Origin of the sequence: Haloarcula marismortui ATCC 43049 (assembly GCF_000011085.1) — an archaeon.
In the GTDB taxonomy this organism is placed as follows: Archaea; Halobacteriota; Halobacteria; order Halobacteriales; family Haloarculaceae; genus Haloarcula; species Haloarcula marismortui.
The window spans coordinates 114,503-172,173 of sequence record NC_006397.1 but is presented as its reverse complement, the minus strand read 5'-3'; the positions used below and the strand labels follow the sequence as shown (position 1 = coordinate 172,173).

Here is a 57,671-nt window from a genome sequence, read left to right as displayed (position 1 = left end):
ATTCCACGATCGAACTACGTAGGAGCGGTCGAAGTGGACGTCGCCGGCCCGCCGTTCTAATAATTCGAACTCTCGGACTGTACAACTGATTTATATATTAGCGGCATCTGAGTGGTCGCCTACATAGACGGGGGTGACAACGGGACTCCGGATCTGGGACTGTCTCCCGGTACGAGAATCATCCGCCTCACACTCGGTGTCGGCGGTCCAGCGCTGGCGATCGATGTGACACTCGAATCAGCATCTGCGTCTCCGATAACCGTGCCGATGAGGGGCAGGAGTACGCTGTAGGGACCAGCGGGTACGGACGACGCCCTGTCCCCGGCGCCGTTCGTATGGTTCGAACGGGAATCGGCACTGCCGCGGCACGGACGCAACTGTGGAGAAAATACAGGCAGTTCAGATGCGAGTGGTCTGAACATCAGTGTGGTCGGTGTCCAATAGGGCTCGCCCGCGGTCAGCGACAGTAAAGTGAGGTAAGCGCAGCAGCCGGAGTGTTTTCTGCATCCAACTCAGGCCCTCTCCGAGTTCGCTCCGTCGCTGCGTGGAACCGCTACGGTTCATAATAACGTTTATCACGAAAGATTGTGTCATGGGGAGTGTTGCGATGCACGATACAGTCAGCCGTCGAACTGTCATGAAGAGCATTGGTGCCGCAGGCGCTGTCGGACTTGCAGGCTGTTCGACAGACGGTGGTAGTAGTGGGAACACCATCAGCATGGGCATCCTAATGGGGGTAACGGGTGGGTTGTCCGAAGTGGGCCCCGCAATTCGGGATGCAGCAGAACTAGCTGTAAAACAGGTCCGAGACGCGGACAACGGGTTCTCAGTCGATACGCAGTTTGAGAATACGGAGACCAAACCGAGTCGGGGCGTGAGTGGTGCAGAAGCACTCGTGAATGGTGGCTATCCGATTATTTGCGGGGGACTAGCGTCATCAGTGACGCTGCAGGTCGCAGAGAACGTCGCAATTCCGAATCAGACGGTGATGTGCTCACCATCGGCGACGTCGCCGGATGTCTCCTCACTGGAGGATAACGACTTCGTGTACCGGACGCCGCCAACGGACAAGTTGCAGGGATCACTGCTGGCACAGATCGCGGCCGAACGGCTTGAGAAGGAGAGCGCAGCTATCCTCTTTCTCAACAACGCGTACGGGAACGGCCTATCAAACGGATTCACGAAGACATTTGAGGAGGAGTATGGCGGTGAGGTCCTGAATCAGGTCTCGTACTCGGCAGGTCGCTCTTCCTACACGTCACAGTTGCAGAACACGCTTGACGGTGACCCAGAGACGCTCGTGATCATCGGCTACCCCGAGAGCGGGAACAAAATCTTCCGGAACTTCTACGAGAACTTCGACAGAGCGGATATGGATATTCTGGTCCCGGACGGACTCAGGGCCGATGACTTGCCCGGGAACGTGGGCCACGACATGACAAACGTCCGCGGGACCAACCCATCCTCAGCCGGACCGGGAATTGAGTACTTCAAATCTGCGTATCAAGACGAGTATGACTCTGCACCGGGGCCGTTCAATCAGCAGTCGTTCGATGCTGCGGCAGTCCTCATGCTGGCACGCGCGGCGGCCGGTGAAGATGACGGGACTGCAATCCGCGATCAGATGCGGGCGGTTACAGACTCCGGTGGCGAAGCAGTCGGACCTGAAAATCTGGGCGAAGGCGTTTCGCTGGCGGCCGACGGGAACGAAATCAATTATCAGGGCGTCTCGGGCCCAGTTGAGTTTGACGACAATGGTGACCTGGCCAGCGCCGTGTACAATTACTTCAGGTATACAGAGAACGGCACGGAGAATATCGAGCAGGTGGAAGTGTAACGAGAACACTGCGGGCTTCCACACTCCGGATTACGATTACCCCGCATATACAGCAGACTGAATGGCTTTTGTGCCGTGGCCGTAACTCAGGGACCGTGCGCCATGTTGTCTGGCAGAGCTGGTGTTATACTCACTCACGCACAACCCAAAGACTATAATCAAATACTGTTATACTTATGAACTGATGTCTCAGTACGCAGCACGCGTCGAAGAGATGGATATCAGTGGCATCCGAGAAGTCTTCGAAGCGGCAGGCGAAGACGCAATAAATCTAGGTCTCGGTCAGCCTGATTTCCCAACTCCAGAACACGCTCGGGAGGCAGCGATGAGTGCGATTCAGGACGGGATGGGTGACTCATACACGTCCAACAAGGGGATTCCAGAACTCAGAGAGGCCATCAGTGACCGCTATGCTACCGACAATGGGCAGGACATACCAGCTGAAAATATCATTGCGACCGCCGGCGCAAGCGAGGCGATTCACGTCGCAATCGAAGCCCACGTCCAGCCAGGCGACGAAGTACTCTGCCCTGACCCCGGGTTTCTGGCCTATGAACAACTGGTGTTGCTCGCCGGCGGCGAACCAAAACGGGTCGAACTCAGGGACGACCTGACCCTTGACCCCGCTGCTGTCGAGAATGCTATCACAGATAACACGTCGCTGTTTATTGTTAACAGTCCTGCAAACCCCACCGGTGCAGTGCAATCGAAGCGAGATATGGCAGAGTTCGCGCGGATCGCGGATGAGCATGAAGTCATTTGTCTCTCCGATGAGGTCTACGAGAAGATCGTCTTCGATGGTGAACACCACTCACCGGCGGAATTCGCTAACTCTGATAGGGTCATTCAGGCCAGTGCGTGCTCGAAAACGTACTCGATGACAGGCTGGCGGCTCGGCTGGGTGGCGGCCAGTGCAGAGCGAATCGAACGGATGCTTCGGGTGCATCAGTACGTACAGGCGTGTGCCAGTGCCCCCTCACAGTACGCTGCTGAAGCGGCGCTCACCGGTCCACAGGAACCAGTGAGAGAGATGGTGTCAGCCTTCGAGGAGCGTCGGAACGTCCTTCTCGACGGGTTAGCGGATATCGGCCTTGACACGCCAGTGCCGAAGGGAGCGTTCTATGCGATGCCCCACGTCCCGGACGGATGGACCCAGAAGATGCTGGACAACGATGTTATCGTCGTCCCCGGCGAGGCGTTCGGGCCGAGTGGTAAAGGACAGGCGCGCATTTCGTATGCCACGAGTACGGCTGAGCTGAAAGAGGCGCTGGAAGTGATGCGAACGGTCACGAACTCTCTGTAGCGCACCAGCAGGGACTCGCGACTGACTGTTTCGTCCAGCGAGCGGTTTCATCTTCGTCATCCGATGAGCGGTGTCATATTTCTCGTCGCGGGCGCATGCGTACGGAACTATGCACCGAATCTTGCATTCGACACCGACAGTTGCAAAGCCAGTCTGATTTAGCCGTCACGTCTATCATTGTCAACAAATACCGTGTGTAAAACTAGCATGAAATAGGCACATATCTTCGGTTTCGCGGTATCTATGACTATTTTACATCAAGATTTTTAAGACTGGGTACAGAGCACCAAAGTATGGCGGCACGAGACTACTACAGCCGTGGACAGAATCTGGTATACAACCGCCCAGTACTCGTTATATTCGCAGTTATCGGCGTGTTTCTCGTATTCGATATTCTTCGACAGGTAGGCACTGGAACAGTTGCCATCACAGACCTCATGAGTTATCTCTGGAACGGACTGGTGCTGGGCATGTCGCTTGGACTGGCCGGTGTCGGCCTCTCGATGACATACAGTATCCTCAATTTCGCGAACTTTGCCCACGGTGACTTGATTACGAGCGGTGCGTTCGCCGGATGGGCGACGGCGTTTCTGATTGCCGGGCTGGGAGAGTTCTCTGTCGAATCGCTCATTCTTATCGGCGGCCCAATCGCAGTCGGTTCGAATGAGCTTGGCATCAATGTTGTCAATACCCCGCTGGCGCTTCTGGCTGGCTTACTCGTCGCTGCGGTTCTGACAGCCGCCCTTTCGCTCTTGCTGGATCGAATCGTGTTCAGACCGATGCGCAGCGCTGACGGTGTGACCTTGATGATTGCCAGCGTCGGCGTCGCGCTGTTCCTCCGGAATTTCCTCACCTATTCGTTTCTGACTGACAGCCGTGGGCTGACAGGCGGCAACGTCCCCCAGTTTACTGTTGCGGGCGTCACGTTCGGGGGACACCAGATTACGCTGGTCGTCGTCGCCGCGCTCCTGATGCTTGGGACTCACATTCTGCTCCAGTACACCAAAATCGGCACCGCGATGCGTGCAATGGCTGCGAACAAGGACCTCGCAAAAGTCACGGGCATCCCAACGGAGCGCGTTGTCAAACTCACGTGGATTATCGGCGGCGGGCTTACCGGGTGTGCAGGCTTTCTTATCGCACTACAGCAGGGGACGCTCACAGTGACAATGGGGTGGGACCTGCTGTTACTGGTGTTCGCAGCGGTCATCCTCGGCGGTGTCGGGTCGATCTACGGCGCAATGGTCGGCGGTGTCATTCTCGGTCTCGCGAGTCGACTCGCGCTCGTCTGGATTCCAGCCAGCTTCCTTCTGGTTGCGGCGTTCGTTATCATGATCGTCATGCTGCTCGTGCGTCCATCGGGGCTGTTCAGTGGGAGGACGACGGCATGAGTACAGGCTCTCTTCAGGCGCGGGCTGAGGGTTGGCTTGGCAACAATGACGTCCGCTTGCTCATCGCTCTGGCACTCGCGATCGGGGGATTGTACGCGCTTTTCAGCGTCGTGCTTGGATTCCAGCTGAATGGCACAGTCAACACGCTCCGTCGTGTCGCGTTCCTCTCCGCGATTTATGCCATGTTAGCGCTTGCACTGAACCTCCAGTGGGGATACGCGGGTCTGTTCAACCTCGGTGCGGCCGGGTTCATGGCCATCGGTGTATACACGATGGGGATACTGACCGCTCCAGTGACGGCCAGTCCGCCCGGCTTCGGGCTGCCACTTCCGGTCGCGATTGTGGGTGCTATCCTCGTGACTGGAATCATTGGCGGCCTTGCAGCGTTGCCTGCGATCCGACTTCGTGCCGATTATCTTGCAATCGTCACTGTCGCGTTCTCGGAAATCGTCCGCCTCACACTCCGTGCGCCGGAGTTCGCGAACACTCGCATTGCCGGCGTTGCATTCGGAACGGGCGGTGCGACGGGGCTGTCGTTGCCATCGAACCCGATCCGGATTCTATTTTACACAGACCCGGCCACAACAGCCCCAGCGCCAAATGCTCTAGGTGCGGCGATATTCAGCGCCGTGGAACCGCTGGGAATCGAGGAGACGCTGGTCATCGGCTGGGCGTACGTAATTGTGTTGTGTCTCTGTCTCGGCCTCCTGTACTGTTTGATGATCCGCATCGGGAAGTCACCCTTCGGACGGGTGCTCAAGAGTATTCGCGAGGACCAGCAAGTCACGCAGGCGCTGGGAAAAGATACGCGTCTGTTCAAGATCAAGACGTTCGCGCTTGGCTGTGCGCTCATGGGCCTGATTGCCATCTTCTGGCGTCTCTCCGGGGGCTATGCATCGCCACGGATGTTCAAGCCGATACAGACCTTCTACATCTTCATTGCGCTGTTTATCGGTGGAACTGGCTCGCCAACGGGGAGTATCGTTGGCGGTGCTCTGTTCGCGAGCCTGCTCTTCGAGGGCCCCTCGTTCATCCGCCGGGTGGTGGCGGAGTACCTCCAGCTCAGCAACGCTCCCGATACGCTTGTCAGTGCCCTCGCCGAGTTAGGAACTCTCGATGTCACGCCGCTGCTGGCGTACTCCGTGCAGGACGTGAGTATTTCGGCTCTCAGACTCATGCTGCTCGGTATCGTTCTGGTGTATCTCATGCAACGGCACCCGGATGGGCTGCTTGGCCATCGAAAAGCAATCGCATCGAGCGTTGCACTCTCACAGCAGGCGACTCGCGAGGACGATAATGAGTAAGAACGGACATTCAGCACGGAGCGATCAGACCCGGAACGGACAGCAAGAGCAGATACTCAAAGTGGAAAACCTGCGAAAGACATTTGGTGGTATTACCGCTGTCGCTGACGTCTCTTTCCACGTCGAAAAGGGGTCTATCACTGGTCTGATCGGTCCGAACGGTGCCGGCAAGTCGACGACATTCGACCTGATTACCGGTGTGCAACGCCCAGACGGGGGCGCAGTCGAGTTCAATGACACGGAGATAACGGGGTATCGGTCAGATCAGGTCGCAAATCAGGGCCTCGTCCGGACTTTCCAGATAGCACGAGAGTTATCAGAGATGACCGTGCTGGAAAACCTGATGCTGGCACCACAGAACCAGGCCGGCGAAACAGTCTGGCGAGCGGTCCTCCCGCGAGCCAGAGCACAGGTCGTCGAACAAGAAAAAGAACTTCGAGAACAGGCCTGGGAGATGCTCGAACTGTTTGAGATTGAGCACGTCGCGCACGAATCCGCCGGGAATCTCTCAGGTGGCCAGCGGAAGCTGCTGGAGATGGCGCGCGTGCTCATGACCGATCCCGAGATGGTGCTGCTGGATGAACCGCTTGCGGGAGTCAACCCAACACTTGAGGAGAAACTCATTGACCGGCTGCATACGCTCAAAGAGCAGGGGTACACCTTCCTCTTCGTCGAACACGACATGGACGTTATTATGAATAACTGCGACACGGTCATCGTGATGCACCAGGGGAGTGTTCTTACAGAGGGGCAACCAGACGCAGTGAAAAACAACGAAAAAGTGCTTGATGCATATCTCGGAGAAGAGGTGAAAATATGAGTCTGCTGTCAGTACAGCAACTGGACGCCGGGTACGGTGACCTGCAGATTCTCACAGATGTCGACATGGAAGTCGGACAGGGTGAGTACATCACCATCGTCGGCCCGAACGGTGCAGGCAAGTCCACGGTGATGAAATCAGTGTTTGGACTGACGACGTACATGGGGGGTGAAATCATATTCGACGACAGAGATATCGCCGGCGAACAACCGGAAGATATCATCTCATATGGGTTAAGCTTCGTTCCCCAGAGCAACAACGTGTTCGAGCCACTGACCGTCACAGAGAACCTCAAGATGGGCGCATACACGCTGGATCAGTTCCCTGAGGACCGGCTTCAGGCGGTTTATAACCGGTTCCCAATACTGGAAACGCGGTCGGAGCAGAAGGCTGGGACACTGTCTGGAGGGCAACAACAGATGCTGGCGATGGGCCGTGCGCTCATGCTCGATCCAGATCTGTTACTCCTTGACGAGCCCAGTGCTGGCCTTGCACCCGACCTCGTTGACGAGATGTTTGACCGCATTGACGAGATCAACGACGCCGGTACCGCCGTTCTCCTCGTCGAACAAAATGCAAAGGAGGCACTGCGGCGGTGTGACCGCGGTTATGTCCTTGTGCAGGGGCAGAACCGACACGAGGACAGCGGTGAGGCACTTCTCAACGACCAACAGGTGCGGGAGGACTTCCTCGGCGGGTAGCTCCTGTACCCCAGCACTGGCTTGGTGACTATGCTCTGCCACGGCCATAGGATCGACACAAGACACTGTACTGGTTGCTGAGTCCGTAGTTAATTTCATAACCGGCGAACAGATTTCCACACTACAGACTTGGCTCCAGTGACGTTACAGATAATTGAACACATACAGTTCTTAGCAGCGGTTCGTGAAAGCCATCTGTCAGTGAGAATGTCTGAGTGGCGTCTGTATCAACACTTTCCCAAGACGTAGTGCATAGATATTCTAGTCAATTGTGTGTTACTTCCTGTTGCATTTACGCTTCTTCGGGCCAGCAGCGGTCACCATTCGCACCGGACTAGCTACTGTGGCGTGTGAACGGGTGTCGCACAAACAATAAGTATCTACCATGTTAGACTTCATATATGCATCCGGGTTTGAACCCTATCGCCTGCCCTGCAGGTCAGCTGTCCCGGCAGTTAATGGATTGGGCACTGCCCTCTTCCACAGCTACATTTTTTACATTTTCGACATTTAAACTGGCGTAGACTGCCAGTGCACAGGTGGGCCCTGTGCTCCGGTGGAAAACGCCAGCCTTGAACGCGCTCGAAGAGCCGTAACCAGCGGCTGTTCGGGTTACCAGGGTCTGTTGAGGGAGCGTCTGTTGAATACAAAACATCATCGAAAACAATGAACATGAAAAACGAAGCAGGAAGCACGGACTTGCCAGCGCCCGTTAGAGAAGACTCGGATCTGGTCCAGGTACTGGATGCCGAGGGCAACGTACTGCCACAGGCGTCTGTCCCGGACATTTCAGACAGGCAGTTACTTGAGATGTATGAGACAATCAAGCTTGCTCGGCACTTCGACCAGCGGGCCATCAGCTTCCAACGACAGGGGCGGCTCGCGACGTATGCACCAATGACCGGGCAAGAAGGATCCCAGGTCGCCACGAGCCTGGCACTTGCCGAGCAGGACTGGTTGTTCCCGACCTACAGAGAGCACGCGGCGAAGTACGCCCATGGGATGGATCTGGTATCCCTGTTCGAGCCACTGAGAGGCTATCGAGACGGATACGCGATCCCGGACGATGTCAACGTGATGCCGGAGTATATTCCGATTGCAACGCAGGTTCCACAGGCCATGGGAATGGCGTGGGGACACAAGCTACAGGGAAAAACCGAGACGGCCGTCCTGTGTCATCTCGGAGATGGTGCGACCTCAGAGGGAGATTTCCACGAAGGACTGAACTTCGCCGGGGTGTTCGACGTCCCCGCTGTATTCGTCTGCAACAACAACCAATGGGCGATTTCGGTCCCCCGAGAGCGACAGACCGCGAGCGAAACCATCGCTGAAAAGGCACAGGCGTATGGTATCGACGGCGTTCGAGTCGATGGGCTGGACCCGCTGGCGGTCTACAAAGTCGCCAGTGAGGCACTGGCGAAAGCCCGGAATCCGGGTCCCGGAGAGCGCCGTCCAACGCTTATTGAGTCTGTCCAGTATCGCTTCGGCGCACACACGACCGCGGATGACCCGTCTGTTTACAGAGACGAATCAGAGGAGGAGGCCTGGCGGGACCGTGACCCTGTGGACCGCATTGAAAAGTATCTGTACAACGAGGGCATCCTCGATTCCGACCTCGAGAGTGAGATCCAGGACAGTATCGAACAGGAAGTCAGCGAGGCGATAGAGACGGCAGAGCAGACAGAAGCGAGTCCAGACAACATCGTCGAGCATGTGTACGAGGACGTTCCAGCGCGACTCGAAGAACAGCGGGACGAATTGAACCGACTGCGCGAGAAATATGACGACGGCGCGTTCTCGGAGGTGCTGGAATGAGTTCGACAGCCAGCGCGCAGACGGGCCAGAAAGCCCAGAGTCTCACCCTTGTGGAGGCGATACAGGACGGGCTGTACACAGAAATGTCACAGGACGACACCGTCGTCGTTCTGGGCGAAGACGTCGGGAAGAACGGCGGTGTCTTCAGAGCAACTGACCAGCTATACGAAGAGTTCGGTGAAGACCGCGTCATCGACACGCCACTGGCCGAAGCCGGAATCATCGGGGCTTCGATTGGACTCGCACAGACCGGCATGAAGCCTGTTCCTGAGATGCAGTTCATGGGCTTCATGTATCCTGCCTTCGACCAGATTGTCAGTCACGCTGCACGCCTCCGGAGCCGTAGTCAGGGGCAGTATTCAGTGCCGATGGTGATACGGGCTCCATACGGCGGTGGGATCCGGGCCCCGGAACACCACTCCGAGTCAAAGGAAGCGTTCTTCGTGCACGAACCCGGGCTCAAGGTCGTCTCACCGAGCACGCCCTACGATGCCAAGGGACTGCTAGCGGCGTCGATTCGTGACCCTGACCCAGTTATATTCCTTGAGCCGAAGTTGATCTACCGCGCCTTCCGTGAGGATGTCCCGACGAAACCATACCAAGTGTCGCTGAATGAGGCCGCTATCCGGCGTGAGGGGAGCGACATCTCAGTCTACACTTGGGGCGCAATGACTCGGCCGGCGCTGATCGCTGCGGAGAATCTTAGCCAGTCACACGGCATCGATGTCGAAGTCATCGACCTGCGAACCCTGTCTCCCCTCGACATAGAGACGATCACTGACTCGTTCAAAAAGACCGGGAGAGCTGCGATTGTCCACGAAGCACCGAAGACTGGCGGATTAGGGGCTGAAATCGCAACGACGATTCAGGAAGAAGCACTCGTGCATCAGGAAGCGCCAATTAAACGAATTGCTGGCTTCGATGCCCCCATGCCGCTCCATTCACTGGAGGATTACTACCTGCCACAGGCGGTCCGTATCCAAGACGGCATCCGCGAAACAGTCGATTTCTAACATGGTACGCGAATTCGAACTCCCCGATGTCGGAGAAGGCGTCGCCGAGGGCGAACTGCTTCGCTGGCGTGTTGAGCCGGGTGACGCAGTTTCCGAGGACCAGCCAGTCGCGGAAGTCGAGACCGACAAAGCCGTCGTTGACGTCCCATCCCCTGTTGACGGTGTTGTCGAAGAACTCCGTGCTGCAGAAGGTGAGATGGTCCCAGTCGGTGATGTGATTATCGTTTTCCGGGTCGACGGTGAAGACGGTCCGAAAGCAACTGAAACAGCGCCTGCAGACGACACCACTGCGGGCAGTGGCCAGCAAACCGAAGTTGGAGCCACAGCACAGCCAGCCGAAGAGACGCAGTCAGAACCAGCGATTACACAGCGCGTCCAGGTCCCCGCCCCGCCGTCTGTGCGGCGTCTCGCCCGCGAACTGGGCGTCGATATTTCCAGCGTTGCGGACTCGTCTTCGGGACGTATAACGGAGCCGGATGTCCGCGCGTACGCGAGTCCGGAATCCTCGACTCAGGAGCGTTCAAGCCAACAGACCACTGCTGCCGAGCAACGAACACAGCAGGCAGCCCCGGCGCAGTCTGTCAGTCCGGCACAGACGAGAGAAGTGGTAGACCGGGAGACGACGGTGGCCGTCCCGAAAACGAGACACATCGCAGCGGAGGAAGGAATTGATCTCGATACTGTCCCCACTGATGAACAAAAAGACGGAGAACCGTTTGTCACGCTCGAAGCGGTCCAAGAGTATGCCGAGGCACAGCAGCAGGCACAGCAGACGGATCGAGACGCGGTAGTTGAGAGGGCAGCGGCAGACGAGCCAGCGCGCCCCGAGTCTCGGAAGCCGTACAAGGGGATCAGGCAGACGATTGGAGCGGCGATGACATCGTCGAAATATACGGCCCCACACGTCACTCATCAGGATGAGGTTGATGTTACTGCGCTGGTCGATGCTCGTTCGACCCTCAGACGGGAGGCCGAGGCGCAAGATATCCGACTGACGTATATGCCGTTCGTAATGAAAGCGTGTGCCGCGGCTCTACAAGAGAATCCGCAGGTAAATGTCTCTCTCGACGAAGCAAACGAAGAGATAGTCGAAAAGCAGTATTACAACATCGGTGTCGCAACGGCAACTGATGACGGGCTGCTGGTTCCCGTTGTCGAGAATGTTGATGCGAAAGGCCTGCTGGAGGTCGCATCGGAAACCAACGAAAAAACCCAGAAAGCGAGAGAACGCAGTCTCTCGCCGGAGGAAATGCGCGGCGGGACATTTACTATCTCGAACATCGGCGGGATTGGCGGGGAGTATGGAACGCCAATCATCAACCAGCCGGAGAGCGCTATCCTGGCACTGGGTGAAATTAAAAAGAAGCCACGGGTCGTCGAAGCGGATGGTGAAGAGACGATAGAACCTCGTCACATCATGACACTCTCGCTGTCGTTCGATCATCGAGTGCTTGATGGCGCAGACGCCGCACAATTTACAAACTCCATACAGAAGTACCTGCAAAATCCAAACCTGCTACTACTAGAATAATGGTTGTCGGAGATGTAACTACGTCGACTGACGTACTGGTTATTGGCGCGGGCCCCGGCGGATACGTCGCCGCGATTCGCGCTGCACAGCTTGCCCTTGATGTCACGCTTGTTGAAAAAGGAGAGTATGGGGGCGCCTGTCTCAATCGTGGCTGTATCCCCTCTAAGGCCCTGATACACGGTTCAAAACTGGCATCAGAGGCGGGCCAGGCGGAGGAACTGGGGATTTACGCAGACCCAACAGTTGCGCTCGACGAGATGATTAACTGGAAAGACGGCGTTGTCGACCAGTTAACGAGCGGTATCGAGCAACTGTGTACGGCAGCTGGGGTGAACCTGCTGAAAGGGACTGCCGAATTTGCCGACGAAAACAAGGTCAGAATCATCCATCAGGGCGAGGGCCAGGGGTCTGAATCGCTGAAATTCGAAAACTGTATTATCGCGACGGGGTCCAGACCGATTGAAATTCCAGGGTTCGGTTTTGAGGATGAGCGTATTGTTTCGTCAGATGGCGCGCTGAACTTCGACACAGTGCCCGACGAGCTCGTAATCGTTGGAGCCGGATACATCGGCATGGAGCTAGCGACTGTCTATAGCCGACTTGGAAGCGATGTCTCGGTCATTGAGATGCTAGAGCAGGCGCTTCCCAGCTATGAGGAAGACATTGCCTCGATAGTCAGGAAGCGAGCAGAGCGTCTCGGTGTGGATTTCCATTTCGGGTACACCGCAGACAGCTGGGCAGCGTCGGATGGTAAGGCCGTCCTGACTGCTGTCCCTGCAGACGAGGCGGCGCATGATAGTGATATAGAACTCACCGCTGACAGAATACTCGTTGCTGTTGGCAGACGCCCGGTGACAGACACGCTCAGCATCGACGATGCCGGCGTCGAGACCAATGCTCAGGGATTCATTCCGACAGATAGCACATGCCGGACGAACAAGGAGCACATTTTCGCGGTCGGTGACGTTGCTGGTGAGCCGATGCTCGCACACAAAGGATCGAAAGAAGGGGAGGTTGCAGCGGAGGTCATTGCTGGTGAACCCGCTGCGGTCGATTATCAGGCACTCCCGGCCGCCGTGTTTACCGACCCGGAAATCGGAACTGTCGGGCTGACAGAGAACGAAGCAGCGAACAAGGGTATGACACCTGTCACAGGCGAGTTCCAGTTCCAGGCGTCTGGACGAGCACTAACAGCAAACCGGGCAGAAGGCTTTGTCCGAATTATCGCCACAAAAGAAACCGAACGTGTGATCGGTGCACAGATTGTCGGTCCAGAGGCATCCGAGTTGATTGCAGAAATAGCAGCCATGATAGAGATGGGTGCAAAGCTTGAGGACATCGGCTCAACTGTTCACACACATCCAACATTAAGTGAAGCGATAATGGAAGCTGCACAGAATGCGAGAGAGAAGGCGATACACAGACGAAACTGACCAGGCCATATTGACACCTCAGTCACGGGATACACAACCAAACCGAGCGGATATCTACCCAGTCATCGGCTATCCGATACTGTTTGCCGGTTTGAAGATGCAGCTCCAGAACAAGTCGTTCTCTGACCGGGCTCTCCGCCTTGTGTGGGTCAGACAGACCGTAGTTTGATTCCAGAGTCGGACGTCCGAGACGACCCAGAGTCAGTCGTTTGCGACCGTCTGGGTTGCGCCAGCGTCACTGGCGCTCAGTTTGTTTTCCTCTTCTTCGGGTCTCGGTGCGTCTGTTGGGAGGTTTTCGTACAGAATTCCCTTGCTTGCGTTGTAGCATGTCATACGATGGCATGGCTGACAGACGTATATAAATTCGTCCCTTATTCTGTACCACTGAATATTAACATTCCGGGAATGTTTATATATTGAACGATATCTCAGAACAGTATAATAGCGTATCTGTTTCGATTCGGCGAAGATATAGACACATTCGGACCATTTTCTGCGCTGAACACTTTGTCGTTGCATCGTGTGCCAGTCCTTCTCATCATTTGCAGTTCTACAATGCTGAGTGTAATCCGAATATTTTGGATTATATACACTCTCGCTGTAGATTCATGACCGGGTCTGCTCCTCGCCGAAACAGGTATGTTAGATATCGGGGTACTGCGATGTCATGCATTCCTCTTCACAGAAGAAATGCTCTGTTATCCCCCCGTCTGAGTTACGTATCGTAACCCCGCTATACCTCATCTGTTCGCTGATCACCTGTCCACAGTAATCACAGCGGTAGTCCGGTGACCCACCGACCAAGATTCGAGTTGACTTGTTCTGGATATTCAGTTCAGTAGCGACTGCGTTGCTGCTGGCTTCCATAGCGCAACGAGCAGTTGTTAGTGATTGCTCCGCCTCAGCTTGTCCATTCATTGTTTGCCTTGGTTGGTTGTTGACAGCGATTGCACTCGTTCCATCTACTGTTACCCACGACTCTGGAACCGCTACGGTCGTTTCACCGACGTTTTCCACCTGTGCCGGGTTACGCCCGGACTGTAGTGGTCTACGCAGGCTATCGGGTAGGCAGTGTAAAAAACGGATAACCGGTCGCTATAGCCACTGGTTCCATCGTTTTCCGGGGCGCTTTTGCCGTCTGGGTACCCGGCTTCATACCTTCGTATACTAAACTATCGTATTTAATCATTTGGTTGGTCTGGTCAGTGTTTTCACTGAGATGGGGCCGTTCACTAGCTCGATTGAGTGCTGGGTGTGAACACCACTCACAAAATGGTTAAGTGTACATCCGTTAAAGATAATCTCATGAACCCGGGCGTTGACTGTATGGCTTGGAACGCAAGCCCGCTGTCCCGGCAGTTGATCAGTGCAGACCCTTCCACATCCGGTTTTACGTTTTTTACATTTTTCAAATTTTAAACTGACGTAGACCACCACAGTGCGGGCAAACGCCGGCACACAGGTGGAAAACGTCAGTCCTGGCTGGTCCCCAAAGCGCCAGCCGACGGTTTTCGGGTCGCGACGACCCACCTCACGAAGCGCTGCGACACCAACGACGAAATCATAATCAGCGACATCATGAACGCACAAAACACGCAGAAGTACTGTAGCCAACAATCAGCAGACATCGCAAACGCAGACCAAGCGCGGAGGGCGGTCCCTGAAAGCGTTGAGAGCCAATCTATCCGGGTCGTAGTTAGCTCGATTGCAACGCGACACTGCGACCACTGCGGAACGCCGATCGATGAAAACGTCCGGTATCGAAATGTCACGACCAGAGATAGTGCCGGCAACGTCACGGAATACGCGTTCTGCGGTGTCGATTGTAAGACGGCTCGGTTCCCGCGGCTCGGCTGAGCGCTGGCTGTCGTGGGGGAATGTCCGCGTACCGGACCGCTAGCTGGGCTACTAGCTTCTTTTTGACAATACGGACAGATACCTCATTTGGATTGACAGTCACAGCCATCCTGTTCCAGAAACGCGACAATATCGTAGCTACGGCCACAGTCCTCACACAGCACCTGTACTTCGTTGATGATGTTGAAATCGCCGACCGAGATAGCATCGTTTTTGTCCAGACTCTCGATAGTTTGTCTCGTGACAGCGGTGGTTCGGCCCCGGAGGCGCTGTATTGAGTCGATGGCGCTCTCTTTTCGTTCTGCGGGCGTCTGCTCAGGTCGGGCCGCGCCACGGTCGTTCTTGAGATAGCGATACACCGTCTGGTGGGAGATAAAATCAGCCATCACGGATTCGACATCGATCCCGCTCTGTTCAAGCCGAGAGCGTATGAGCGGGGCGTCCGCATCATCTTCGTGCAGTGACTGATAGACCTGCTGGATGTCGCCACTCAATGTCGGAGCGTCACTCCCATCGATGGCGGACTCAAGCACCGACCGGTTGAAGTAGTCAGCAAGGTCGCGAGTACTTTCTTTCTCTCCGTCAGCACCAACCCACCGATTTTCGAGTTCTGCACCCATCCCGACAAGATCGTATTTTTGAATTACGGCATCGACCTTGCTCGTTCCCCCATCGGACTGTGAGTCGTCTGTGGTCATGATCCGATTTAAGAGCCCCATAGTTACTAAACACTCTCGCATATCGAGAGCCCTGCCGGGGCCTTCACACGCAGAGTTGTATCGGGCCTGTACGCTGGTATGCGTTGACCGATTCACAAACCGAACTACTCATCTGACGCAGATTCGGGCTCGCGAACCCACGTCACCGGGACCGGGGACTTTCGGACGAGTTTGGCGCTGACGCCTCCCATAACGTACCTGCTGAAATCAGTCTGCCCGTGTGTCCCCATAACCGCGAGATCGACTTCATTCTCGTCGATGTAGTCGCAAATCACCTTCGAGGGGTCACCGTGCTCAATGACACTGGTGACCGTGTCAAGCGAGGTGTCGTCGATCTTCTCGGTCGCCCCGGCCATAATTTCGTTCGCTCGCTCAGTCAGCTCCCCCTCTTTCAGAACGGAGCGTGCATCCGGCCCGAGGCCACCAGTCTCGACAACGTGAAGCAGATGGAGTGTTGCGTCCGTCGCCCTCGCGACAGCAATCCCCTCTGTCAGTGCGAGATCTGCGCCACGGCTCCCATCCGTCGGGACGAGGACGTGCTGTGGCGGATACACGAGTGGCCGATCTCTGTCAGGGTTGACCGCAATGACAGGAACTTCCGCTGTGTTGATGACGCGTTCAGTGACGCTCCCGAGCAGGATTCGCTGGATCCCACGCTGTCCGTGTGTCGGCATAACGATGCAATCACTGTCGGACTGTTGGCTGTAGTCGACGATCGTCTTGTGCGGGTCACCCTGAAGCACCGCAGAGACAACGGGAACGCCCTCATCTTTCGCATATTGTGTGGCTTCCGCCACGATGCGCTCTCCTTCTGTTTCGAGCACGTCGATGACCTCTCCACGAATCGTAGTGACGCTGTCTCGGCCAGTGTCGGCGACGTTGAGGATGTGTATCGTCGCCTCATGTTCGGATGCGATCTGTAGCGCGTATTCAAGGACCGATTCTGCGGCGTTGCTTCCGTCGGTCGGGAACAGGATGGTGTCGTACATACTGGTAGTCGCGTGTTTGCATGTCAGTCAGCTATCTGGGCAACGGCGGACGTAGCGCGGTACTCGAGGACGGGTCCCTGTTTGTTCCTCGTTGAGCGTGGCTTCTGTGTCGTTGCCTGCGTCTCAAACTGTTGGCCTCGGTGTCTTTTCAGATACATGGTACTTCAGAGACGCTGTTCGAAGAACTACACAGGGGTATCTAATAACATCTCGCCTGCTGCAGTCCTCTGTATCCGGATAGTGAACGGACAGCACCGCCGTTAGACGCCTCGATACGTTTAGCGCGGTAACAGTGTAGTGTTGGCACACATTTTTACCATAACCCCTCGCGTGTTGGGATATGGCAGCAGTCCGACGACTGGTCATCGATGTACTGAAACCACACGACCCGCCGCTACTGACGTTCACCAAGCAACTGGCCGAAATTGAAAGCGTCGAGGGCGTAACATCGTCTCTGATCGAACTAGATCAGGAAGTGCAAAACATCAAGCTCACCTTTGAAAGCGACGATCTGGACTTCGAGGCGATCGATGAAACGATCGAAAACCTCGGTGGGTCGGTACACTCTGTAGATCAGGTTGCCTGCGGTGACTCCGTTGTTACGGATCGACGGACGTTACAGGATGGCTGAGACGCCGTGGCGTCCATTCGACAACTCTTCAGGCGGCTTCTCGGGAAGGAAGATGTCCTTGCGATCTCTCGTCGGTACTTTATCTCGAACGGCTTCGACGGGACGCTCACGAGCATTGGTATCATCGTTGGTGCTGTCCTTTCCGGGGTCCCTGATGGGTACACTGTGATCAAAATCGGACTGGGCGCGGCAGTCGGTCTCGGGACCTCTGCGGTCTGGAGCGTCTGGGAAATCGAACGTGCCGAAACCCGGGCCGAAATCAGACGTATCGAACAAGCGATGCTCACGGACCTTGACGATACCCGCGTTCAGCGGAACCAGCGCGGTGTCCGCTTCGTCCACGCCACGATGAGCGGGCTGGGGCCACTTATCGGGGTTCTGATTCCGCTGACCCCGTTCCTCGTAGCGGGGACCGTCGTCACAATGGCAGAGGCGGCACTCATTGCGGTCGGCCTGGGTATCGGTGTGTTAGGTGTGTTCGGTGCCTACATGGGCTCTATTTCGGACCAGCGGTGGTACGTTGCTGCCGTTCGGATGGGACTTGCCGGATTGGTCGTTGCGATCCTCAACCTCTTTCTTCCAGGGTGAGTGGCCGCTCCTCTGTTTCCGGGCTGGAGCACAAATCCCAACTTGCTTTTCACTGGCCGCCATACCCGATAGTAGATGCGTGTTGGCTTGCGGCAGTTCAAACGGCCGTTGTGCTATGTGATGGCGCTCCTGTACGTCGTTGCTGGAATATTGCATTTCATCGTGCCGGAACTATACGTCCAGATCGTGCCACCGGTCTTGCCGGCGGCACTTGCGCTGGTGTATCTATCCGGCGTCGCCGAGGTCGCAGTCGGGCTCGGCCTGCTGGTACCGCGGACGCGATCGCACGCCGCCTGGGCGACGATCGCATTGCTCGTCGCGATCTTTCCCGCGAACGTCTACATGGCTGTCTCCATGGTCACCATTGAGGGGACGGGTGGCGGCGATCCATCTGCGCTGGTCCGCTGGGCACGGCTGCCAGTTCAGGGCGTGTTGATCCTCTGGGCGTACTGGTACACTGACTGAGTGGGGGAACTCCTCCGAGTGACCGGGCTCGGCCCCTCCTTCGACGGACCGGCCCTATTCCGCTTATCACAAGTCTCGAACGTCGAGCACATGGTATCGGGTTCGTTCAGGGACCGACGCCGGCGGCACGCATGTACTCGTCCAGTTTCTCCGCCAGTGCCCGTGCGAACGCTTCGTCGTTGATGGGGGCCTCCATTTCGAACAGTTCGACCGCCGGGTCGATGTGCTTGTGGATGGCGTCGAACAGCGCTGCATCCGCCTCGGGGTCGTAGAAGTCTTTACCCTCGACATCTAGCACCGAGACCCCGCCGAGCGGAAGTGCCACTGCCGCTGGGCCAGTCGCGGCATTCAGCTTTGTTGCGAGGATTTCGCCCAGCTCCGCACATTCCTCGGGCGTGGTTCGCATCAGCGTCACCTGCGGGTTGTGGACGTGGAACTGTCGCCCCTCGAACTCATCGGGGACCGAATCACGCGGGCCGAAGTTTACCATGTCGAGCGCCCCCGTCGAGACAACCTGCGGAACGCCCGTCTGGGCTGCGGCGTCCAGTCGCTCTGGCCCGGCGTTGAGCACACCGCCGACGAGTTCGTCCGCCCACTCCGTCGTCGTTATGTCGAGCACGCCGTCGATGATACCTTCCCGGATCAGCCGCTCCATCGCCTGCCCGCCAGTGCCGGTGGCGTGGAAGACGATGGTCTCGTATCCCCATCCTTCGAGGTGTTCTCTGGCAGCCTGGACGCAGGGCGTGGTGACACCGAACATCGTGATGCCGACGGTCGGACGGTCCTCGACCGTCACGTCTGACTCGGTAGTTCCCATCCCGACTATCGCCAGCGCGGCGTTCGAAATGACCTGCCGTGAGAGCTGATTGAGCCCCTCAATATCTGCGACGGAGTACATCATCGCGATGTCAGTCGAGCCGACGTACGGCTCGGTGTCGCCCGAAGCCATCGTCGAGACCATCAGCTTCGGCACGCCAACTGGGAGGGCCCGCATCGCTCTGGTCGCAATCGACGTATTCCCGGATCCGCCGAGTCCGAGGACGCCCGCCAGTTCCCCAGACTCGAAGAGGTCGGTGACGACGGCAGCAGCCCCCTCGCCCATCGCTGTCATCGCCTCACCTCGATCGCTTTCCTCACGTAATACGTCGAGGGTCGTCCCAGCAGCTTCGGCTACTTCGGTAGCGGTCGTGTCCGGCTCAAACTCGGCGTCGTCAAGCACGCCCACGTCGATGACGTGTACGTCGACGCCCTGAGCCTCAATGACATCGCGGGCGAAGGCGAACTCCTCGCCTTTTGTATCGAGCGTCCCCACGAGAACGATCGCCATCACTTCGCCTCCGAATCGACGTTTTCGGGCGTTGGAAGCTTGCCGGCTGGAACTATCTCACACTCAGGGAGGTTACGAAGCACGTCTTCCGGTCCCGGCGGCGCGTAGACCGCGAACAGGATGAGCGGCTCCCATCCAGTGTTGACCGTTCCGTGTTCGACGCCTTCGGGGATGAACACCATATCGCCGGTGGCGATATCACGAGTTTCGTCGTCGACCTCCTGTTCGCCCTCGCCGCGAACGACGTACAGGATCTCGTCGCTCTCGGGGTGGGTGTGTCGCTCGTGGCCCTTGCCGGGTTCGAGTTTCACGACGCCGGCGCTGAACCGCTCTCCACCAGTGACTTCAGGTGTGCTCAGCCACTTGAGAGCGCCCCAATCGAACAGTTGGCTCTCCACGTCGTCGGAGGCGACGAAGTAGTCACTCATTGGATGTCGATTTCTTTGAATTCGCGAGCCTGGTTCTCGATGGCTTCCTCCGTCGGCAGCCGTTCGATGCTGGAGGCTCCGAAGAAGCCGACGACGCCGTCAGTATGTTCAAGCACGTACGTGGCGTCATCGGGCCACGCGATCGGGCCGCCGTGACAGATGACGAGGACGTCTTCGTTCACGTCCTTCGCGGCATCGTGATGGGCCTGCACCCGCTCGGCCGCCGCTTCCAAATCAAGTGCCGTCTCCGCACCGATGTCGCCGGATGTCGTCAGCCCCATGTGTGAGACAATAACATCAGCGCCTGCCTCGGCCATCTCACGGGCCTGTGTCTCGTTGAACACGTACGGGCAAGTGAGCATATCCTGGCTGGCGGCCTCTCGGATCATATCGACTTCCTTGTCGTAGCCCATCCCGGTCTCTTCGAGATTTTGCCGAAACCCGCTGTCCTCGTCGATGAGGCCGACTGTCGGGAAGTTCTGCACCCCGGAGAACCCTCGCCGCTTTAGATCTGCGAGGAACACGTCCATTTGCCGAAACGGATCAGTGCCGTTGACGCCCGCAAGCACCGGCGTGTCTTCGACAACGGGAATGACCTCGTGGCCCATTTCACAGACGATCTCGTTTGCGTCACCGTATGGGAGTAGTCCAGCGAGTGACCCGCGCCCGCTCATTCGGTAGCGGCCGGAGTTGTAGATGATAAGCAAGTCGACGCCGCCGCGCTCGGCGAACTTCGCGGAGATTCCGGTCCCCGCACCGGCGCCAATTATCGGATTACCCTGCTCGACGGTCTCTCGAAGTCGCAAGAGCGACTCCTCACGTGTGTATTCCATGTGTGAGATTTTACAATAGTCCGGTAGTCTAATTAACATTTCTCCAGAGTATCGGGGCGTTTGATACTGTACAGCACCACATCCGCCTATAGTCAGGGCGGATACCGACTCAGAATAGTCTCACACATCTAATATGCCTGATTTGAAAGGTTACCCCACAGCAGTTCACCTCCCGATTCAGTCGAGAAGTATGACGGGAAGAATCACCACCAGTGCAAGCAACAGCCCAGCTCCGACGATAGCAAACAACATCTCTGAGAGCCCCACAGTCGCCACGTAACTGTACGACAAAACAACGGCAGTGATGGCTGAGAACCCTATAAAAACCAACTGGCGTACCTCAGAAGACCACTGTCTGGAGGGCAGATTCATATCAGTTGAGACAATGGCCACCGGTAAATATCTAATCGGGCTGAGGACCAGACACGTAAACTGACCAGGTCTTTTTTAGGTAGACGTGGCAGACGTAGCATAATGGTCCGCAAAATTCTCTTTGCCGGCCTGATCGGATTCGTGTTTGTCTGCAAGATCGACGTGCTCAAAGCCATCATTCTGGCCGCTAACGACGAATCCCAAACTGTTGTGGACAAGCGGCAGAAGATGAGAACCGGGATGAAATGACACTTCTGTTCAAACCCCGCCACATTGCGGCGATTCGAGACGGCACGAAGACGGCGACCCGCCGTGACTGGGCTGACAACTACCCGCGACCGTCCGAGGGCGACATCCGAATGGCTGTGACAGAGATGTTCACCAGCGACGAAGCGTGTGACTGCTATCTTCGTATCACTAACCTGTATCAAGAACCGCTCGGCGAGATGAGCCACGAGGACGCTCGAAAGGAAGGTGGCTATGACATGGCCGAGTTCCGCAAGGCATGGACGCAGATCAACGGCGACTGGGACCCGGAACTTGTCGTTGACGTCGTTGAGTTCGAATACGTCGGCAGAGAGCGGCCGAGCGAGTCCGCAGCAAGTGGTGCCTGAACCTTTCCGGCAGTAGCAAACCGCCTGCTTTTGGTTTCAGACACTCTCTGGGCCCATATTTGTTCGAGAGAAAGTACGGACAGATTTGAGACTGAGGAACGCAATGTATCAACGTCGACTGCCGGTTGGAGGTGTCGTGGTCTGGAGCGCATCCACACCAGTTCTCATATCTCCTCCTATGACCAATACTTTCGAGAAAAGTACGCTATAACGTTCACCAGAGACAAGGTGTGTGCTTGGTTTGACTCAGAAGCGGTTCACCAGCCAATTAACGGTGGAACGTATTTTTGAGAAGGTACTTATGAAAACAAACACACACATCATCTCAGTGCTCCGAAGGAACCTTCTCATACTATGCGCCGCCACCTGTGGTTGTCTGGCAGGCTGTGCTTCGTCGCCGGGCAGTACAAGCACCCCCTCTACGATGACTGGCGACCCTGAAGACTTTGACGAACAGTATCTTGAAATTCGTAATCGGGCCGAAAATAAAGAGAGTATCTCTCTCATCGTACAGGGGTCGGATTCAGTTATAACGCAGGGAGAATATGAGGTAGCGGCTGACCAAACAATATCTGTCCCACTCCAAATCACTGAGAAGGGCAATTACGAATTGACAGTTTCCCGTTCAAGGGGTATTGAGATTTCGGCACTGTCTAGTTCTGGATCTCCTCAGCTGGCGTTTTTCCGTCAAGAGCTTGGTTCGGCCGTTCGTGGTTGTAGTGGTGTCTGAATCGTCGTAACCACTGTTTCGCGCTTGATTGACTGCCCCTCCAGAAGGAGTGAAAGCGGTCGATGCGCATGGTCACAGTCTGGAACCACTTTTCAATGTGGTTCCGGATTCGGTAGTCGAGCCAACCGCTCAAATCGTGACGTGAGAGGGCAGTCAGATAGGCGCCAGCATCAACGAGAAACACTGAATCGGCGACATCGTGTTTCTGAGTGAGTCGATGCAGGAACGCCGCCGCGGGGTCAGTCCCGCGGCGGCTGAACACGTCAACTTCAAGCAGCAGTTTTGACTCGGTGTCCACAGCGGCGTACAACCACTTCTTTTCGCCGTCAACCTCGATTTGTTTCTCATCGACCGCGACCCGCGACGGCTCCGCCGTCGGCGGGTCGCTCTGGGCTTCAGACAGTGTATGCACCCAATTCCAGACCGCGCCGTGAGAACGATCGACACCCAGCAGGTCTAAGATAGCAACCGTCTCTCTGATCGACAGCCCCGCAGTATGGAGACGCACCCCAAATCGCCGGACGGGTGTTGGGGTGCGCTCATTCTCCCAAACGTCTTGGCTGTCCTCATCTAACGTCTTTCTGAGGAGGTCTGCGAGTTGCATGGACACTTCTCGCTATGGCCTCCTCGTTTCTCAAACTCGCTCAACTAGACAGTGCCGTCCGCAGGAACACCTACCTCTTCTTCCAGTTCCGTGACCATCTCCCGGGAAAGATCGTACTTCGTCTCGTCTGCGTCATCCTGATCCTCGTCGTCAGCTTTCTTGTACTGGCGAAACACGAGCGGATAGGACGTTTTGTCGTCGGTATAGAACGAGTAAACGAGATCCTGCCCCCAGACGGGTTCGCCTTCGGTGTGATCGTAGAACTTGCCAGCACCGGGAAGTTCCTTCCCGGTTCGCTGGAACACCGAATCGTCGATGACGATGTAGCCGTCCTGTGACCACCGCGTTTCACCGTGTTTTTGCAGCTCCTCTAACCGCTCATGGTTGAGCTGGTCTTCGTCCCAGTCATACTCGGTGGGGAACTTGTTGAGTGTTCGGTCACTCCCTGCCGGAAGGACCTCTCGTGCGATCCCAGTCACGGTCCTGCTGCGGGCTGCAGCAAGACCTGTCACGTACGTCTTGGCGTGACGTGTCTGGTGATACGACAACGAATCGAACTCGTCCAGTGGGTCAGTACACGAGAGGAAGTCCGTTATTGGCAGCATCGGCCGTTAGACGGCATACATCGTGCGCCGAATTAAACGTGCAGAGCCGAGCAGATAGTAGAACCAGTGGAATCACCGGGCAGCTCGAAGAGAGAATCTAGTCGTCAGGTACAACGGATATCGCGGCCGGTATCGTGTTGTGTCAAAAGCGACAATGGGGTGGACGAATCGCAAACTGCGGGCTGTCGGATGTGCACTTACCTGGAAGTGTGTTTCACCGCTACTGCGCGGTTAGGTAGAATATAAATAGCTATTACACTTACTTAATTGGTATGTTAGACGCGAGTTCGACTGATTCTGGGGTGGGCTGCTCGTATGAATGGTAGCGCACGCGGAGGCCTGTGCCCGGATCCTGACGACGACGAAGGGTTGATTGTGAGTGACTCTGATGGCATGATTGTCGACGTAACCGAACCCCTTCCCCGGGTGACCGGCTACTCGAAATCGGAGTTACTTGGGATGGAGACGGCTGCCCTGTTCTGGCTTCGAGACGGTGACAACCACAGCGGACATACCCGGGCTCCGGTATCTGAGACGGAGGGCCGCTCTCACGGACTTCTCGAGTGCGCAGATGGATCACGAATCACCGTCGAACAACGGAGCTACACGGTTCGCCCGGAGGCAGAAACACACGTCTGCACGACGGTGCTGTTTCCGGGTGACGGCGAGGCGGCGGCGTCAGCGACGAGCCGTGACGAGCCGCCGATGTCTACAGTGGACGCCCTCAGCCGACTACAACGAACGGCCATGGACGACGACAGCGTCGAAGACACTGTGGAGCGACTGCTCGCGCTGGGCTGTGAGTACCTCGGAGCGAGCGCCGGTGCGGTCGCACGTGTCGACGACGACACGTACGTTGTCGAGCACACCACCGGCGAGACTGACGTGTACGAGCAGGGACGGGCCGTGCCATTTGAAGAAACTATTATTGACGAGCACGTCACCGGGGGTGCATCTGAGCGGCGCGCGTTCACCGTCGCCAAGGGCCAGCGTGAGTCCCCCGATTCGGACGTGCGTGGAGCGACTATGTGTGTGCCCGTCATCGTCGGAGATGACAACTATGGCGTCGTCGAGTTCACCGGACCGGCCACACGCGAGCGGCCGTTCGGCCAGCGGGAACGGGAGTTCGTCGAACTCCTCGCGCAGTGGCTCGGAAACGAACTCGGGCGTCGTCGCCGAGTCGAGGACTTGGAGCGGTACGAAAGCATTGTCGAGGCTGTCGACGACCCCATGTACGCGCTCGACACCGACGGGTGCTTCACCTTCGTCAACGACGCCGCGAAACGCGAGTTCGGCTACGGCGAGGAGATCATCGGCGAACACGTTTCCATCGGGATGGAAGCAGCGGACATCGAACGGATTCAGGGACAGATCAAGAAACTGCTTGGCACGGATGAGCGGTCGGCCACTGCCGAGTTCGAACTGCAGGTAGAAGACGGAGAGCGTCGTATCGTGGAGAACCGCCTCGCCCTGATCGGGGACGACGAGTTCCGCGGGACTGCAGGGGTCCTCCGGGATGTCACTGCTCGACAGGAGCGCAAGCGCGAACTCGAACAGTACGAGACGGTCGCGCAAACTGCTTCGGATGTAATCATCACAATCGACACGGACAGCGTCGTCCAGAACGTGAACCCCGCCGTGTCGGCCGTCTTCGGGTACGAACCCGAAGAACTGATTGGTCAGCCGATGACAGCCCTGATTCCCGAGCGGTTACGGGCCGGCCACGCCGCCGGCATCAGTCGCTATCTCAGTACCGGCGAGCGGGCGCTGGACTGGGAGTACATCGAAATTCCTGGCTGCCGCGCCGACGGGACGGAAGTCCCCCTCGGTGTCTCCTTCAGCGAATACGAGTTCCAGGGCGAGCAGTACTTCACCGGTATCATCAGGGACATCAGCGAGCGAAAGGAGAGCGAGCGCGAACTCGAATCATTCCAGCGGGCGATCGAGGAGGCGGCCGACGGCGTGGCGATTCTGGCGGACGGCGAGTACGAGTACGTCGACCAGACCCACGTCGACATGTACGGCTTCGACGAAAAAGACCAGTTGCTCGGCGAGTCGTGGCGGAAACTGTACGACGACGAGGAGACGGCCCGCCTCGAAGCGGAGGCCTTCCCGGCGCTCGAAGCCGACGGCCACTGGCAGGGAATGGTAACTGGAACACGGCCGGACGAGTCGACGTTCCCGGCCGAACTATCTCTGACCATCATCGACGATGGCAGGCTCGTCTGTACGGTCCGTGACGAGACTGAGCGCAAGGCTCGGGAACGCGAACTCGCATTGAAAAACCGAGCGATGGACGAGGCTACCGTCGGCATCCAGATCACCGACCCGACACAGGCAGACAACCCGCTGGTCTACGTCAACGACGGCTTTGAGCGGATGACCGGCTACACTGCTGAGGACGCCCTCGGTCGGAATCCACGATTCCTCCAGGGTGCGGACACCGACCCCGAGCAGGTGGCACGACTCCGGGAGGCAATCGATGCAGACGAGCCGGTCTCGGTCGAACTGAAGAACTACCGCAAGGACGGGACGCCATACTGGGCACGGCTCTCTATTACGCCGGTGACTGGCGAGAACGGAACGGTGACGAACTACGTCGGCATTCAACAGGATGTCACCGAGCGGAGAGAGCGAAAACGGCAGGCAGATGCGCGGGTCGACTTCCTCGAACGCATGTACGAGGTGACGACTGATCCGGAGACAGGATTCGAAGAGAAGATTTCCGGTCTGTTGGAAGCAGGGTGTGAGCATCTGGACCTTTCGTACGGGTACTTGAGCCGCATCGACATGGACGACGACCCAACCCCCGGAATCCATGTTATCAGCACAGTCGGCTCTCACGAACGCATCCAGCCGGGCGAATCGGGGCTGCTCTCGGAGTCGTACTGTCATCGGACAATCGACCATGAGGGTGCGCTGGCACTCACAGACGCTGCCGAGAGCGAGTTGATAAGCGACGTAGCGTACGAGACCTTCGGACTCGATACGTATATCGGGGGGAACGTCGTTGCCGGCGACGAACTGTACGGGACATTGTGTTTCGCCTCGAACGAGTCACGAGACGCTTTGTTCGGGCAGTTCGAGCGCTCGCTCGTCAGTCTGCTCGGCCGATGGGTGGGCTACGAAATCGAGCAGCGTGACGCTCGCGAGAAACTGCGTCAACAGCAGGAGCGACTCGAACTGACGCTGTCGGGAACGAACACCGGAATCACGGAGTGGAACTTGGAGACGGACGCGTTGAACTCGGACGATACCTTCATCGACCTTGTCGGCCAAGACGTAGACACTGCCGAGGAGTATTTCGAGTGCGTCATCCACCCTGACGACAGAGAGCACGTCCGGGAGACGCTGGAAGCGAACCTTGCTGCGAGAGCGCCGACCAAAATCGAGTACCGCGTACAAACCGACGACGACGACACGCGATGGCTGCAGAGCCGGGCGGTCCCGACCTACGACGACGACGGGAGTCAGGAGAGCGTGCTCGCTATCGTAACGGACATTTCGACGCGAAAAGCCAAAGAATGCGAGCGGCAACGCAACGAGCGACGGTTCAAGTCGTTGTTCGCGGACCCGGGGATGCTCGTCGGGTTGCTCGACACCGACGGCACGCTCTTGGAGATAAACGAGACGGCACTGAAGTACGTCGAGCAGACGGCAGCGGAACTGGCGGGCCAACCGTTCCCGGAGACCCCGTGGTGGAGCCACTCCGAAGCGCTGCAGCAAGACCTCCGCGAGTGGATTCGGCGCGCCGCCGACGGGGAGTACGTCGAGTACAGTGCGATTCACCCCGGACCCGATGGGGACCGAAGCCACATCGAGGGAGTAATCCGTCCAGTGACCGATACCGACGGGACAGTCACGTCACTGCTCATCTCCGGACGGGACGTGACAGAGCGCGAGCGACAGCGGAGCGAACTCCGGGACCGACAGCGAAAGCTCGACCTCGTCTTATCGAACACCGACACGACGTTTGCCGAATTTGATTTCGCCGCCGGGTCAGTCCAGTGGGACGAGGCGATGGGCAGCAGCGAGTTCGGCTCGCCGGAGACGCTCGACGAGTTTTTCGAAACGATTCACCCTGATGACCGCGAGCGCATCCGTTCCGAAATCGAGACCGCAGGAGACAGCGGCGAACCGAACAGCGTCGAATTCCGCTTCGTCGAACCGGACGGCACGGTCGTATGGGTCGTTGGACAGGCTGTACCGGTCACGGACGACGAAGGTAACCTGACAGAGAGAGTCGTGGGAATCGCGACGGACATCACCGACCTCAAGCAGCGTGAGCAAGCACTCGAAGACAGCCGGCAACGGTACCAGACGCTCCTGCAGGCCGCCCCGGACCCGATATTCGTCGCGGACGCCGAGACCGGCGAGATAGTCGAAGCGAATGCGGCCGCCGAGGAGCTACGGGGACAGCCACGGGACGACATCATCGGACGACACCAGACCGAGCTCCATCCCGAAGAGGCCGGGGGCCTGTACGAGGACGTCTTCGAGCAAGCCTTCGACGATGCGTCGACAATCACGGAACTCCCAGACGGGACCCAACCGGAGTTAGCTACTCCCGACGGCGAGACCGTTCCCATCGAAATCAGCGCCGCCGCCGTCTCACTTCCCGACGGCCCCGTTCTGTTCGGTGTGTTCCGCGACGTGTCCGACCGGGAAGAGCGAAAACGCGAACTCGAACTGAAAGAGCGAGCGATGGACGAGGCGAACGTCGGAATCACCATCAGCGACCCCGACCGGGAGGGCAACCCGTTGGTGTATGTAAACGACGGGTTCGTCGACCAGACCGGCTACTCCCGCGAAGAAGCACTCGGACGGAACTGTCGGTTCCTGCAACGCGACGACAGGGATCAGTCGGCACTCGATGAGCTTCGGAAGGCGATTGCCAGCGAGGAGCCATCCATCGTCGAGCTACGGAACTATCGGAAGGACGGCGAGCAGTTCTGGAACCGCCTCTCTGTGACCCCCATCTACGACGATGTCGGCACGCTGGCGAACTACATCGGCATCCAGCAGGATGTGTCCGACGAGAAGACCAGAGAGCAACGGATACGAGCGCTCCACGGAACGACGAGGGAACTCCTCGAAGCCGACGACAAGGACGAGGCAGTGGCGAAGGCGCTCGACACTCTGTCGGAGGAGCTCGACTTCCAACTCGCTGGCGTCTACCTGCGCGAAGGGGACGAACTCGTCCACGCAGGGACAGTCGGTGCGACTCCGGACGCAACGCCTAATCGAATCGAACGCGGACGAACGCCTCTGTGGGACGCTATAGAGAGCGGCGAATCAATGATGATTGAGGACTACGGGTCACTTTGGGGCGATATCGAGCGCGGGGATGTGTCCAAGGGCCTGTACATCCCGGTCGGTGAGCAGGGTGTCTTCGTCGTTGGAGCCGCCGATAGTACCCGCCTCGACGAGAGCGAACAGCGACTCGTCGAGGTCTTGGCCGGGAACTTCGCGTCGGTACTCGACACGCTCGTCCGCCAGGACGAACTGTTCGAGGAACGTGAACGGTTCCAGTTGCTGACCGAGAGCATCGAGGAGTACGCGTTCCTCGTCGTCGACGACGACGGGACGATACAGACCTGGAACAGCGGCGCGGAGACGCTGTTCGGGTACGACGCCGACACTGCTGTCGGCATGTCGATGGGGCAGCTCCATCGCGAATCGGACCGCGAGTCGGGGGTTCCCGATCGTCTGCTCCAACAAGCCCGAATCGGCAGCGAGAGCAGCCACGAAGGCTGGCGGGTCCGCGCTGACGGGTCGGAGTTCTACGCCGATGTCCGGTACGCGAAACTCGAGACTGACGACGGCGAGTCCCGCGGCTACGCGAAAATCGTCCGCGATATGACCGACGAGCGGCGTCAGCGACGCCGGACCGAGCGGTTCGTCGAGGAGTCAGAGGACGTGGTGACAGTCGTCGACCCGGACGGCACCGTCACCTACGCCAGCGGGTCCGCAAAGGGGGTGTTCGGTTACGAGCCCGATTCGCTCGCCGGAGAGAATATCTTCGACTATCTCCACCCGGACGGGCGTGAGCACGCGACGGAGACGTTCTTTAGCTGTGTCGAAAATTCTGAGAGCACCACAGCGGAGTGTCGGCTCCGGGCACCAGATGGCGGCTGGTTCAATGTCGAAGGGCGATGCCGGAACATGCTCGACGACGACGCCATCGATGGCATTCTCGTCTATCTCCGCAACGTGACAGAACAGAGAGAACGCGCCCGGCGATTCGAGGGCATCTTCAATCAGACCTACCAGTTTACCGGACTGTTGAACCCGGACGGGACAGTCATCGAGGCCAACGACGCCGCACTGGACTTCGGCGGGCTGGACCGAGACGAGATAGTCGGGAAACACTTCGCCGACATTCCGTGGTGGAGTCACTCCGACACCGAACGAGACAATGTCCGAGACGCCCTAGAGCGGGCCGCAAGCGGTGAGTTCGTCCGGTACGAAACAGAGGTGCGCGGCGTCGACGGACTCGGGACAATCGATTTCTCGGTGAAACCCGTCACCGACCAGGATGAGAACGTCACGCTGCTGGTCGTCGAAGGACGCGATATCACGGCCCGCCAGCAGCGACGCCAGCACCTGCAGGTCATGCAGCGCGTGTTCCGGCACAACATCCGAAACGACCTGACGGTACTCCGTGGCCGGACAGAGGCACTCGCCGACGAGTCGGACCCAGACAAGCGCGCTCAGATGGTGGCGACAGTCGAGAAAACCCTCGACAAGTGGGAACGGATGACGACCCGGATGAAACAGGTCCGTGAGGTCCTCGACTCCCGGCAGCATCACGAAACTGCCACCGAGGTGCCGGTACTCGTCGAACGCGCAATCACCGAAACGACTGCCATGTACCCCGACGCGGCAATCGAGACGGCCCTCGACGGCGTCGACTCGGTCACTGCTCCAGCGGTTCTCAGCGAGGCCGTCACTGAACTTCTCAAAAACGCCGTCGAAGTGAGCGCTCCCGAAAGCGTGGAACTTGGCTGCACTCGACCGAACGAGGACTGGCTCGAGCTAACCATTACCGACTGCGGGCCGGGAATGCCGGAGACGGAAATCGACGTCATCGAGACCGGCGAAGAGACGCCGTTGACTCACGGCCAAGGGCTCGGTCTCTGGATGGTCAGAATGGTTATCAAACAGGTCGGTGGCGAGGTATCGGCCGACGTCACGGACAACGGGACGACCGTTCGGCTCCGGATTCCGCTCTGAGCGCACGCGAAGCGACAACCTTCGCTCGAAAGCCGACTCTCATACGGTCTATTGTAGATTACGTCGGACCCTGGGGTCGGCGGCTGCCACAATAATCCGTATCAGGCCCGCTGGAACGTCACGCTGAACACGCTGCCCTCGAGTTCCGGTTCGTCGAGCCACACCCCGCGGTCCTCGACGGTGACCTCGCCCTCGTATATGTTTACGAGCGTGTTCACGAGGTAGAGCCCGATACCGGACCCGTGGCTCTTTGCCCCCATCTCGCCGCGACCGAATATCTCCGCCTTCTGACTGTCGGGCACGCCCGGACCGTTGTCGGCGACGTGAACGGTGACAGTCTCGGTCGCTGCCTCAACGTCGACCGCATGGCGGCCTACCGTGACCAGACACTCGTCTTCCTGCTCGCCTACTCCGGTGCTCGCAGCGCGGAACTCGTCGCTGTTTCTGATGATGAGGAACGAAACGGCCTGCGGTGGCGACACGTCAACCTCGAAGCCGGTACAATGCAGGTGTTCGTCAAGAACCGTACCCGCGAGTCTGCGCCGATCCTCGACGATGCACTTCGCCCGCTTCGGCGCTGGAAGCAACTTCGAGAGCCTGACGAGAACGAGGCCGTCTTCCCCAGACTCGACAACGCGGCAAAGGCACTGGATCCGTCGCCGTCGATCACCACGCAGTCGGCCCGGAACATCTTGGCAGACCTGTGTGAGTGGTCTGAGTACGAGTTCGAAGACCCGCTGAAACCCCACGGTGCTCGCCGCGGCCTTGGCGAGAAATCTATCGCGAGAACCCGCAGCTGGCACAGGACGTGCTCCGGCACAAATCCATCGAGACAACCCACGAAGGCTACGCTCAGGAGGCTGCGAAACGGACTTGTGACGAGGCGAACGACATCATCTCTGGTAAGGAGACTAACTGACGCGGACTATGCTGGTATACATCAGTTCAAAAAGTAGTTTATTTCATGACTTTTGGAAGGAACCATCCACTCAGTAAGTGTGCAAATGTATCGAAGATATATTGTTCACTGGTATTACTACTCTCTACAACGGCTATGCAACGCCTCTATATCTATAACGCCGCACTCGCGATAGTCGGAGCCTCACTGGGAGGCCCAGCAGTGCGCTCAATTATTGCTGGAGACTGGGGTATCTCAATATTGCTTATGACTATTGGTGGGTGCGGACTGGTTCTTGGCGCTGTGTATCAGTCGCTTCAAACCGACCCTGATGATTTTAATCTTTCTACCAGTATGCTGGTTCTAAATATCGGTGCTGCCTGTCTGGCTCTTTTCGGAACGCTTCTCTTTGCAGCTTCCAGTTAGTAACCTCACTGGACACAGAAGCGCATGAAGTGGTGTTTGATGCCCGACACCGATCTGATGAAGCACACCACCGTCTCTTTCGGTTTCAACATAGAGGTCACCGACTCCTCCTGCAGGTACGTTCGTCTTCTCTATTTGGACACCACACTCCGGACAATGACGTCCAGTTATTGGTTCTCCGTTCGCTTGTGTTTCCGATGGCTAAAGAACTCAGATCACAGTTTTCTGCCAAAAATACCAATTCCAACACACGTATTTGCTGGCTACTCAATTGCATCTCGCTCGGCCATACCGACTCCGAACCCCGCTTTGGATTCCGCTCTGGGATCGGTAAATGGAAACATCGTTGATTCAGCGATACAGACACACACCTGAATGTCTCCAACGACCCTCCAACGCTCTATGGACCGAGAGTGGTCCACACTGATGTTTGTCATCGTGTCGAATACGCTCCCGGCCGCGGGGGTCGTCTTTTTTCGATGGCGTGCGTCTGAGATATTGGTTCTATACTGGATTGAGGTCGTCGTGATGGTCGCGGCTTACAGCGTGGCGGCACTATTCGCGAAACAACCAATCGTACTGGAGGACCGGGACTTCTACATTGTTGGATACGGGAAACGCGAAGAGCTTAACGAGGACCGTTGGAGTGGCGACCCCGAACCGGTTAACAGGATCAAGAGTTTCCTTCCGGACGTAGTCAGGTCACGCCTGCCACCGATATATCGACGGAATTTCCGCGTCGTCGGACGGTCGCTGACCATCATGCTGTTTCTCGCCGTGCTATGGGCGTATCTGGGCGACATTGTCTCGAACCCAGTGGCTGCCCTTGGTTCACCGGCAGTCATCCTCGGATCACTGGCAGTTTGTACGTCGCAATTGGTTGAGCTCCGACGGGAATACTTCGTCCCGAATACGTACGAAGACTGGTCAGCGTATATGACGGTAGAGGCCGCACAGCGAGTCGTTGCTTTTTATATTATGCTCGGCGTGGCTGTGGTTCCTATGACTATTATCAGCCTGCTGGTATTCGGACTGCTGCTGGATCTGGTTTCGGGTGGGTTTGTCACTTCTGCCTCAATCAGTGGATCGGCCGGAATCGATCTATCAGTCCTCGCTCCCGTCGTCATTTTTTCAACGGGGAAGGCCGTAGTTGACTGGTCACGCCGGACCGTCGGAATAAGAACGGATACAGACGGCCTTGTAGGCTGGTTTACCCCGGAGAACCTACACCTGCGTGAGTGGGAACAGGAACGTCGATGAACCCTTTGCTGGATTTCGACTTGTCGTGGGAAATATGAGGAGAGGGTATGGAGCGTGTGCTGAGCTTTTTCCATTATCCCACGCCCGACGGAAATGAAAAAGTGACCTGAAACGTTTGGTACTGGTATCCCGCCAGTATGAATCTCTCCGTTCAAGACGATACCCTCCGAATATTCGTCGGCGCAGCAGGCGTGTTTACAGCCCTCGTGGTATTCACCGAGAACACAATCAGATCGTTAGCACCTGTTTTGATCCTCTCAGCAGGAATGCTAGCGTACAGCGTTGTGGACGAGACGTACGGTCTCTCGAACGGGATGAACGGGCTGGTATACGGTATAGGGCTGGTTGCTGCAGGGGTGTTCTTGACCCTCAATTACACGACTTGGATTAGAGGTGTGGTGACACTCGTCGGTCTCTGGTTTGTGCTTGACGGCGCGACCACGATTCGATATGGCTCCGCCCGGACACCACACGAGTTCGTTTCGGGACCGGAATCCGAGGCGATGCTCCGGATGCAGATTCTGAACACAGTGCACCGGACCCTTCGTGAAAGCAACCAGCCGCACACCCCTGCGGAACTTGCCGAAGTTTGCGACCTGACTGAGTCACGGGTCAGATCAGCCCTCGAGTACTTAGAACAGCGAGATCAGGTTACCAAGACAGAGGAAGAATACCGAGCAGTACCGCAGAATTGGGGTCGGCTGACACCTGTTGTAAGGTTCGTCGCTTGGTTACCACGCCGAATACTTCGTCCGTTTTTTCAGGTCAGCAATAATCGATAGGTAAGATCCAACACGTAGGCTGCACTTGGCGGAACGATGTCGACTGCTCTCTGCGAGAAGGTCCCGTAGAATCCCCTCCCTCATCAGGCAGAATCGGTTTGTATAGCGACTGTACCGACCGGGCGGCGACTTGTGTAAGAAGGCATTACTGTTGGTGTCGGTTTATTTCAGAGTTGGATGGGTGACTATACTGTTCGGTAGATTCGCTTACTGATCTTGAACTGCGCACTATTTTCTGTCTGGTATTGGTACGGCGGGATGATGGAGCCGCTTGAGATCGGATTACGGATTCTCGGTGGTATTATTCTCATCGGGGTGAACGCGTATTTCGTCGCGATCGAGTTCGCGCTGACCCGTGTCAGACAGTATTCCAAATCGGAATTCGATACGCCTGGGCTTGAGCTCGCCTGGGAAATGACCACTGATCTGGAGTTTTACTTAACCACTTGCCAGGTCTGGATCTCCGCAACGAGTATCGCACTAGGGATTATCGCCGAACCTGGACTAGCGGCTCTGATTGAACCGGTGTTTGAGAACACCACGTTCGCATCGGTCGGGGCTGGCTCGTTACTCGGCTTTCTTATTATCAACTTAGTCCACCTGACACACGGAGAACAGACGCCTACCTACCTTGGTGTCGAACGCTCCAAACAGGTCGCCCGGTATGGATCACGGCCGCTGTACTGGTTTGCCAAGATACTCGCTCCAGCTATCTGGGTCGGTGATTCGGTTGCAAAGGGAACACTGGGCCTGTTCGGCATCGAGATGACTCAGGCATGGACAGAAACCGAGAAAGAAGTCATCGAAACTCGTGCCGACCTTCGGAACCGACTTGGATCGGTACTCGAAGAGGGTGAATTGCCTGCGGAGCGCCGTGAAGAGATCATGAACGCGTTGACGATTGGTGAACAGTCGGTGAGAGAGGTCATGGTCCCCACCGAAGAAATCATAGCTATCTCAACTGAGGATTCAGCTGAAGCGAACTTCGAAAAGCTTGAGCAGCACCCTCATACACGGTATCCACTAATTGGTGAGGATTTAACTGAATTCCATGGGATCGTCTACAGTCCAGTTCTGTTCAGTCATCGTGAGGAACTCGCCAGTGGCAACGGTGCGTTCACTGAACTGGCGGCACCGACGATGACGCTTTCGCCCGATACCGATGTGAGCGACGCGATCGATCAGTTCCAGACAGAGCGACAAGAGATGGCTCTCATCATCGAAGACGGCGAGGTTATTGGACTAGTGACCGTCACTGACCTGCTGGAAACGATTATCGGCGATATCGAAGATCCGCTCGACCAAGACAGCGCTGACGTACTCGAGTAAAAAATGCTTGACCGTTAAGACATACGTCAGTAGACTCGCCATCGCTAATTGTCGTCGGATCCACTCTTGTGAGACTTGCGTATCTCTCGCGGAGTCGACTATAGATTGAACAGATTGGACTAGTAGATATTCCGCCTGTACTGACCGTTTGTGGAGAGCCATAGGTAGTGTGAGGAGGGTTGTAGGCACCCTCTACACTGCTATTATGTGTCCAAACACAGCCCATCGGCCTAATTTAAGAGTGATCCTGTAATTGGTTACAAGCTTGGGGTCACCGCGTCCATATTATGCGAGCCCACCAGACTGACGATGCTGATAATCGCCAAAGCCCAGCAGTGGGAAGAAGAGGATACCAAGGAAGGTGAGCCCAAGTCCAAACCCGATACCTCTCCCAAACGCTCGAGCTACTCCAGCATGAATCTTATACAGCGCGTATAGATTTATGACCGGAATAAATACGAGGAGCAACCACCACCATGCATTCTCCCCGATCCGAAGCATGATATAGAGGTTGTATATCGGAATGATTGCCTTCCACCCTGCGTGACCAGCTTTCTTGAATACCATCCACATCCCGGCAATCTGGATTGCAGCGAGCAATAGCTGGAATAAGAGGAGCACGATACCACCGGCATCACTGCTCTGGAGAGGGGTAGCTAGCACCCCAATGGGGACCATATCCATAGTGGTTTACTGACCTAACAAAAAAGTGGTGAATTCCGTGACGGTACTGGTCAATTGTACGTCCGTCAGTCTACAGGCGGCGCAGGCTGGGTGTCCCGAGACTAACCCCCGAGGTAGTTCATCTAGCCGGTCTCGGGTCATGCCAACTCCGAAAATATCCGGTTCATGGCTATGAACCTCGGTCGGCTTATTTTTTCCAGGGCAGCATCCAAAACCGTCGACGTACGGTGGTTTCCCAGTTTTTGAAAAAAGACTAATCCGGTTTTACGGCCGTCAAATTGCAGTTCACGGGCACAAAATCCCCGTCCGATTTTAATTGCCCCCGTCAACTATCCAGCGATACCGTGTCCGCGATTCCAACCTGGATCGACGAACGGATTGATCGGAACCTCGACAACACGCTCACGCAGGAACACGTTGTCGAGACGATGCTTGAGTCCGATCGACCGTTCTTTTCGATCCGTCAACTGCATGCGCGCATCAAGCCTGACGTCAGTCGGGCCACGGTTCGAAACCGGCTTCAGGAGCTTCAGGAGATCGATGTCGTCGCAACCGAAACGTACCCTGACTCGATCAGCCTGTACTACATCAACCACCCAGAGTCGGACTGGCCAGTGTCGCCCGAGGGCAAAGATGCGCTGAATGCAAACACCCCGCTGGATCGGCTCTCCACTCGCGGATTCCTTACCCTCTCGGACACGGCTGGAATCCGCACACTCGTGCTCGCTGGGTTCCAGTTGAGCCTCGTCCTGCTCGCACTTGGTGGCGTCCTCACAGTCATTGGTGCTGATGTAAGCGGTACCCAAAGCGACATCCTACTCTGGGATACCGCATTCGACCTGGTAGTCGTGAGCATACTGTTACTCGTCACCGAGCGGACAGTCCGGTGGGTTCGTGACAGATATGGCCCACTGAACCTCCTGCCATCGACGTAAGCAAAACGAATCAGAGATCACTAATACGACTTCAAAGCCCTCTCAACCCATGACCTCCACACCACCTACGCCCGGACCCAAACTGCTCGAGGAACGCTCACTCGGTGGCATCCTCATCCACTTCCTTGCGATTCCAACTGGCGTCGTCGGAGCTGGACTCCTGTATCTCCTCGCCACTGACGAGTTCACAAAACGAAACGCCCGTAACGCGCTTGACTGGCACCTTACTGTGTTACTGATAACCGCCGTCACGTTCGGCTCTGTGTTCACCTATGCCGAACTGACTGGACAGGGTGTCACCGATGTCTCTATCTTTCCATCGTCTGTGTCGACGGTCGCTGGCATCGTTACTTCGGCACTTCTCATGCTTTGGTTTGCTGTCACGGCTTGGACATTCGCTGTCGGGCTCATCGCAATGGTGAAAGCCATATTTGGGACGGCATGGCGGTATCCATTCTCATTAGCTCTCGTCGAGCGGTTTGGATCCCATATTAATCTCTCGGATAGGTGGCCGCTTGTTATACTCGGATACATTGTCTTGTCACCATTGCTCATCTGGGCTGTTTTCTTTGTTCCAGCAAACGATGCTATAGTCATCCTTTCTGCCTTCGGGTTGCTCGGCCTAATACTGGGTTTGACCCCGTTGACAGGGATCGCGATGTATCGTCATGGCAAGGAACATTGGCTGCAAGATGCCGACCAGCAGTCACACGTTTTTGCACATGTTGGCCTCCCAATTCTCGTCGCTGCTATCGGCTATGTGGTTTCGTGGAGCTTCACTCAGTCGGTATCGCCTCAAGGCGATGCAATGTATGTCTTTCTTGCTGCATTCTGGATATCGTCGATCGTGTACTTGATTCGGTGGTGGACGACATCGTCGGAATGATTCACTATAGCAATACTGAAAATCTACTACCTTCTGCCGTCTAAGTAAGGTCCAGCCTGTCTCATTTCGAGTTGATAAATTTCCGCTTGAACTGCGTAGTAGTATTCAGATGTCGTGTTGAATACACAGCATAAGTTGTTCAGGTAACACTCTTGAGTTCAGCGGAGCATCGAGTAATTGAGAACCATCAATTTCGCCGGGAGTAGCCGTACAGGAAGCGCGGATTGTCTTCTGCCGAGTACGTTGAGTCTGCTGTCTATGACTACTCAGGCGCAACGACGTCTTCACACATTGGACACTCGGCCCAGATGCCCTCCGTACCGTCGTCTTTCTCGTATTCAACCAGCAGCCACGGAGTTGTGATACGCTCGTCGCAGTTTGGACAGCGACCGAGACTTTGCGTGTCATCAGGCATGGAAAGGGGATGGAAGGAGCGTGTGACAGTGTTCCTTCCACGCAAAAATTGCCTGTCTTCGGAAATAAGTGTTAGCTAGGGTCTCGACCTCCCGACACAACGCTGGGGCACGGGCTCGCCGTACTGTCCCGGTTGCGAACAGCGCTGGCACTGTATCGGCGATTGGTCCGAGGCAACCGAGGACGGGGAGCTGTCAGAACCGACGACCTGCCCCGAGCGCTCTGAAGTAGCTGAGTAGCTCGTGAAAGTCGTCTTCGCCCATCGGCGGGTATGTGGTCGACATCGAGACGAACACTGACACACCGGCCTGCTGGAGTTCGTCTACCGCCTGCCAGCGAGTCATCGGTGGCGGGGCGTTCAGTTCCACGGCTCTGACGAGCGTCGCATCGAAAGACGGAATCGACGATCCGATGGTAACCGAACGAGATCATCGACGGTGGGGAAGTTGCCAGTACCTCTTCACATGGAGGCTATAGACGCCATCCAATTGAGCCGGTCAGCGAGGTGAGAATGTCTCGTGTGTCTTGGAATCGCTTCTACAACCGGCGGTAGATGATGATCCCACCGAGAACAGCGACGATCATGCTCCCGCCGATAAGCAGATTCGTGGGTGAGCCGCCAGACGGCTCGACAGTGTCTGTGGCCGCGGTCTGAGACGGTGTGATTGCTGGCCCACCACTGCTGGTCTGGGTCGAGGTTGATTCCTCGGTGTCCGTTTTGGTCGAGCGTTCAGTCACTTCGGTCGTCGTTGTTGTTGGGGTGTCGCTGGGCGTCGGTTCCGTTACTGTCGGTGTGTCCGTCGCTGTTACTGTGTCACCAGAGTCACTGCCGCTGGAGTCGCTACCGTCATCGTCATCACCATCATCACTGTTACTACCGCCGGAACTCGACGAGTCTTCCTCGGTAGGAGTTTCTGTTGGTGTTTCTGTTGCAGTCGGTGTCGGTGTTGGCGTCTCCGTTGCGTTTTCTCCGGACTTGACTGTCAGTGTTCCATCGCGGACGCTGGTGACATTGTATGCGGTCCCGGATTCGTCACCGACGGCTGCAACGGTCAGATCCACATCGCTTGTCCCGGCAGCCTTGCCGGTGAGCGTGACTGAGACAACAGATGTCGAGCCACTGTCGGCGGTATCCATTCCAGTCGCCGCAATGCGGACGCCGTTCGCCTCCTCAGAGGACTGGACTGTTTCTGGATTTCCAGCAACAGACGTGTTCGAGACTGTTGCAACCGAATCGTTGGTGCTTGCGATATCGAGATCCAGTGAGCCGACCCCGCCTGTGGTCGACGTGACTACGATATCAACAGTGGTTGTGTTTCCAACCGTAACAGTGTCAGTCGAAGGCTGGACTACGACACTGGTCGTTCCCGCCCCCATCGCGATCCCCGCCCAGAGGGATACTGCTATACAAAGGCCGAATACTGTCGCAAGCTTCCTCATTAAATATACTGTCTCAATAAGTAGGATTAAGTATTCTAGTTACTGATTCAAACTCACAATACTACCTCTGGTGGGAGTTTATATGGCAAGTTCAACGACAAAATTACAAGCGTTATTTGGAGTATTACTATTAGTGGCTGTCGGTCCGGTCTCAGGGGTGATGACCGGTACCGGGACTGGCCCGTTGCAGACGGCCGGCAATGACATCTCTGGTACAAGTACCGGAAACCAGGCCGTCACCACGGCCGGAAACGAGCCGACACAGACACAACCGACACAAACACCCGCCGCAACGGCTGGGAACCAAGCGACCGGACCACTTTCGACCAGCTGGAATGGCTCAACCGAGCCGAATGCGAGTGCCATCGCGGAGTTAGCACCCCGAGAAAACGACTCGCACCCGTACCCGCTCGTTGGCGATAACCAGCCTACTGATCCAGATGGCGACGGACTCTACGAAGACGTCAACGGCGATGGCGCTGTCAACATCGTCGACGTCGACGCACTGTCTCGTCATTTGGAATCGACAGCAGCCGGTGCCAACTGGAGCGCGTATGATTACACGGGTGACAACCGAACCGATGTCGGGGATATCCAGTGGCTCTTCGTCGCCACGCGCTCGACGCCCTCCAATGACACTGATGGCGATGGACTTCCGGATGCCTACGAGCGAAACGTTACGAAGACCGACCCCAGGGTAGCAGACTCTGACGGGGATGCTGTGATTGACGGCGCAGAAGACTGGGACAATGATACGTTACCGGCATATCGCGAATACCGACTCGGTACTGACCCTCAAAGCAACGATACAGACGGTGACGGACTCACTGATGACGTCGAATCACGGCTCCAGAGCGTTGATCCGACCGACCCCGATACGGATGACGACGGCGTGCAGGATAGCGCTGCCGATCCAGATAACGACTCACTGAGCATCTACAACGAGACCGTCGCAGGTACTCTCAGCAACGATCCAGATACGGACGGTGATGGCCTGCTGGACGGGACAGAGGTACACCAGCTTGGAACTGACCCGCTCAAAGCGGATACAGATAATGATGGCCTTCCAGACGGCGAGGAAGTTCGCCTCGGAACAGATCCACTCGTCGCCGATAGCAACGACAACGGTGTCAGTGATGGTGAAGAGAGCTATACCACGACGGCGACCAACGAGACGCTCGGAGTCACACTGAGCCTGACTGGCAACGGTGATATCGGCAATGGGACGACCATCGCCCCACAAGACGACCCACGGTTCAACACGTCCCGTGTGGGGAATATGAGTGCCTCGCCAGTTGTTGAACTCAACTCCGAGCAAGAATTCTCCTCGGCTAACGTTACTCTGGGGTACAACGAGACTGGGGTGGAAAATGAGAGCCAGGACCTCGCCGTGTTCACATACGATCCCGAGGCGGGGATCTTCGTGCCGTTGAACTCCACTGTTGACGCCACTAACAACACGGCCACTGCAGAAACGACTCACTTCTCCACGTTTGCGGTCTTTGATATCAGCAACTGGGCGACGACGTACAACGCAACTGAGCCAGTGCGACAGACCGACGACGATGGGCTACGCCCAGTCGACGTGACGCTGGTCATGGACACGTCAGGATCGATGAGCAGCAGCGTTAAGCTTCGGAATACAGCTGGACAGCGGTTCGTTGCGGGACTGCTTGACGTGGATCGTGCGGCAGTGGTCGACTTCGACTCATCCGCATACGTGGCACAGGACCTGACATCGGATTTCGGTGCTGCCAATTCGACATTAGATAATCTCGGCAGCGGCGGTGGGACTGACATTGGTTCGGGACTCAGTACCGCAAACAGCCAGTTCGCATCTAACAGCAACGACTCCCGTGCACAAGTGATGATACTGCTGACTGATGGGCGAGGCAACGGCGGGATTTCGGAGGCCCAGACGGCCGCTAATCAAAACACCACTGTCTACACCGTCGGCTTCGACAACGCGAATCGTGACAAACTCCGGGATATCGCCAACATCACCGACGGAGAATTCAATTATGTCACGGACCGCTCGGAACTGCCCAACGTGTTCTCACGGATCGCCGAGAACACCACCGAGATCAACGATACGGACGGTGACGGCCTGAGTGACGAGATGGAACGCGAGGGGGTCATACTAGGTGGACCCAATGGGGATCGCGTCACGACAGATCCGAAGAGCGCTGACACCGACGGTGACGGCCTCTCCGACAGCAGAGAAATCGGCCAGTACACGGAAGTCAGTTATAGTGGCAGGACCGCCTCCTATTACAACCATCTCGCCAATCCAAGGCAGGTCGACACTGACGGCGACAACCTGACCGACGCGGAGGAAGTCGCAGGCTGGGAAGTTCAGCGGACGACCAGTGCTGACCAATCGACCGAGTTCACGAACACATTGTACAGTTCTGCTGGGGATGGGATGGGGCATCTTGAGACGATCTCAGTCCAATCTGATCCGACACTTTCGGACTCGGATTCCGATGGGGTAACTGACGCACAGGAACGACGGTACCGTCTAGACCCCCATAGTCACGATACAGATAACGATTCGATTTCCGACCACAGAGAGATCGTTAAGGGCCTTGATCCGACGATCCATGATTTCCAGCCACCGGAGGTCACTGTCTTTACCGCTCAGTTCAGTAAGCCAAATTCGTGGGCCGACAACCGGGCGACGTACTCACTCACGTTTCAGGTTGACGACCCATCTGCGGTTCAAACGATAGTAGTCAGTCATGACGGTGAAACGAAGGCAACGCCCCGAGTTAGAGAGAACCAGTATACTCACCTCATCGAATATCGGACCGGATACGTCCAGTCCCTTGAGGATGATCTCTCAGCGGCAACAACAAAAATCAGAGTTACAGATACGCATGGGAATGCACGCTCGTCCCCTGCATTCACTCGAAGCACGATCTTTGTTGAGGGAGCACAGCATTCTGAGGCGGTAGATACCAATTCCAGAGTAGCTGCACAGGGACTGGGGTTCTCTTCGGGACTAGCAACAACGTTTGGCAGTAGCATTGAGTCACTCCAGTCCTTCGCTAAAGACCCACTGAGGGCCATCGAGGCGATCAGTACCCTTCTGGACTCTATTCCTGGTCTGGACTCACTGAGCAACCTCCTCTCGCAAGCGCCGGCAGTGTTTGACGCGATGGTACAGAGCTATGAGGATCGTCAAGACAGGGCGAATCCCTACGATCAAGACGCAAAGCCGGAGTTGCACAAAGACTTCCGGGCTAACTACTTCGCCGGGATGCTCTGGGGCGAGGTTGCCCGGTCCGTCACCGGCAGCCAAGCAGCCAGCGCGGCCAAGCGAACCCAGACGGCGAACACTGTAGCTGACCGGTTAGGCGGGACTCGCGTAATGCGGGCGGCCCGGACGTACAGTCGGGCACAGGACCGAGCTGGGGAGTGGCGCGCCCGGCAACAGATGCGAGCGATATCACAACTATCGAAGGCAACGACGGTCCCACGGAGCGGCGCTCGGCGTGTCCTCAAACCCGCCAGAACAGCAACTGATACAGTCCGCATCCGGCACACGATCCGTCGGACAGACGTCGACATGGCGGAGCTGGACCCAGCCCAACAGCGACGCCTCGGCACACTGCTTGCAGAAAACGATCCAGCCGTTGCCCGTGCCGTCCGGCAAATGGACCAAGACGAAATTGATGCCCTGACCCGGGTCGAGATGGATACCCGTACCCGGAGCGATTTCGCCCGCGCATACGAGAGTGGCGAGGTCGACAGCGATGAACTCACGACGGCACTCACCCGCTACGACAGTTTAGATGCGGATGGAAAGGCGGAGTTCGACGACCTACTGGCGCGCAACGGTGACGACGCGGTCGACTTCGCCGGGCGCACGGACTCGGACACGTTCGATTCGACGTTTAGATGTGACATCAGTAGTGCACCGTCGCTCGGTGCTGCGGGCTCATTGCGGTCCGGCAGGTATCACTCAGTCACGGCACCGTCGTCGCCGTCCCTCCAGAGCGGCGGTGACTGTCTCCCCGACAAACTGGGGCTTTCGGCCAGTGAGAAAAGCAAATATCTCTCTGCGTTGAATGCGGGATCGGACGTTGATAGCGGGCCGATCACTACCGCCGACGAACTGGAAGGCCTGTTGGACGACCTGCAAGGCCGAGAAGGCTTCGACGACATCGGCAAGATTGCAGGGGATATCCAGGGCAATAAGAAGGGGTTCAAAGGTCTTGCCGGTGAAGGACACGTCGGACGTGCACTCGATGACCGGTCTAATATCGATGCCGGCGATGGCGATATCGAACTCGAAAAAGACCTCTCTTCGGATGATATCGCGGATGAGTACAGTCAGGACATTGCCGACGGTGTCGAGAACAGTGATGCGTTCAAGAACGTCAACAGTGAGAGAGGTGGCTCTAGTAGCGACATCGATGCGAAAGCGAACACTGAGGTAGAAATCAACGGACGGACGCTCAAGGACCCAGCAATCGAATCTAAAAACCTCGATCCGGACAGCGCTGAATTCTTCCGAAGAGACAACTGGAACGGGTTAAAAGAGAAGCTACGGACGCACGCAGTAGCAGGAGAAGATGAAATCGTGGTGGCCATGGATCAAGACTATATCGACGTGGAGGCTAATCGCCTTGGCGGGAGCAGTAGTTCGTCGTCCCGAGAGGTCCTGAGCAACAGACTAGAAAATGACATCGAAACAACCCTGGCAGATGAGTTCGGGATATCCAAAGACGTAACCGTTGAAGTGACTAGCTATAGTGACCTATAATAATGTCACCACGCCATCTCACGGTCCACGTTCCCGAATTTACGGATGACATCGTTTCGACCGGCTTCGACGCGGCTGAAGAGGTTGGATTCGATATAGACAGAGATCAGGAATCGGACGATGGCGAGTGGCCGTACTATAACGGTAATTACAACAAAACGACCGTTTCGTTCATGTTCGACATCTCTTCGGATAGAGAGACGTATGAACGGGTTCTATCTGTGGGACTTTCGGACATCCTCATCCCGTCGAATTGGTCAGACGAGCAGAACTACGCCGAATTCGTGACTGCTGTTGTCAACCTTGCTTGTGAGCTAGCCGTTGCGTATGACGCGGAATACGTCCCGCTGTTCCAAACCACTAAGCATAATACAATCGCGCCGACGGGTATGCCCTTCGCTGAGCACATCGATCAGGTCCCACAACTGGCCGTCTACTCCGAGACACTGTTCGAGGAGTTGGGCGGTTTCGACGCGCTGTACGGCGGGACTCCGTGGCGGTACGCAGAACTCGATAGCGGACACGTTTTCGCCATGACTTCCGACGGCCCCTGGGAGAACTCCGAGTTCACCAACTTGAAGCGGCGGGACCTGCAGCGTGGGGAAACCGTGACTGACCTCGATCTTTCGGACCCGTTCATGACACTCGATCCGGGTGAGTACGGGACGGACGCCGTCATTACGAAAGACGATATCGCTCCCGAGTTCACCAACGAAGCACTGACACTGGAGCGGGTGTACCGGGCCGAGTCAGACACCCTCCGCCGTGTCGAGGACGATTCGTTCGTCCGGCGGCTCATCGATGATGGAAACGTGTTAGGCGAGCTCCCCGACGGTGTGGACACGGACGACGAGCGACTCTCAGCGCTCATCGAGGGGTCGATTCCGCCAGCGTTCGTCCGGCTCAACGCTCCCAACGACGAATCGATCGTCTCGAAGACGCTGGCGCTCGACATCGAGACTAGCAAGTTTGAACTGTTGGTGAATCTGGCACAGACTGCGCGTTCTGCGGATGTCTCTGACGATGTAATGGCGACTATCGAGGGGGTACTGGACCAGCTGAGTGAGATGGACGATCAAGACGGTATCGACCAGTACATCGAACAGAAGCTTCTGTGACTGCGGTAGCTTTTCACATAGCTTGAACACGCACTGAGTAGCCGGCACGGTCGCGCCTGTGACGGCCTTGGGCGGCGGAAGCGTCCTCCAGAAGGGACTGAGTAGTTCATCGAAGCTCAGACGGCTGGTCGACGCCGCCGACTCGGCGGTACCCGACAGAGTGCCAAACGGCGTCAAGCCGACGGCACTACGGCGGGCTGGGAAACTCGACGACTCGGTCCCCGACGCGGACGTGCCGACCGGGCGCATGAGCGCGAAGCTCAACGACATCCCGGGCCGCGCCGCCAGCAGACCACCGAGCAGTTCGACCAACTCGACAGCGATGGCAAGGACTACCTCGGCGACACTGACATCGACGACCCGACGCTGAAGGCTACCGACCTCTTCGAGAACACCGGACCCAGTGGGCGTCGCGCGCTCAACGATCTGGCGGAAAGCGATCAGGACGCCGCCGACGCGCTCCTGCAGATGGACGACGCTGCGACCCAACGCCGGTTCGTTCGAGCTTACGAGAGCGGCGAGGTCGACAGCGATGAACTCACGACGGCACTCACCCGCTACGACAGTTTAGATGCGGATGGAAAGGCGGAGTTCGACGAGATGTTGGCGCGCAACGGCGACGACGCGGCCGACTTCGCCGGGCGCACGGACTCGGATACGTTCGATGCTGTGGTCTCACCCTGTGGGGCCAGAAGTGCGCCGTCGCTCGGTCGTGCGGGGTCGCTTCGCACTGACCGGTATCACTCGGTCGCAACGCCGCCGTCGACCCTCGCACAGAGCGGTGGAAGCTGTCCCGATCTTCCGGATGACGTAGAGGATGACCTGCAGGATGCCCTTGTGAATGTCGACGGAGACCTTGATGCCGACAGCGTCGACGATGTCCGCCGATCTATCAACGAGCTAGACGGGGACGCACAGGATTCAGCCACCAATCTCATCGAGAGCGAGGGCACTGACGGTGTCTCGGTCACCAACGACGCAACTGATCTCAGTGACGGCAGCGATAGTGTTCTGACTGACGGGGAGGTTGATGACCTGGTAAGGGCCTACGATACCTACAGCGACAAAAGTTATGGCCGCGATGTCAGGGACATACAGGACGACATCGATGACCTCGACCAGAACGATGTCGACGGTCTCGACGACGCTATCAACAGAGGTACAAGCAGCTCTGGCGACGATATAAGCTCGAACATGAAAGGGCTCGACGGTGAAGTAGAGGTAAACTCAGACCTCTTGGACAGAGACGATATCGACGCCAACGACCTCGAGATGGACAAGCAGATTAGAGAGGATAGCAGTTGGGAAACCGATTCCCTGCAGTCGAGTGATTACAACAGTAACACTGACATCGATAGCGATATCGATGGCGGTCCGGCCTACGAGGTGAAGAACTTGGATTACGAACCCTTTGCAGAGTTCCCGAGAGCGTACGAGGAAACTGCTGACTCACTTGATGACCTCAGAACAAAGCTCAACACGTTCGGTGCCAGCGGTCAAGACGAAATTGTCGTTGTGGTTCGGCAAGATGCCGATACGGCATTCGCCCCAGAAGTCCAGCGTAGTCTTTCCGGGCAGCTGAGCGGTGCGGAGTCACTCCGTGATCTCGGCGACCAGGTTGAATCCAACTTCGACGGTGTCGAAGTAACGTTCAAACGTTTCAACGAGGTAGAGACCTCATGATGGAAGGTGTTGCACAGGCGGGCTTCTACACCTGGGACCCGAACGGGGTAGAACACGTCCTCAACGAGGTACTGAGCGTCGCCGACCACGCAGAGCTGCCTTACAGTTGGGATGGCGACGAACCTGCTACAGCAACTGATATCGGTCTCGGCGATGTGCTCCTTCTGCACGCCGATGAGACGGAATTTCGGATACGATTTGAACCGGATGACAAGATTGAACGTCGGTTAAAGCGTTTTCTGGGCTTGAGTACTAGCGCACGCTACCTGGTGGGAACCGACGAACACGGCGATCAGTACGAGGGATACACAGCAACGTTCGTTGATCTAATACGCCGGCTCTCAATTGCACTCGAACCCGACTACGTATCGGTTGGACATCCAGTGAAGGATGTTCGCCCATCACCACTCGAAATAATGCCAACTGAGGGGGTATTCGAGATAGAACGTCTTCCCTGGCTAAGCGTCTATTCCCCCTCACTCATAGACCAGTTTGGGTGGACAGATCGAATTTCGGCTTCACCAGCCTGGAAAGTTGACCAGCTCGACACTGGTGCTGTGCTCCTGATCAAGACACAGGAGCCGTGGGCCGATGTAAGTCGGGACCATCCACTCGATAAACATCTTCTGGACGGTGATGACGCGTGACTGATGCTAGTGGACCGAATTCAGTTACCCTCGGCGACCCCTTCGCCGCTCTCGACATCGGTGAGTACGGTGCAGACGTGTGTGTCCACCGCGACGACATTAGCACAGAGTTCCCGAACGAGATTCTAGAACTGATTCGTGTCCAAGTCAATGAGGACCGAGACCTGCGCCGCGTCGACTCGGGACAATTCGTCCGTAACGTCGTTTACGCTGACTCCGACGACCGCCACTCAGTAATCAAGCAGATGCTCGCTGACGTTCCCAGCGACGCTACCGACGACAACCTCTACGTCTCGGCGTTGCTTCGGGACGTAATCCCGCCGGCGTTCGTCCGACTGGACGACCCCGACAACGAGAGCGTCGTGACGAAAGTGATGCGTCTTGAGACGGACGTGAACAAAATCAAGCTCCTCGTGAGTCTGGGGCGGGTAGCCCGGCAGGACGACTTCACGGCAGACGACCTCGGCTCGATGGAAGGAGCGCTGGACACGCTGAACGAACTCGACGACAATGAGAATATCGACCAGTACATCGAAGCGAAGCTGCTGTAAGCAGTGACGAAGGCCGCGAGTGACAGTGTCCTTAGCGAGGGTTCGACGTGGTGTAATCCTGCAGACTTAGAATACGATATGGACTCTCCAGCGATGATGCCTGTCCTGAGTTAGTGACAGCCGGGGTTATCGCTTTGATACACACGCTGTGGCTGCTTTACCTATCCTCTTACCTCGCGATTTTGAGACGTCCGCGTGAACCACGTTCTCGATCTCGACTGCGGCGTGGCCATTCAGAGTCGGATCAAAATCAGGCGCGTTGACAGTTATCCAGAAAGCTCACTCGTTCCGTACTGTTGTTCCCACTCGTTTCGAGCAGCTATCTCTCGTTCGCCACGTCGCGCGACTGAGTAGATGTTGGTTCGTCTGTCTTTTTGTGCCTTCTCAATGAGCCCTTTGTCGGCAAGTGTGTCAAGGCTCGGGTACAGCCTCCCATGATGGATTTCTCCCTCATAGTATTCCTCCATCTCCTCTTTGATTGCGAGGCCATGTGGGCCGTCTAGACCGTACACCACATACAGCAGGTCACGTTGAAAACTGGTGAGGTCAAACATTTCAGGATATCTAACAACTTTGCGCCGTTAAGTCTAATGAAATTGACTAAAATCCAGACGCATTGATGGCTAGAACCGGTTTCGAAAACGGCTGAAATCTGATTGTAAACTAGTGTTAATCCTCGCCTGCCTCGTCCTCCTCGGGCTGAACATCCCGAAGCCGACCACTGATCTCCTGGTCGTACTCTTCTAGGAGCTTGTAAAACTCCGCAATCGTCTCCTCGGCAGTCTCACCCTTCGACTTGATCGTCATACTGTCTTCGTCTCGCGTCCCGGTTCCTCGTTTCATCCGGGCCTCCATACTGCACCCAAAGTCCGTTCGTTCGACCTTTTCAACTGAGTCTGGAGCCGCATCCGGCTCTGTGTCTGATTCTTCTGACATGGTTTTCCTCGGGACGCTCTCACTGGACCGCCCCGCACCCGACTGGGGCACACAAAACAGCCCTCAATCGCTGCTCTCGAACGCACCCAGACTAGCCTGCTCACTCGGAACGGACGACGTGACCGGAGGTGTTCGACCTTCCGAGTCCGTATCTGCCCCCTGCGCTGGACTGGACCGGTTCTCCGCCTCAACCGTATTCTCGAAGGCGTCGGTCACCCACTCGTGAAGCTCTTCGACCTTCTCGTCGTCTAGCTCGCGAACGTTCCCACCCAGCGAAGAGTACGACGTCTGCCACGCTCGCTGGAACTCGACAGTCAGTGAGTCGCCCTGAATAACGTAGGCATCCAGATTCAGGAAACAGCAGTTCAGTGCCGTCATTCGGGCACAGAGTGGGTCCTTATCTTGCCCGACAAACAGGGCGTCTGGCTGCTTTCGACCGGCGACCAGCAGTGTTCGACCGCTCCCACAGGCTGGGTCACAAACTGTCTGTCGGTCCTCAGTATCATTCTCGTCTCCGACGCCGGCGATTTCGGCCATCGTCTGCAAACAGAGTGCGGTGTGAAGTGCTGACCGAAAGCGTCGCTGGACATTCCATACTCCTCGTACACAGCACCCAGAACGTCAGCATCGGTGGCCGCCATCCGTTCTTGGAGCTGACCGAACGCCTTGGCGAAGAGGTCGACCGAGCGCTGTTCGTCTGGATAGTCCATGTCGCCGCGCTCGCGATAGTCATCGACGATCTCCAGATACGGGTCGTCTCGGTCCTGCAGTGCGAACATCATAAGGTTGACCCAGTCTCGGAAGACTGTGTGGGCGCTGTGCCCGCGCTGGCGAATTTGCTCAAGCGTTGCAACAATCTCGTCGACGTCGATCTGTGGCGAAGCCATACTCTCTCAGCCACCAGAGAGTCACAAAATCTGGCCTGCCGACAGTCGTGAATCTGGTCAGTTGTAGTACTTATTCTCCCAGTCGCACCGGGCTTGAAGCTCTCGACGCCCACGATTGGTGATTATGTAGCCATTCGTCCGTCCGTCTTTCTTCTCTTTCTCGACGAGACCTTTGTCGATGAGCGTATCCAGATTTGGATAAAGTCGGCCGTAATGAATCTTCTTCTCGTAATATTCTTCAATTTCGTCTTTGATTGCGACACCAGCGGGTTTGGATTTTCCAGCGACTACGAACAATAAGTCTCGTTGAAATGCTGTCAGGCCGTGCATATTCGCGGTTACAATATTACATATATGAGCAGATTGGTATGAAATCGCTGTTTTCACTCCACGTCATACAGGTCCTCAACCTCCCGCCGGTAGTAATGTCTGCTGCTAGCTATCCTTTACCAGTTCAATCACAAAGACTGCTCCTCTAGGATTGTTGTCTTCAACCCATACATCTCCGCCATAGCTCTCAATCAGTGTGCTCACGAGATACAGTCCAATGCCAGTCCCGCTGCTTTCTAATTCTTTTTCACCTTTCCCAAATATCGACTCTTTCTGTGCATCTCGGACGCCCGGACCGTTGTCTGCGATACGTAGTTGTACGTATTCTTTCTGATCTATCGCCGAAATTGTTATTTCAGGGTCCTGTTTGTCATTATGTTGGATCGCGTTTTTGAGAAGATTGCGAATGACTGAATCAAACATTTCGTTGGCTCTAATCATAACGTCCGGAATCGACCCATTAATCGTAATTTCCGCATCTGTATTTGCTGAGCGTATTTCTTCAATCTGCTGTCGAACGACACGATTAAGTGAAATCGGTTTGCTATCAGTCCCATTCTGAAGCAGTACCTCGGACAGTTCCCGTGCCGACTGGGTCAATTCAACTGCGTTTTCCGCACATCTCAACGCAGCGTTGACGTGTTCCGACTGAGCGTCGTTAGCCCGCTCTGCGAGTAAATCAAGCCGGCCGAGCAGTATCTGTAGATCGTTCCTGATGTCATGCCGAACAATCTGATTGAGGAGGTCCAAATTATCTCGCTGTGATTCGATCTGTTGCTTCTGATTGATACGGTCAAGTGTCGTGGCTAGAATTGCCCCAAGCAGTTCAACGAGATATTGATCGAATTCATCGAATCTATTAGGTGAGTCACCAAGTGTAACCAATACGCCGTGATTCGTCATTGGTTGAATAATCCCACCACTAGAGGGCATACCACTGATTGTCTCTGGTATCTCTGCCCCAGTATCAGTAAGAACCCGCGTTTCTCCTGAAGTATACACATCCCAAACCAGTTTGTCTATCGAACTGTTATCTGCGGTCCGCTGGTATACCGGTGTGTCTCCTACACCCTCCTCGAATGCATCGGTTATGGCTGCAGGTTCAAGTTCACCGTCCTTTCGTTCAAGATGGACACTGCTAAGGGGAAACGACAGTGTCTGATTAGCAATCTCGACCGCAATTGTGGCAGCTTCATCGATGCTTTCGGCCTGAATGAGTTTCTGCGTCTTTTCCAGCGTTTCACGTAATTTGCGCTCACGCTGCCGATTTTTTGTGATGTCCCGATACAGCCAAATGTTTCCCGTTCCATCTGGCAGCGAGTACGACACGTAGCTCCGAGCTAAAATGCGGCCATCTGCCATCAGCAGTTCTTCATCGAAAACAGCATCTCGCGTAGAATGTATTTTATTGACCGTTTCATTGAATTGATCTGGATCAGCGAACTGTGTCTTCAGAGTCTCCGCTATTTCAGCGTACTCGCAGCCGATGAGTCCACTGGGGGTCAGAGACACATCTAAAATATCAAGTAACTTTTTGTTCGCTGTCGTGATTGTTCGATCAGCATCTTCAATCAGAATCCCGACTGGCATATTGTCAAGAACCGAAGACAAGACGCTGTTAGTCTCGGTGAGTTCCCGTTCCTGCTGCTTGCGGTCCGTAATATCGATATACACGCCGAAATACACCTCGTCTTCGCCGTCTACAGCCGGTGTAGACCGTAACAAAAAGTCACGCTTTCCATCAGCCGCCTCTCGACGGACTTCGTGGGTAACCTGTTTGCCAGAGGATGATAGTTGGTCAATACTTTCCGCTTCTTCAAGGCTTCCGTCAGGAACAATGAAGTCATTGATGTCTCCACCAACTGCATTGGATGCCTCATATCCAAACGTCTCCTCAAACGCCTCGTTTACATTATGTATGAGTGTTTTGTTGCCAGTATACTCAACTACAACGGCTGGTTCCGGGATGCTCTGAAATAGCCTTCGGAACCGATCTCGTTCCTGTTGGAGCTCATTTCTGTGCTTGACACGCTCTTCCTCATACTCCGCAAGTGTTTGACTCAACTCATTAAATGCAGTGAATATCTGTCCCCAGTCACCAGTTGCCTCTTCAGCTACTTGCTGCCCGTATTCTTGCCGTTGCAGTGCTTCAAATCCGCGAACCAGTTGTCTGTGGTACCTCAGTATCTGTGTATACAAAATAGATCCGAACCCACTGATGAGAGCCAGAACTAGCCCAATCCCACCAAGCTGATAAATAGTAACCGTCCGGAGGTCTCCGGCGAGAACGTTTCGGCTTGTTTGTACCTGAACAATCCAACCAGTCTCGTTGACAGTAGCATTCGCTGTGACCGGATCTGAGCTAAGATGGGCTGACCGGTTATAGATCTGATTTCCTGACTGTGTTCGAATGAAAACACTGCTATCGCGGTTAGCGGTTTTTGAAGCCATTCTAAAAATCGAACTATCCTGGAGGTGAAGTGCAGCATTGAGTGTCCCAACAACGGCCCCATCTCGATAGATCGGTGTACTTATCGTAACAATATAATTACCAGAATCGGCGACTACAGGTGCACTAATATAGGTTTCGCCATTACGAGCTCGCTGAAAGTAGTGCCGGTCACTAAAATCGGAGCCGATTAGCTCAGACCGTGTCTCCGGATCAAGCCCCGCTGCTATCCCGGTCATTGTTCCGTTTCGATGGATAACTGAAACCCCATTGAACATAGTCTCGTTCACCATCGTTTTCAGCGCATAGTGCTGTTGTGGGGTACCGTGTGCAGCGATAGCTGGATTTGTCGCCTGGAGACGAACAGTTCGCTTTAGTCCCTTCAACCTGGTATCAAGTCCTGCTGCAATCCTCTCGCTATGCTGGGTTGTCTCATCCAGTTGTCGACCAGTAACTGACTCTTTGTTCAACTGAAACCCTGCAAAGACGATCCCAGACAGGAGGACAGCAAAAACTATTAAGAGAATACTAATTTGGGTACGAAGTTTCATATCAGTCGTTGGCTTTTTATTAGTATTATTACTCTCACTACCCTACGATAATAATATCATCGCATCTATCCATCCGATAGAAAATACCATTTAGGTGTCTTGTTCTCTATTGAGTACCGGCAGTCTTAGATTCTCCTGCAGAAATTTTCGCTAAGCTAAGCTGGAAACAGACCTTGTTCAGAAGCTTAACACCTTCCTTACATTTTCTAGAGGTATTAGGGTATTACCAAATAATACGTTGAAGTCTGCAGAATGGCTTTTCATTCAAGTAGTCACAGTAATTAATCAAAGACAATATATCATATATTAAATATACTTACTAAGCGGTCATTTCAATCGCTGCCATGAGCAACGAACCGTTATAACGGCTATGACGGGTCGTACAGGTCTTCGACCGAGCGCCGGTAGTAATCCTGACTGGAGTCTGGAACAGGATCAGCCCCCTCTATGTCCTTCGCGATGATACTGACGAACTGCTTGGGTGGCTTCCAACTATCGTCAATTTCGCGGGCTTCGGACTCTTTCAGGACTGCATACTCACCGTCGGCGGTAACGTACAGAACACGAATTCCCGGCTTCTCGCTCAGCGGGCCCTTGAGCAGTTTCCCTGTTCGTGTATTCACTAGCCACTCAAGTAAGAGCCCAGCTCGGCACTGTATTGCATACAGTTGCACTTCGTTCTCCTTGGGAGATTCTGTGCGCCCGTTGTCGGCCCACGATTGGGGCAACGACCGATTCTCAGTCTCATCTTTCCATCGCCACTTCAACTTTTTCGGACCCGTATTCCCACGTTGGTATTTACTACTCATTGTTTGATTCTCTCAGCCACTAGAGAAACACAAAATCCACTCTCTACCGCCTCTATAGCAACTTTTTTGCTGTTTGAGAATATATGTATTAGTACGAGGACTCATCATGAAAACAGCCGAGTCCCCAACTACGACTAGCGAGTGTTCGCCACCAAACCAGTGGATATCCCGCCAGCCCAGCGGCACCCGCGAACTTGATTTCAAGGAGGTTCGACAGCGTCGGTCAGCAACGTGGAACGCCGCCCTCGATGCCAGTGTCGACGTAACGAAGGGTGGCCGTCCGGACCTGTTCCTCGTCTCCGTCGACGACGACTGTCCCGTTAATTGCTCGCTGGCCGAGCATCCAAACGGGACCCACACCGGCTGGTGCAGCTGCGAAGTCTTCCAGGCGACGACCGTCTGCCCACATCTCTGTGTACTCCGCCAGCACACTGCCTTCGGTGATCTCGACCTGCCAGAACGAACAAGCGACAGTCAGTCGTCGTCAGCCGTGTAAGCACCGCTCCGGTGTTCGATTCTGTGGATTTCAAGCACTGAGGCATCATGTGCAAGCACACATGCAAGGCGGTACGTTCCAACTCGGAGTTTCCAGAACGGCCCGCCAGTCAGTGGTTCTAGGAAGTCCTTGGGCTCGTGCCATGTTGAGTCGACAACCTCGTCTAGTTTCGAAACGACTCGATCCTGAACGTGCGTATCGAGATCACCAAACTGCTCAGTCGCACGCTCAGTGAACTTCCACGTCCACTCAGCGTCACTCGTCATTACTGTCTTGGTCCATCATCGCACGGACTTCTTCACGCGAAACCAGTTCAGCATTACCCGCCCGAAGATCGTGCTCGCTCGCGGCAATCTGTTTCCACCCACTCCGACTAAATGCGGGGTGCTTCACTGCATCCCGAGCGACATGGCGAAGGAACTCACTCCGCGAATTGAATCCCTCCTCCTGCCACGTTGCATCGATGTCTTCGAGAAACGATTTGCTCAATCGGAGGTTTATCTGTACCATCTCTGGACCACCGTTTCCAGTATCGCTGTCTGCATCAGACATATACAAATGCTATACGTTCGTGTAGTATAATTCTTCACCTATTCTGAGACCTACGGCTGCTCTGTCGAGTAGTGGTATCGTCTCATCAGCCGTCGCACATCGAGACATCAGCCAGCGGCCGAACGTCGACGCGCCCAGTCCGATCGTGGTCAAGACACTGGCACAGTCGTTCTCGAACCGTCGCCTGCGAACACGGCTCGACGTCAACCCCTAGCCGGGGGTCGTCTCGAATCTGGACGTACTCTGCGTCGATGTCCAACGGCGTGTGCTCGACTCGACACCAGATCGTCTTCGCTCCGGCTTGGTCTAGATCAGTCACGTACCGAGCAGCCACCGCTTCGTGGCGAAGTTCGACAAGGACTCGTTCGACAAACGATGCGACTTTCGTTGGCGACCGTGGCGCTGGGACCGACGCAAAAACACTCGAAGAGTCGTGCTGTGCCGCCGATTCTGAAGTATCAGTAACTGACATGTGTCCTTCTCAGGACGTGCTTGCTGGCTCGCCCTGCACCTTCGCCGGGGCACGCAAAACAACGGTCGCGAGCGGTCACGCAACGATATGCTCCTCGATTTCTTGGAACCACTGGCGGGCCGTCGTAATATGCACATCCAGTGGCTCGCAGATCGTCGCTTGTGTGAGCCGGATATCTGATTCTTTCCCGGCGAGGTACAGAGCGCCGGCTGCGACACCGTCTGGTCGCCCGTTGACCGCTGTTGACTCAGTTGCCTGCTCTGCAAGTTCGAGTGCCCGCTGGCGAATCTCCGGGGCAACGTCGAATGGAAGGTCCGAACAAATCCGCGCCACCCAGTCCACCGGGAGCGATACTGGGATCGGAAGGTCAAGTTCCACCAAGAACGTCCGGTAGCAGTTCCATATATGGGAGTCTGAACACCGGGCAACGTCGGCTACCGTCTCCATCGTCACGAGGCCATTGCACCGGCAGGCAGCGTACACAGCGGCCGCTGCACCGTCTTCAATCGACCGTCCGATTAGGAGGTCCTTGTCTTGGGCTTCCCTGAAGAACGTGGCTGCCTGCTCTTTCACCGCCTTACTCTCAGACAGCGCACTCGCAATGCGTCGGATTTCGCCAAGCCCGTGAGCGAGATTCCGGTCGCGCTTGCTGGTGAACTTCGACCGGCCATGGAGTTGTCGCTGGCGAGCAAGCCGTCGACGCCAGGGAAGGGCGGACGGCCCTGCGTGAGTGGCTCGTGTACGGGACAGGCAGTACAGAGGAATTACCGACCGTGCTGATTCTTGGCCGTTTTGTCGAAACGAATACCTGCTTCTATTGTCGCCCAGTTACGGAATGAGAGAAATGAGCGACTTTTTCAGCAGTCTCCGTCCACCTTCCGTGAGTTCCCCGCTCGCCTTTCCGTCGATGGCCGTTCCCGGTGGGACCGTATATATTGCACATGGCATGAGGTGGGTGGTGTCGTTGAACGAGATACCGCTGAGATGCTCGTCTTTGAGCTCGGGTGTGGTTTGCTGGTATCCTCCGGCGCTGGTTCCAACACACATCACAGTACAAGTACAACCCCTTGCTGGGGTTCCTATCCTGTCTCGACGCACGCGGGAACACGGCCCTCAGTCGCCACGTTGAGCTTCAGCGTCGCGACCAATCAAACCGTATCTCGGTCCGTGTAGGTGTAGCGACGCTTAATCAGACCAGCCTCGTTGAATACGAAGAAGT

The 57,671-nt window shown here is 56.1% G+C and carries 51 protein-coding genes and 4 pseudogenes (1 of these 55 cut by a window edge); 29 read left to right on the top strand and 26 right to left on the bottom strand.

Annotated features, from left to right (window positions below):
• Nucleotides 1–637 precede the first annotated feature (637 nt).
• From RR_RS20605 to lpdA, 10 genes are all read left to right on the top strand, one after another.
• Nucleotides 638–1,837 (top strand): ABC transporter substrate-binding protein, encoded by a 1,200-nt coding sequence (locus RR_RS20605; protein ID WP_049939249.1) that lies wholly within the window; start codon nucleotides 638–640, stop codon nucleotides 1,835–1,837.
• Nucleotides 1,838–2,021: 184 nt separating this feature from the next.
• Nucleotides 2,022–3,140 carry a pyridoxal phosphate-dependent aminotransferase gene (locus tag RR_RS20600; protein ID WP_011224949.1) on the top strand — a complete coding sequence of 373 codons (1,119 nt, stop codon included), beginning with the start codon at nucleotides 2,022–2,024 and terminating at the stop codon, nucleotides 3,138–3,140.
• A gap of 293 nt (nucleotides 3,141–3,433) precedes the next feature.
• On the top strand, nucleotides 3,434–4,531 hold the full coding sequence (locus RR_RS20595; RefSeq protein ID WP_004966553.1) for a branched-chain amino acid ABC transporter permease: 1,098 nt from the start codon (nucleotides 3,434–3,436) through the stop codon (nucleotides 4,529–4,531).
• Nucleotides 4,528–5,835: a branched-chain amino acid ABC transporter permease gene (locus tag RR_RS20590; protein ID WP_011224950.1), complete on the top strand. Its 1,308-nt coding sequence runs from the start codon at nucleotides 4,528–4,530 to the stop codon at nucleotides 5,833–5,835. Before RR_RS20595 ends, RR_RS20590 begins: the two co-directional genes overlap by 4 nt.
• The gene (locus RR_RS20585; protein WP_049939231.1) at nucleotides 5,828–6,655 is read left to right on the top strand and encodes an ABC transporter ATP-binding protein; all 828 of its coding nucleotides are present in this window, start codon (nucleotides 5,828–5,830) and stop codon (nucleotides 6,653–6,655) included. Before RR_RS20590 ends, RR_RS20585 begins: the two co-directional genes overlap by 8 nt.
• Nucleotides 6,652–7,356 carry an ABC transporter ATP-binding protein gene (locus tag RR_RS20580; RefSeq protein ID WP_004966549.1) on the top strand — a complete coding sequence of 235 codons (705 nt, stop codon included), beginning with the start codon at nucleotides 6,652–6,654 and terminating at the stop codon, nucleotides 7,354–7,356. The genes RR_RS20585 and RR_RS20580 overlap by 4 nt, the downstream gene beginning before the upstream one ends.
• Before the next feature lie 666 nt (nucleotides 7,357–8,022).
• Entirely contained in the window at nucleotides 8,023–9,171 is a 1,149-nt protein-coding gene (pdhA, locus tag RR_RS20575; RefSeq protein ID WP_004966548.1) for a pyruvate dehydrogenase (acetyl-transferring) E1 component subunit alpha, read from the top strand.
• Nucleotides 9,168–10,184, top strand: coding sequence for an alpha-ketoacid dehydrogenase subunit beta (locus RR_RS20570; protein WP_007188553.1), 1,017 nt, complete (start codon nucleotides 9,168–9,170; stop codon nucleotides 10,182–10,184). Before pdhA ends, RR_RS20570 begins: the two co-directional genes overlap by 4 nt.
• A gap of 1 nt (nucleotide 10,185) precedes the next feature.
• Nucleotides 10,186–11,715, top strand: a complete 1,530-nt coding sequence (locus RR_RS20565; RefSeq protein WP_049939230.1) for a dihydrolipoamide acetyltransferase family protein — start codon at nucleotides 10,186–10,188, stop codon at nucleotides 11,713–11,715.
• Complete coding sequence (gene lpdA / locus RR_RS20560) at nucleotides 11,715–13,148, top strand: dihydrolipoyl dehydrogenase (RefSeq protein WP_011224953.1); 1,434 nt, start codon at nucleotides 11,715–11,717, stop codon at nucleotides 13,146–13,148. Before RR_RS20565 ends, lpdA begins: the two co-directional genes overlap by 1 nt.
• A 201-nt stretch (nucleotides 13,149–13,349) precedes the next feature.
• Here the strand turns inward: lpdA and RR_RS23040 are convergent, their stop codons facing one another.
• The 3 genes from RR_RS23040 to RR_RS20550 all read right to left on the bottom strand — a co-directional run bounded on the left by RR_RS23040 (nucleotide 13,350) and on the right by RR_RS20550 (nucleotide 16,713).
• The gene (locus tag RR_RS23040; RefSeq protein WP_255458705.1) at nucleotides 13,350–13,481 is read right to left on the bottom strand and encodes a hypothetical protein; all 132 of its coding nucleotides are present in this window, start codon (nucleotides 13,479–13,481) and stop codon (nucleotides 13,350–13,352) included.
• Between the two features lie 1,607 nt (nucleotides 13,482–15,088).
• Entirely contained in the window at nucleotides 15,089–15,703 is a 615-nt protein-coding gene (gene rdfA, locus RR_RS20555; protein ID WP_049919480.1) for a rod-determining factor RdfA, read from the bottom strand.
• Nucleotides 15,704–15,828: 125 nt separating this feature from the next.
• Nucleotides 15,829–16,713: a universal stress protein gene (locus tag RR_RS20550; RefSeq protein WP_011224957.1), complete on the bottom strand. Its 885-nt coding sequence runs from the start codon at nucleotides 16,711–16,713 to the stop codon at nucleotides 15,829–15,831.
• Between the two features lie 340 nt (nucleotides 16,714–17,053).
• Here RR_RS20550 and RR_RS22675 point away from each other — a divergent pair, with 340 nt between their 5' ends.
• From RR_RS22675 to RR_RS20535, 3 genes are all read left to right on the top strand, one after another.
• Nucleotides 17,054–17,344: a DUF211 domain-containing protein gene (locus tag RR_RS22675; RefSeq protein ID WP_007190508.1), complete on the top strand. Its 291-nt coding sequence runs from the start codon at nucleotides 17,054–17,056 to the stop codon at nucleotides 17,342–17,344.
• 6 nt (nucleotides 17,345–17,350) lie between these two features.
• The gene (locus RR_RS20540) at nucleotides 17,351–17,932 is read left to right on the top strand and encodes a VIT1/CCC1 transporter family protein (protein WP_049939229.1); all 582 of its coding nucleotides are present in this window, start codon (nucleotides 17,351–17,353) and stop codon (nucleotides 17,930–17,932) included.
• A 75-nt stretch (nucleotides 17,933–18,007) separates the two neighbouring features.
• Nucleotides 18,008–18,397, top strand: coding sequence for a DoxX family protein (locus RR_RS20535; protein WP_011224959.1), 390 nt, complete (start codon nucleotides 18,008–18,010; stop codon nucleotides 18,395–18,397).
• A gap of 106 nt (nucleotides 18,398–18,503) precedes the next feature.
• Here the strand turns inward: RR_RS20535 and RR_RS20530 are convergent, their stop codons facing one another.
• From RR_RS20530 to RR_RS20515, 4 genes are all read right to left on the bottom strand, one after another.
• The gene (locus RR_RS20530; RefSeq protein WP_011224960.1) at nucleotides 18,504–19,724 is read right to left on the bottom strand and encodes a Tm-1-like ATP-binding domain-containing protein; all 1,221 of its coding nucleotides are present in this window, start codon (nucleotides 19,722–19,724) and stop codon (nucleotides 18,504–18,506) included.
• Nucleotides 19,724–20,152, bottom strand: coding sequence for a cupin domain-containing protein (locus tag RR_RS20525; RefSeq protein ID WP_004966682.1), 429 nt, complete (start codon nucleotides 20,150–20,152; stop codon nucleotides 19,724–19,726). The genes RR_RS20530 and RR_RS20525 overlap by 1 nt, the downstream gene beginning before the upstream one ends.
• Nucleotides 20,149–20,985 carry a phosphoenolpyruvate hydrolase family protein gene (locus RR_RS20520; RefSeq protein ID WP_049939228.1) on the bottom strand — a complete coding sequence of 279 codons (837 nt, stop codon included), beginning with the start codon at nucleotides 20,983–20,985 and terminating at the stop codon, nucleotides 20,149–20,151. Before RR_RS20520 ends, RR_RS20525 begins: the two co-directional genes overlap by 4 nt.
• A 177-nt stretch (nucleotides 20,986–21,162) precedes the next feature.
• Nucleotides 21,163–21,357 carry a hypothetical protein gene (locus tag RR_RS20515; protein ID WP_004966684.1) on the bottom strand — a complete coding sequence of 65 codons (195 nt, stop codon included), beginning with the start codon at nucleotides 21,355–21,357 and terminating at the stop codon, nucleotides 21,163–21,165.
• Nucleotides 21,358–21,459: 102 nt separating this feature from the next.
• Between RR_RS20515 and RR_RS22645 the strand changes: the two genes are divergently transcribed.
• Entirely contained in the window at nucleotides 21,460–21,606 is a 147-nt protein-coding gene (locus RR_RS22645) for a hypothetical protein (protein ID WP_160164339.1), read from the top strand.
• Complete coding sequence (locus RR_RS20510; RefSeq protein WP_007190503.1) at nucleotides 21,603–21,971, top strand: ASCH domain-containing protein; 369 nt, start codon at nucleotides 21,603–21,605, stop codon at nucleotides 21,969–21,971. Before RR_RS22645 ends, RR_RS20510 begins: the two co-directional genes overlap by 4 nt.
• Nucleotides 21,972–22,624: 653 nt before the next feature.
• Here RR_RS20510 and RR_RS20505 read toward each other — a convergent pair.
• On the bottom strand, nucleotides 22,625–23,305 hold the full coding sequence (locus RR_RS20505; protein WP_011224962.1) for an IS6 family transposase: 681 nt from the start codon (nucleotides 23,303–23,305) through the stop codon (nucleotides 22,625–22,627).
• Nucleotides 23,306–23,361: 56 nt separating this feature from the next.
• Nucleotides 23,362–23,910: pseudogene (locus RR_RS20500) on the bottom strand (transposase); the annotation flags it as partial.
• Between the two features lie 315 nt (nucleotides 23,911–24,225).
• Between RR_RS20500 and RR_RS20495 the strand changes: the two are divergent.
• Nucleotides 24,226–31,146 (top strand): PAS domain S-box protein, encoded by a 6,921-nt coding sequence (locus RR_RS20495; protein ID WP_011224964.1) that lies wholly within the window; start codon nucleotides 24,226–24,228, stop codon nucleotides 31,144–31,146.
• 101 nt (nucleotides 31,147–31,247) lie between these two features.
• Here the strand turns inward: RR_RS20495 and RR_RS21690 are convergent, their stop codons facing one another.
• Nucleotides 31,248–31,532 (bottom strand): sensor histidine kinase, encoded by a 285-nt coding sequence (locus tag RR_RS21690; RefSeq protein ID WP_332379646.1) that lies wholly within the window; start codon nucleotides 31,530–31,532, stop codon nucleotides 31,248–31,250.
• On the opposite strand from RR_RS21690, the pseudogene RR_RS21685 reads away from it, so the two are divergent.
• The 4 genes and pseudogenes from RR_RS21685 to RR_RS20475 form a co-directional block, all read left to right on the top strand.
• A pseudogene (locus tag RR_RS21685) lies at nucleotides 31,503–32,065 on the top strand (tyrosine-type recombinase/integrase); the annotation flags it as partial. The gene RR_RS21690 and the pseudogene RR_RS21685 sit on opposite strands and share 30 nt — an antisense overlap.
• 807 nt (nucleotides 32,066–32,872) lie before the next feature.
• The gene (locus RR_RS20485; protein ID WP_137440598.1) at nucleotides 32,873–33,730 is read left to right on the top strand and encodes a DUF6498-containing protein; all 858 of its coding nucleotides are present in this window, start codon (nucleotides 32,873–32,875) and stop codon (nucleotides 33,728–33,730) included.
• A 137-nt stretch (nucleotides 33,731–33,867) separates the two neighbouring features.
• Nucleotides 33,868–34,512 (top strand): hypothetical protein, encoded by a 645-nt coding sequence (locus tag RR_RS20480; RefSeq protein ID WP_011224968.1) that lies wholly within the window; start codon nucleotides 33,868–33,870, stop codon nucleotides 34,510–34,512.
• 261 nt (nucleotides 34,513–34,773) lie between these two features.
• On the top strand, nucleotides 34,774–35,841 hold the full coding sequence (locus tag RR_RS20475) for a hemolysin family protein (protein ID WP_049939225.1): 1,068 nt from the start codon (nucleotides 34,774–34,776) through the stop codon (nucleotides 35,839–35,841).
• 285 nt (nucleotides 35,842–36,126) lie between these two features.
• On the opposite strand, the gene RR_RS20470 is transcribed toward RR_RS20475, so the two are convergent.
• Nucleotides 36,127–36,519, bottom strand: coding sequence for a DUF5684 domain-containing protein (locus RR_RS20470; protein WP_049939224.1), 393 nt, complete (start codon nucleotides 36,517–36,519; stop codon nucleotides 36,127–36,129).
• A 350-nt stretch (nucleotides 36,520–36,869) separates the two neighbouring features.
• Here RR_RS20470 and RR_RS20465 point away from each other — a divergent pair, with 350 nt between their 5' ends.
• Nucleotides 36,870–37,460: a hypothetical protein gene (locus RR_RS20465; protein ID WP_049939223.1), complete on the top strand. Its 591-nt coding sequence runs from the start codon at nucleotides 36,870–36,872 to the stop codon at nucleotides 37,458–37,460.
• Nucleotides 37,461–37,509: 49 nt separating this feature from the next.
• On the top strand, nucleotides 37,510–38,346 hold the full coding sequence (locus tag RR_RS20460; RefSeq protein ID WP_011224972.1) for a DUF4870 domain-containing protein: 837 nt from the start codon (nucleotides 37,510–37,512) through the stop codon (nucleotides 38,344–38,346).
• Between the two features lie 262 nt (nucleotides 38,347–38,608).
• On the opposite strand, the gene RR_RS22640 is transcribed toward RR_RS20460, so the two are convergent.
• The 3 genes from RR_RS22640 to RR_RS20455 form a co-directional block, all read right to left on the bottom strand.
• A complete protein-coding gene (locus RR_RS22640) occupies nucleotides 38,609–38,761 on the bottom strand; it encodes a hypothetical protein (RefSeq protein WP_004516568.1) in 153 nt (50 codons plus the stop codon).
• Between the two features lie 193 nt (nucleotides 38,762–38,954).
• Nucleotides 38,955–39,128, bottom strand: a complete 174-nt coding sequence (locus tag RR_RS21670; RefSeq protein ID WP_244621439.1) for a hypothetical protein — start codon at nucleotides 39,126–39,128, stop codon at nucleotides 38,955–38,957.
• A 169-nt stretch (nucleotides 39,129–39,297) separates the two neighbouring features.
• A complete protein-coding gene (locus RR_RS20455) occupies nucleotides 39,298–40,137 on the bottom strand; it encodes a hypothetical protein (protein WP_049939222.1) in 840 nt (279 codons plus the stop codon).
• Between the two features lie 196 nt (nucleotides 40,138–40,333).
• On the opposite strand from RR_RS20455, the gene RR_RS20450 reads away from it, so the two are divergent.
• From RR_RS20450 to RR_RS20425, 6 genes are all read left to right on the top strand, one after another.
• Nucleotides 40,334–44,971: a VWA domain-containing protein gene (locus RR_RS20450; RefSeq protein ID WP_170221549.1), complete on the top strand. Its 4,638-nt coding sequence runs from the start codon at nucleotides 40,334–40,336 to the stop codon at nucleotides 44,969–44,971.
• 2 nt (nucleotides 44,972–44,973) lie between these two features.
• Nucleotides 44,974–46,089 (top strand): hypothetical protein, encoded by a 1,116-nt coding sequence (locus RR_RS20445; protein WP_011224976.1) that lies wholly within the window; start codon nucleotides 44,974–44,976, stop codon nucleotides 46,087–46,089.
• Between the two features lie 58 nt (nucleotides 46,090–46,147).
• A complete protein-coding gene (locus tag RR_RS22870; RefSeq protein WP_049939219.1) occupies nucleotides 46,148–46,459 on the top strand; it encodes a hypothetical protein in 312 nt (103 codons plus the stop codon).
• Nucleotides 46,460–46,557: 98 nt separating this feature from the next.
• A complete protein-coding gene (locus RR_RS20435; protein ID WP_011224977.1) occupies nucleotides 46,558–47,772 on the top strand; it encodes a hypothetical protein in 1,215 nt (404 codons plus the stop codon).
• Nucleotides 47,769–48,419, top strand: a complete 651-nt coding sequence (locus RR_RS20430) for a hypothetical protein (RefSeq protein ID WP_011224978.1) — start codon at nucleotides 47,769–47,771, stop codon at nucleotides 48,417–48,419. The genes RR_RS20435 and RR_RS20430 overlap by 4 nt, the downstream gene beginning before the upstream one ends.
• A complete protein-coding gene (locus RR_RS20425; RefSeq protein ID WP_049939218.1) occupies nucleotides 48,416–48,970 on the top strand; it encodes a hypothetical protein in 555 nt (184 codons plus the stop codon). Before RR_RS20430 ends, RR_RS20425 begins: the two co-directional genes overlap by 4 nt.
• A 266-nt stretch (nucleotides 48,971–49,236) precedes the next feature.
• Here the strand turns inward: RR_RS20425 and RR_RS20420 are convergent, their stop codons facing one another.
• The 6 genes and pseudogenes from RR_RS20420 to RR_RS23155 form a co-directional block, all read right to left on the bottom strand.
• Nucleotides 49,237–49,524, bottom strand: coding sequence for a PadR family transcriptional regulator (locus RR_RS20420; protein ID WP_011224980.1), 288 nt, complete (start codon nucleotides 49,522–49,524; stop codon nucleotides 49,237–49,239).
• A gap of 115 nt (nucleotides 49,525–49,639) precedes the next feature.
• Entirely contained in the window at nucleotides 49,640–49,906 is a 267-nt protein-coding gene (locus tag RR_RS20415; protein ID WP_011224981.1) for a DUF7389 domain-containing protein, read from the bottom strand.
• Nucleotides 49,907–49,969: 63 nt separating this feature from the next.
• Nucleotides 49,970–50,793: pseudogene (locus RR_RS20410) on the bottom strand (N-6 DNA methylase).
• Nucleotides 50,794–50,850: 57 nt separating this feature from the next.
• On the bottom strand, nucleotides 50,851–51,123 hold the full coding sequence (locus RR_RS20405; RefSeq protein WP_011224983.1) for a PadR family transcriptional regulator: 273 nt from the start codon (nucleotides 51,121–51,123) through the stop codon (nucleotides 50,851–50,853).
• A 105-nt stretch (nucleotides 51,124–51,228) separates the two neighbouring features.
• Nucleotides 51,229–54,123, bottom strand: a complete 2,895-nt coding sequence (locus RR_RS20400; protein ID WP_011224984.1) for a PAS domain S-box protein — start codon at nucleotides 54,121–54,123, stop codon at nucleotides 51,229–51,231.
• A gap of 368 nt (nucleotides 54,124–54,491) precedes the next feature.
• Nucleotides 54,492–54,932, bottom strand: coding sequence for a hypothetical protein (locus tag RR_RS23155; RefSeq protein WP_011224985.1), 441 nt, complete (start codon nucleotides 54,930–54,932; stop codon nucleotides 54,492–54,494).
• 106 nt (nucleotides 54,933–55,038) lie between these two features.
• On the opposite strand from RR_RS23155, the gene RR_RS20390 reads away from it, so the two are divergent.
• Nucleotides 55,039–55,428 carry a hypothetical protein gene (locus RR_RS20390; RefSeq protein ID WP_011224986.1) on the top strand — a complete coding sequence of 130 codons (390 nt, stop codon included), beginning with the start codon at nucleotides 55,039–55,041 and terminating at the stop codon, nucleotides 55,426–55,428.
• Here RR_RS20390 and RR_RS20385 read toward each other — a convergent pair.
• The 6 genes and pseudogenes from RR_RS20385 to RR_RS20360 form a co-directional block, all read right to left on the bottom strand.
• Nucleotides 55,407–55,694 (bottom strand): type II toxin-antitoxin system RelE family toxin, encoded by a 288-nt coding sequence (locus RR_RS20385; protein WP_011224987.1) that lies wholly within the window; start codon nucleotides 55,692–55,694, stop codon nucleotides 55,407–55,409. The genes RR_RS20390 and RR_RS20385 overlap by 22 nt on opposite strands.
• Nucleotides 55,684–55,980: a ribbon-helix-helix domain-containing protein gene (locus RR_RS20380; protein WP_011224988.1), complete on the bottom strand. Its 297-nt coding sequence runs from the start codon at nucleotides 55,978–55,980 to the stop codon at nucleotides 55,684–55,686. Before RR_RS20380 ends, RR_RS20385 begins: the two co-directional genes overlap by 11 nt.
• An 85-nt stretch (nucleotides 55,981–56,065) precedes the next feature.
• Entirely contained in the window at nucleotides 56,066–56,452 is a 387-nt protein-coding gene (locus tag RR_RS20375; RefSeq protein ID WP_049939216.1) for a hypothetical protein, read from the bottom strand.
• Between the two features lie 75 nt (nucleotides 56,453–56,527).
• A pseudogene (locus tag RR_RS20370) lies at nucleotides 56,528–57,154 on the bottom strand (transcription initiation factor IIB family protein); the annotation flags it as partial.
• 126 nt (nucleotides 57,155–57,280) lie between these two features.
• Nucleotides 57,281–57,499 carry a hypothetical protein gene (locus tag RR_RS20365; RefSeq protein WP_011224990.1) on the bottom strand — a complete coding sequence of 73 codons (219 nt, stop codon included), beginning with the start codon at nucleotides 57,497–57,499 and terminating at the stop codon, nucleotides 57,281–57,283.
• Nucleotides 57,500–57,600: 101 nt separating this feature from the next.
• On the bottom strand, nucleotides 57,601–57,671 hold the 3' portion of the coding sequence (locus RR_RS20360; protein ID WP_049939215.1) for a nuclear transport factor 2 family protein. Its footprint extends 286 nt past the window's final position; 71 of the gene's 357 nt are visible here — the last part of the coding sequence; its start codon lies off the right edge, out of view; its stop codon occupies nucleotides 57,601–57,603.

Excerpts from the sequence above, each read along its gene's own strand:
- RR_RS20605 (WP_049939249.1), top strand. The coding sequence starts at position 638 with ATGAAGAGCATTGGTGCCGCAGGCGCTGTCGGACTTGCAGGCTGTTCG.
- RR_RS20600 (WP_011224949.1), top strand. The coding sequence starts at position 2,022 with ATGTCTCAGTACGCAGCACGCGTCGAAGAGATGGATATCAGTGGCATC.
- RR_RS20595 (WP_004966553.1), top strand. The coding sequence starts at position 3,434 with ATGGCGGCACGAGACTACTACAGCCGTGGACAGAATCTGGTATACAAC.
- RR_RS20590 (WP_011224950.1), top strand. The coding sequence starts at position 4,528 with ATGAGTACAGGCTCTCTTCAGGCGCGGGCTGAGGGTTGGCTTGGCAAC.
- RR_RS20585 (WP_049939231.1), top strand. The coding sequence starts at position 5,828 with ATGAGTAAGAACGGACATTCAGCACGGAGCGATCAGACCCGGAACGGA.
- RR_RS20580 (WP_004966549.1), top strand. The coding sequence starts at position 6,652 with ATGAGTCTGCTGTCAGTACAGCAACTGGACGCCGGGTACGGTGACCTG.
- pdhA (WP_004966548.1), top strand. The coding sequence starts at position 8,023 with ATGAACATGAAAAACGAAGCAGGAAGCACGGACTTGCCAGCGCCCGTT.
- RR_RS20570 (WP_007188553.1), top strand. The coding sequence starts at position 9,168 with ATGAGTTCGACAGCCAGCGCGCAGACGGGCCAGAAAGCCCAGAGTCTC.
- RR_RS20565 (WP_049939230.1), top strand. The coding sequence starts at position 10,186 with ATGGTACGCGAATTCGAACTCCCCGATGTCGGAGAAGGCGTCGCCGAG.
- lpdA (WP_011224953.1), top strand. The coding sequence starts at position 11,715 with ATGGTTGTCGGAGATGTAACTACGTCGACTGACGTACTGGTTATTGGC.
- RR_RS23040 (WP_255458705.1), bottom strand. The coding sequence starts at position 13,481 with ATGACATGCTACAACGCAAGCAAGGGAATTCTGTACGAAAACCTCCCA.
- rdfA (WP_049919480.1), bottom strand. The coding sequence starts at position 15,703 with ATGACCACAGACGACTCACAGTCCGATGGGGGAACGAGCAAGGTCGAT.
- RR_RS20550 (WP_011224957.1), bottom strand. The coding sequence starts at position 16,713 with ATGTACGACACCATCCTGTTCCCGACCGACGGAAGCAACGCCGCAGAA.
- RR_RS22675 (WP_007190508.1), top strand. The coding sequence starts at position 17,054 with ATGGCAGCAGTCCGACGACTGGTCATCGATGTACTGAAACCACACGAC.
- RR_RS20535 (WP_011224959.1), top strand. The coding sequence starts at position 18,008 with ATGCGTGTTGGCTTGCGGCAGTTCAAACGGCCGTTGTGCTATGTGATG.
- RR_RS20530 (WP_011224960.1), bottom strand. The coding sequence starts at position 19,724 with ATGGCGATCGTTCTCGTGGGGACGCTCGATACAAAAGGCGAGGAGTTC.
- RR_RS20525 (WP_004966682.1), bottom strand. The coding sequence starts at position 20,152 with ATGAGTGACTACTTCGTCGCCTCCGACGACGTGGAGAGCCAACTGTTC.
- RR_RS20520 (WP_049939228.1), bottom strand. The coding sequence starts at position 20,985 with ATGGAATACACACGTGAGGAGTCGCTCTTGCGACTTCGAGAGACCGTC.
- RR_RS20515 (WP_004966684.1), bottom strand. The coding sequence starts at position 21,357 with ATGAATCTGCCCTCCAGACAGTGGTCTTCTGAGGTACGCCAGTTGGTT.
- RR_RS22645 (WP_160164339.1), top strand. The coding sequence starts at position 21,460 with ATGGTCCGCAAAATTCTCTTTGCCGGCCTGATCGGATTCGTGTTTGTC.
- RR_RS20510 (WP_007190503.1), top strand. The coding sequence starts at position 21,603 with ATGACACTTCTGTTCAAACCCCGCCACATTGCGGCGATTCGAGACGGC.
- RR_RS20505 (WP_011224962.1), bottom strand. The coding sequence starts at position 23,305 with ATGCAACTCGCAGACCTCCTCAGAAAGACGTTAGATGAGGACAGCCAA.
- RR_RS20495 (WP_011224964.1), top strand. The coding sequence starts at position 24,226 with ATGAATGGTAGCGCACGCGGAGGCCTGTGCCCGGATCCTGACGACGAC.
- RR_RS20485 (WP_137440598.1), top strand. The coding sequence starts at position 32,873 with ATGGACCGAGAGTGGTCCACACTGATGTTTGTCATCGTGTCGAATACG.
- RR_RS20480 (WP_011224968.1), top strand. The coding sequence starts at position 33,868 with ATGAATCTCTCCGTTCAAGACGATACCCTCCGAATATTCGTCGGCGCA.
- RR_RS20475 (WP_049939225.1), top strand. The coding sequence starts at position 34,774 with ATGGAGCCGCTTGAGATCGGATTACGGATTCTCGGTGGTATTATTCTC.
- RR_RS20470 (WP_049939224.1), bottom strand. The coding sequence starts at position 36,519 with ATGGTCCCCATTGGGGTGCTAGCTACCCCTCTCCAGAGCAGTGATGCC.
- RR_RS20460 (WP_011224972.1), top strand. The coding sequence starts at position 37,510 with ATGACCTCCACACCACCTACGCCCGGACCCAAACTGCTCGAGGAACGC.
- RR_RS22640 (WP_004516568.1), bottom strand. The coding sequence starts at position 38,761 with ATGCCTGATGACACGCAAAGTCTCGGTCGCTGTCCAAACTGCGACGAG.
- RR_RS20455 (WP_049939222.1), bottom strand. The coding sequence starts at position 40,137 with ATGGGGGCGGGAACGACCAGTGTCGTAGTCCAGCCTTCGACTGACACT.
- RR_RS20445 (WP_011224976.1), top strand. The coding sequence starts at position 44,974 with ATGTCACCACGCCATCTCACGGTCCACGTTCCCGAATTTACGGATGAC.
- RR_RS20435 (WP_011224977.1), top strand. The coding sequence starts at position 46,558 with ATGGACGACGCTGCGACCCAACGCCGGTTCGTTCGAGCTTACGAGAGC.
- RR_RS20430 (WP_011224978.1), top strand. The coding sequence starts at position 47,769 with ATGATGGAAGGTGTTGCACAGGCGGGCTTCTACACCTGGGACCCGAAC.
- RR_RS20420 (WP_011224980.1), bottom strand. The coding sequence starts at position 49,524 with ATGTTTGACCTCACCAGTTTTCAACGTGACCTGCTGTATGTGGTGTAC.
- RR_RS20415 (WP_011224981.1), bottom strand. The coding sequence starts at position 49,906 with ATGTCAGAAGAATCAGACACAGAGCCGGATGCGGCTCCAGACTCAGTT.
- RR_RS20405 (WP_011224983.1), bottom strand. The coding sequence starts at position 51,123 with ATGCACGGCCTGACAGCATTTCAACGAGACTTATTGTTCGTAGTCGCT.
- RR_RS20400 (WP_011224984.1), bottom strand. The coding sequence starts at position 54,123 with ATGAAACTTCGTACCCAAATTAGTATTCTCTTAATAGTTTTTGCTGTC.
- RR_RS23155 (WP_011224985.1), bottom strand. The coding sequence starts at position 54,932 with ATGAGTAGTAAATACCAACGTGGGAATACGGGTCCGAAAAAGTTGAAG.
- RR_RS20390 (WP_011224986.1), top strand. The coding sequence starts at position 55,039 with ATGAAAACAGCCGAGTCCCCAACTACGACTAGCGAGTGTTCGCCACCA.
- RR_RS20385 (WP_011224987.1), bottom strand. The coding sequence starts at position 55,694 with ATGACGAGTGACGCTGAGTGGACGTGGAAGTTCACTGAGCGTGCGACT.
- RR_RS20380 (WP_011224988.1), bottom strand. The coding sequence starts at position 55,980 with ATGTCTGATGCAGACAGCGATACTGGAAACGGTGGTCCAGAGATGGTA.
- RR_RS20375 (WP_049939216.1), bottom strand. The coding sequence starts at position 56,452 with ATGTCAGTTACTGATACTTCAGAATCGGCGGCACAGCACGACTCTTCG.
- RR_RS20365 (WP_011224990.1), bottom strand. The coding sequence starts at position 57,499 with ATGTGTGTTGGAACCAGCGCCGGAGGATACCAGCAAACCACACCCGAG.